The 57,301-nt window shown below is 67.3% G+C and carries 51 protein-coding genes and 1 tRNA gene (2 of these 52 running past the window's edge); 22 read left to right on the plus strand and 30 right to left on the minus strand.

Going from position 1 to position 57,301, the window contains the following annotated elements; all coding sequences use genetic code 11:
- The 6 genes from ilvD to JFC09_RS09525 form a co-directional block, all read right to left on the minus strand.
- On the minus strand, positions 1–730 hold the beginning of the coding sequence (ilvD, locus tag JFC09_RS09500; protein ID WP_198393775.1) for a dihydroxy-acid dehydratase. The gene continues 1,013 nt to the left of window position 1, outside the view; only the first 730 of its 1,743 coding nucleotides appear in the window; its start codon is at positions 728–730; the stop codon falls past the left edge of the window.
- A 210-nt stretch (positions 731–940) separates the two neighbouring features.
- On the minus strand, positions 941–1,945 hold the full coding sequence (locus tag JFC09_RS09505; RefSeq protein WP_198393776.1) for a 2-hydroxyacid dehydrogenase: 1,005 nt from the start codon (positions 1,943–1,945) through the stop codon (positions 941–943).
- 43 nt (positions 1,946–1,988) lie between these two features.
- Positions 1,989–2,525, minus strand: coding sequence for a MarR family winged helix-turn-helix transcriptional regulator (locus JFC09_RS09510; RefSeq protein WP_198393777.1), 537 nt, complete (start codon positions 2,523–2,525; stop codon positions 1,989–1,991).
- Positions 2,526–2,575: 50 nt separating this feature from the next.
- Positions 2,576–3,391: a CE1759 family FMN reductase gene (locus JFC09_RS09515; RefSeq protein ID WP_198393778.1), complete on the minus strand. Its 816-nt coding sequence runs from the start codon at positions 3,389–3,391 to the stop codon at positions 2,576–2,578.
- Between the two features lie 126 nt (positions 3,392–3,517).
- Positions 3,518–4,699, minus strand: coding sequence for an LLM class flavin-dependent oxidoreductase (locus JFC09_RS09520; RefSeq protein WP_198393779.1), 1,182 nt, complete (start codon positions 4,697–4,699; stop codon positions 3,518–3,520).
- Between the two features lie 312 nt (positions 4,700–5,011).
- A complete protein-coding gene (locus tag JFC09_RS09525) occupies positions 5,012–5,422 on the minus strand; it encodes a TOBE domain-containing protein (RefSeq protein ID WP_198393780.1) in 411 nt (136 codons plus the stop codon).
- Positions 5,423–5,536: 114 nt separating this feature from the next.
- Between JFC09_RS09525 and JFC09_RS09530 the strand changes: the two genes are divergently transcribed.
- Positions 5,537–7,558, plus strand: coding sequence for an alkyl/aryl-sulfatase (locus JFC09_RS09530; protein WP_198393781.1), 2,022 nt, complete (start codon positions 5,537–5,539; stop codon positions 7,556–7,558).
- Positions 7,559–7,672: 114 nt separating this feature from the next.
- Here JFC09_RS09530 and JFC09_RS09535 read toward each other — a convergent pair whose 3' ends face one another.
- The 6 genes from JFC09_RS09535 to JFC09_RS09560 form a co-directional block, all read right to left on the minus strand.
- On the minus strand, positions 7,673–9,265 hold the full coding sequence (locus JFC09_RS09535) for an ABC transporter substrate-binding protein (protein ID WP_198393782.1): 1,593 nt from the start codon (positions 9,263–9,265) through the stop codon (positions 7,673–7,675).
- 33 nt (positions 9,266–9,298) lie between these two features.
- Positions 9,299–10,468 carry a serine hydrolase domain-containing protein gene (locus JFC09_RS09540; protein WP_198393783.1) on the minus strand — a complete coding sequence of 390 codons (1,170 nt, stop codon included), beginning with the start codon at positions 10,466–10,468 and terminating at the stop codon, positions 9,299–9,301.
- Complete coding sequence (locus JFC09_RS09545) at positions 10,465–11,310, minus strand: ABC transporter ATP-binding protein (RefSeq protein ID WP_198393784.1); 846 nt, start codon at positions 11,308–11,310, stop codon at positions 10,465–10,467. The genes JFC09_RS09540 and JFC09_RS09545 overlap by 4 nt, the downstream gene beginning before the upstream one ends.
- Positions 11,307–13,019, minus strand: a complete 1,713-nt coding sequence (locus JFC09_RS09550; protein WP_198393785.1) for a dipeptide/oligopeptide/nickel ABC transporter permease/ATP-binding protein — start codon at positions 13,017–13,019, stop codon at positions 11,307–11,309. Before JFC09_RS09550 ends, JFC09_RS09545 begins: the two co-directional genes overlap by 4 nt.
- On the minus strand, positions 13,019–14,041 hold the full coding sequence (locus JFC09_RS09555) for an ABC transporter permease (RefSeq protein WP_198393786.1): 1,023 nt from the start codon (positions 14,039–14,041) through the stop codon (positions 13,019–13,021). Before JFC09_RS09555 ends, JFC09_RS09550 begins: the two co-directional genes overlap by 1 nt.
- A 257-nt stretch (positions 14,042–14,298) precedes the next feature.
- A complete protein-coding gene (locus tag JFC09_RS09560) occupies positions 14,299–14,916 on the minus strand; it encodes a TetR/AcrR family transcriptional regulator (protein ID WP_198393787.1) in 618 nt (205 codons plus the stop codon).
- 147 nt (positions 14,917–15,063) lie between these two features.
- Here JFC09_RS09560 and JFC09_RS09565 point away from each other — a divergent pair, with 147 nt between their 5' ends.
- Positions 15,064–16,617 (plus strand): AMP-binding protein, encoded by a 1,554-nt coding sequence (locus tag JFC09_RS09565; protein WP_198393788.1) that lies wholly within the window; start codon positions 15,064–15,066, stop codon positions 16,615–16,617.
- Positions 16,618–16,643: 26 nt separating this feature from the next.
- Positions 16,644–17,816, plus strand: a complete 1,173-nt coding sequence (locus JFC09_RS09570) for an acyl-CoA dehydrogenase family protein (RefSeq protein WP_198393789.1) — start codon at positions 16,644–16,646, stop codon at positions 17,814–17,816.
- 402 nt (positions 17,817–18,218) lie between these two features.
- On the opposite strand, the gene JFC09_RS09575 is transcribed toward JFC09_RS09570, so the two are convergent.
- From JFC09_RS09575 to JFC09_RS09590, 4 genes are all read right to left on the minus strand, one after another.
- Complete coding sequence (locus JFC09_RS09575) at positions 18,219–19,025, minus strand: ABC transporter ATP-binding protein (protein WP_198393790.1); 807 nt, start codon at positions 19,023–19,025, stop codon at positions 18,219–18,221.
- Positions 19,022–20,104, minus strand: a complete 1,083-nt coding sequence (locus JFC09_RS09580) for a FecCD family ABC transporter permease (protein ID WP_408610959.1) — start codon at positions 20,102–20,104, stop codon at positions 19,022–19,024. Before JFC09_RS09580 ends, JFC09_RS09575 begins: the two co-directional genes overlap by 4 nt.
- On the minus strand, positions 20,101–21,171 hold the full coding sequence (locus JFC09_RS09585; RefSeq protein ID WP_198393791.1) for a FecCD family ABC transporter permease: 1,071 nt from the start codon (positions 21,169–21,171) through the stop codon (positions 20,101–20,103). The genes JFC09_RS09580 and JFC09_RS09585 overlap by 4 nt, the downstream gene beginning before the upstream one ends.
- Before the next feature lie 78 nt (positions 21,172–21,249).
- Entirely contained in the window at positions 21,250–22,290 is a 1,041-nt protein-coding gene (locus tag JFC09_RS09590) for an ABC transporter substrate-binding protein (RefSeq protein WP_198393792.1), read from the minus strand.
- Between the two features lie 123 nt (positions 22,291–22,413).
- Between JFC09_RS09590 and JFC09_RS09595 the strand changes: the two genes are divergently transcribed.
- Together JFC09_RS09595 and JFC09_RS09600 are read left to right on the plus strand one after the other, a co-directional pair.
- On the plus strand, positions 22,414–22,953 hold the full coding sequence (locus tag JFC09_RS09595; protein WP_198393793.1) for a hypothetical protein: 540 nt from the start codon (positions 22,414–22,416) through the stop codon (positions 22,951–22,953).
- Between the two features lie 27 nt (positions 22,954–22,980).
- On the plus strand, positions 22,981–23,844 hold the full coding sequence (locus tag JFC09_RS09600) for a DMT family transporter (RefSeq protein WP_198393794.1): 864 nt from the start codon (positions 22,981–22,983) through the stop codon (positions 23,842–23,844).
- A gap of 77 nt (positions 23,845–23,921) precedes the next feature.
- Here JFC09_RS09600 and JFC09_RS09605 read toward each other — a convergent pair whose 3' ends face one another.
- Positions 23,922–24,887, minus strand: coding sequence for an aldo/keto reductase (locus JFC09_RS09605; protein ID WP_332839721.1), 966 nt, complete (start codon positions 24,885–24,887; stop codon positions 23,922–23,924).
- A 154-nt stretch (positions 24,888–25,041) separates the two neighbouring features.
- On the opposite strand from JFC09_RS09605, the gene JFC09_RS09610 reads away from it, so the two are divergent.
- Both JFC09_RS09610 and JFC09_RS09615 read left to right on the plus strand, forming a co-directional pair.
- Positions 25,042–25,812 carry a MerR family transcriptional regulator gene (locus JFC09_RS09610; protein WP_198393795.1) on the plus strand — a complete coding sequence of 257 codons (771 nt, stop codon included), beginning with the start codon at positions 25,042–25,044 and terminating at the stop codon, positions 25,810–25,812.
- A complete protein-coding gene (locus JFC09_RS09615) occupies positions 25,809–26,741 on the plus strand; it encodes a hypothetical protein (RefSeq protein WP_198393796.1) in 933 nt (310 codons plus the stop codon). Before JFC09_RS09610 ends, JFC09_RS09615 begins: the two co-directional genes overlap by 4 nt.
- A gap of 77 nt (positions 26,742–26,818) precedes the next feature.
- Here JFC09_RS09615 and cysE read toward each other — a convergent pair whose 3' ends face one another.
- From cysE to JFC09_RS09635, 4 genes are all read right to left on the minus strand, one after another.
- Entirely contained in the window at positions 26,819–27,481 is a 663-nt protein-coding gene (gene cysE / locus JFC09_RS09620) for a serine O-acetyltransferase (protein ID WP_198393797.1), read from the minus strand.
- The gene (gene cysK / locus JFC09_RS09625; RefSeq protein ID WP_198393798.1) at positions 27,481–28,410 is read right to left on the minus strand and encodes a cysteine synthase A; all 930 of its coding nucleotides are present in this window, start codon (positions 28,408–28,410) and stop codon (positions 27,481–27,483) included. Before cysK ends, cysE begins: the two co-directional genes overlap by 1 nt.
- 262 nt (positions 28,411–28,672) lie before the next feature.
- Complete coding sequence (locus tag JFC09_RS09630; protein WP_198393799.1) at positions 28,673–28,879, minus strand: hypothetical protein; 207 nt, start codon at positions 28,877–28,879, stop codon at positions 28,673–28,675.
- Positions 28,879–29,445 (minus strand): hypothetical protein, encoded by a 567-nt coding sequence (locus tag JFC09_RS09635; protein ID WP_198393800.1) that lies wholly within the window; start codon positions 29,443–29,445, stop codon positions 28,879–28,881. Before JFC09_RS09635 ends, JFC09_RS09630 begins: the two co-directional genes overlap by 1 nt.
- A gap of 225 nt (positions 29,446–29,670) precedes the next feature.
- On the opposite strand from JFC09_RS09635, the gene JFC09_RS09640 reads away from it, so the two are divergent.
- Positions 29,671–30,423 carry a cysteine hydrolase gene (locus tag JFC09_RS09640; RefSeq protein WP_198393801.1) on the plus strand — a complete coding sequence of 251 codons (753 nt, stop codon included), beginning with the start codon at positions 29,671–29,673 and terminating at the stop codon, positions 30,421–30,423.
- Between the two features lie 60 nt (positions 30,424–30,483).
- On the opposite strand, the gene JFC09_RS09645 is transcribed toward JFC09_RS09640, so the two are convergent.
- Positions 30,484–31,116 carry a LysE family translocator gene (locus tag JFC09_RS09645; protein ID WP_198393802.1) on the minus strand — a complete coding sequence of 211 codons (633 nt, stop codon included), beginning with the start codon at positions 31,114–31,116 and terminating at the stop codon, positions 30,484–30,486.
- An 81-nt stretch (positions 31,117–31,197) separates the two neighbouring features.
- On the opposite strand from JFC09_RS09645, the gene JFC09_RS09650 reads away from it, so the two are divergent.
- The 5 genes from JFC09_RS09650 to JFC09_RS09670 are packed head-to-tail and all read left to right on the plus strand — an operon-like array spanning position 31,198 to position 33,998.
- Entirely contained in the window at positions 31,198–31,647 is a 450-nt protein-coding gene (locus tag JFC09_RS09650) for an Lrp/AsnC family transcriptional regulator (RefSeq protein ID WP_198393803.1), read from the plus strand.
- Between the two features lie 35 nt (positions 31,648–31,682).
- On the plus strand, positions 31,683–32,168 hold the full coding sequence (locus tag JFC09_RS09655) for a PaaI family thioesterase (protein WP_332839722.1): 486 nt from the start codon (positions 31,683–31,685) through the stop codon (positions 32,166–32,168).
- A 4-nt stretch (positions 32,169–32,172) separates the two neighbouring features.
- Positions 32,173–33,144, plus strand: coding sequence for an MBL fold metallo-hydrolase (locus tag JFC09_RS09660; RefSeq protein WP_198393804.1), 972 nt, complete (start codon positions 32,173–32,175; stop codon positions 33,142–33,144).
- 27 nt (positions 33,145–33,171) lie between these two features.
- Positions 33,172–33,774: a peptide deformylase gene (def, locus tag JFC09_RS09665; protein ID WP_198393805.1), complete on the plus strand. Its 603-nt coding sequence runs from the start codon at positions 33,172–33,174 to the stop codon at positions 33,772–33,774.
- Positions 33,771–33,998, plus strand: a complete 228-nt coding sequence (locus tag JFC09_RS09670) for a hypothetical protein (protein WP_198393806.1) — start codon at positions 33,771–33,773, stop codon at positions 33,996–33,998. Before def ends, JFC09_RS09670 begins: the two co-directional genes overlap by 4 nt.
- A 36-nt stretch (positions 33,999–34,034) precedes the next feature.
- Here JFC09_RS09670 and JFC09_RS09675 read toward each other — a convergent pair whose 3' ends face one another.
- Positions 34,035–35,807: a hydantoinase B/oxoprolinase family protein gene (locus JFC09_RS09675; protein WP_198393807.1), complete on the minus strand. Its 1,773-nt coding sequence runs from the start codon at positions 35,805–35,807 to the stop codon at positions 34,035–34,037.
- Positions 35,804–38,047 carry a hydantoinase/oxoprolinase family protein gene (locus tag JFC09_RS09680; protein WP_198393808.1) on the minus strand — a complete coding sequence of 748 codons (2,244 nt, stop codon included), beginning with the start codon at positions 38,045–38,047 and terminating at the stop codon, positions 35,804–35,806. Before JFC09_RS09680 ends, JFC09_RS09675 begins: the two co-directional genes overlap by 4 nt.
- Here JFC09_RS09680 and JFC09_RS09685 point away from each other — a divergent pair.
- The 3 genes from JFC09_RS09685 (at position 38,040) to JFC09_RS09695 (ending at position 42,102) form a co-directional block, all read left to right on the plus strand.
- Positions 38,040–38,708: a GntR family transcriptional regulator gene (locus JFC09_RS09685; RefSeq protein ID WP_198393809.1), complete on the plus strand. Its 669-nt coding sequence runs from the start codon at positions 38,040–38,042 to the stop codon at positions 38,706–38,708. The genes JFC09_RS09680 and JFC09_RS09685 overlap by 8 nt on opposite strands.
- 167 nt (positions 38,709–38,875) lie before the next feature.
- Entirely contained in the window at positions 38,876–40,120 is a 1,245-nt protein-coding gene (locus JFC09_RS09690) for an MFS transporter (RefSeq protein ID WP_198393810.1), read from the plus strand.
- A 173-nt stretch (positions 40,121–40,293) separates the two neighbouring features.
- Positions 40,294–42,102: a BCCT family transporter gene (locus tag JFC09_RS09695; protein WP_198393811.1), complete on the plus strand. Its 1,809-nt coding sequence runs from the start codon at positions 40,294–40,296 to the stop codon at positions 42,100–42,102.
- A gap of 153 nt (positions 42,103–42,255) precedes the next feature.
- Here JFC09_RS09695 and JFC09_RS09700 read toward each other — a convergent pair whose 3' ends face one another.
- Positions 42,256–44,235, minus strand: coding sequence for a BCCT family transporter (locus tag JFC09_RS09700; protein ID WP_198393812.1), 1,980 nt, complete (start codon positions 44,233–44,235; stop codon positions 42,256–42,258).
- Positions 44,236–44,453: 218 nt separating this feature from the next.
- Here JFC09_RS09700 and JFC09_RS09705 point away from each other — a divergent pair, with 218 nt between their 5' ends.
- Positions 44,454–45,287, plus strand: coding sequence for an SDR family oxidoreductase (locus tag JFC09_RS09705; protein WP_198393813.1), 834 nt, complete (start codon positions 44,454–44,456; stop codon positions 45,285–45,287).
- Positions 45,288–45,362: 75 nt separating this feature from the next.
- On the opposite strand, the gene JFC09_RS09710 is transcribed toward JFC09_RS09705, so the two are convergent.
- The 3 genes from JFC09_RS09710 to JFC09_RS16900 all read right to left on the minus strand — a co-directional run bounded on the left by JFC09_RS09710 (position 45,363) and on the right by JFC09_RS16900 (position 50,667).
- Positions 45,363–46,712 carry an MFS transporter gene (locus tag JFC09_RS09710; RefSeq protein ID WP_198393814.1) on the minus strand — a complete coding sequence of 450 codons (1,350 nt, stop codon included), beginning with the start codon at positions 46,710–46,712 and terminating at the stop codon, positions 45,363–45,365.
- A gap of 248 nt (positions 46,713–46,960) precedes the next feature.
- On the minus strand, positions 46,961–49,852 hold the full coding sequence (locus JFC09_RS09715; RefSeq protein WP_408610964.1) for a phosphodiester glycosidase family protein: 2,892 nt from the start codon (positions 49,850–49,852) through the stop codon (positions 46,961–46,963).
- Entirely contained in the window at positions 49,750–50,667 is a 918-nt protein-coding gene (locus JFC09_RS16900; protein WP_332839723.1) for a hypothetical protein, read from the minus strand. Before JFC09_RS16900 ends, JFC09_RS09715 begins: the two co-directional genes overlap by 103 nt.
- Before the next feature lie 244 nt (positions 50,668–50,911).
- On the opposite strand from JFC09_RS16900, the gene JFC09_RS09720 reads away from it, so the two are divergent.
- Positions 50,912–51,679, plus strand: a complete 768-nt coding sequence (locus tag JFC09_RS09720) for an isocitrate lyase/PEP mutase family protein (protein WP_198393816.1) — start codon at positions 50,912–50,914, stop codon at positions 51,677–51,679.
- A gap of 59 nt (positions 51,680–51,738) precedes the next feature.
- A complete protein-coding gene (locus JFC09_RS09725; protein WP_198393817.1) occupies positions 51,739–52,287 on the plus strand; it encodes a DUF488 domain-containing protein in 549 nt (182 codons plus the stop codon).
- Between the two features lie 274 nt (positions 52,288–52,561).
- Here the strand turns inward: JFC09_RS09725 and JFC09_RS09730 are convergent.
- A tRNA-Gly gene (locus tag JFC09_RS09730) sits at positions 52,562–52,637 on the minus strand.
- Between the two features lie 275 nt (positions 52,638–52,912).
- Between JFC09_RS09730 and JFC09_RS09735 the strand changes: the two genes are divergently transcribed.
- Both JFC09_RS09735 and JFC09_RS09740 read left to right on the plus strand, forming a co-directional pair.
- The gene (locus JFC09_RS09735) at positions 52,913–53,737 is read left to right on the plus strand and encodes a DedA family protein (RefSeq protein ID WP_198393818.1); all 825 of its coding nucleotides are present in this window, start codon (positions 52,913–52,915) and stop codon (positions 53,735–53,737) included.
- Between the two features lie 378 nt (positions 53,738–54,115).
- Positions 54,116–54,745 carry a GNAT family N-acetyltransferase gene (locus tag JFC09_RS09740; RefSeq protein WP_232483388.1) on the plus strand — a complete coding sequence of 210 codons (630 nt, stop codon included), beginning with the start codon at positions 54,116–54,118 and terminating at the stop codon, positions 54,743–54,745.
- Positions 54,746–54,843: 98 nt separating this feature from the next.
- On the opposite strand, the gene JFC09_RS09745 is transcribed toward JFC09_RS09740, so the two are convergent.
- Positions 54,844–56,364: an alanine/glycine:cation symporter family protein gene (locus JFC09_RS09745; protein ID WP_198393819.1), complete on the minus strand. Its 1,521-nt coding sequence runs from the start codon at positions 56,362–56,364 to the stop codon at positions 54,844–54,846.
- 547 nt (positions 56,365–56,911) lie between these two features.
- On the opposite strand from JFC09_RS09745, the gene JFC09_RS09750 reads away from it, so the two are divergent.
- Positions 56,912–57,301, plus strand: the 5' end (the start) of a protein-coding gene (locus JFC09_RS09750; protein WP_198393820.1) for a BCCT family transporter. Its footprint extends 1,788 nt past the window's final position; the window shows 390 of its 2,178 coding nt (coding positions 1–390); its start codon is at positions 56,912–56,914; its stop codon lies beyond the right edge, outside the window.

The following is a 57,301-nucleotide window of genomic DNA, read 5'->3' on the forward strand; positions in this document are numbered from 1 at the left end:
CGGCGGAGCCGGGCAGGGACATGCCCATCGCCTCGGCCGCCGACGCCATGGTGTTCGCGGTGTACATGCCGCCGCAGGCGCCTTCGCCCGGGCAGACGGCGCGTTCGATCGCGTCGACGTCCGATTCGGTCATCGTGCCGGCACGGCAGGCACCCACGGCTTCGAAGGCGTCGATGAGGGTGACTTCCTTCTCCGTGCCGTCGGACAGCTTCGCGGTGCCGGGCATGATGGAGCCGTTGTAGAGGAAGACGCTGGACAGCTCCAGGCGGGCGGCCGCCATGAGCATGCCGGGGATCGACTTGTCGCAGCCGGCCAGCAGCACGGACCCGTCGAGGCGCTCAGCGCCGAACACGGTCTCCACGGAGTCGGCGATGACTTCGCGGGACACGAGTGAGTAGTGCATGCCCTCGTGGCCCATCGAGATGCCGTCGGACACGGAGACCGTCCCGAACTCCAGCGGGTAGCCGCCGGCGGAGTGGACACCTTCCTTGGCGAATCCGGCGAGCCGCTGCAGCGACAGGTTGCAGGGGGTGATCTCGTTCCAGGACGAGGCGACGCCGACCTGCGGCTTCTGCCAGTCGTCGTCACCCATCCCGACGGCCCGAAGCATGCCGCGGGCCGCTGCCCGCTCTATGCCGTCGGTGACGTCGCGGGAACGCGGCTTGATGTCGACGCCCGCGTCGGGCTGGGCGGTGGTCGAGGAGGTGGGCTGCGGATCCGTGTTACTCATGCCCGCATCTTAGGACCGCCGTCACACCCCGCTGTCACCGGCCCACATGGCGGACGGACCCACCGCCGCCGAGGTGCCGGTCACCGCAGAGGGCGACCGGCACCTCGGCGGCGGGGTGACACTGCGGCGGGCTCGTCACCAGCAGGGATGCCTCGCCCAGAGCACTGGCGGCGCGGGAGGAGGGCCACGCGATGCGGCTCTCCCTCTCGGTCAGTCCTCTGACACGTCCACGAGGTTGAGCAGCTCCTTGCCGATCTGGAGCCGGTACACCTGCTCGACCAGCAGATTCTCTATCCGGGGATGGAACGCGGAGGCGTTCCCTCCCACGTGCGGGGTGAGCAGCGTGTTCGGCGTCGACCACAGCGGGTGCTCCTTGGGCAGCGGCTCCGGGTCGGTGACGTCCAGCGCCGCCTGGAGACGGCCCGACTCCAGCTCTGCGACGAGGGCATCCGTGTCCACCACTCCCCCGCGCGCGACGTTCACGATGAGCGCCTTGTCCGGAAGCGCCGCGAGGAACTCCTTGTTCACGAGCTTCTCCGTGCGGTCGGTGAGCGGGGTGATGAGGACGACGACCTCGGCGGTCGGCAGGAGCTGAGGCAGCTCGTCGATGCCGTGGATGTGGCCACGGTCGTCATCGCGGGCGGTCGTCGCGACGCGTGTCTGCTCGACCTCGAACGGTGCGAAGCGGTCGAAGATGGCGTTGCCGATCCCTCCGGCACCGACGATGAGGACCTTCCGGTCCGCAAGCGACGGGCGCTGGCGGTGGTTCCAGTTGTGCTCCGTCATGTCGCGCGCCGCATCGTCGACACCGCGCAGACGCGCGAGCGTGAGCGCCACGGCGAGTTCCGCAGTCGCAGCCGCGTGGACACCCGAAGCGGTCGCCACCTGCACCTCCGGCCCGACCTTCCCGATGACCGCGTCGTAGCCGGTCGTCTGCAGCTGGACGAACTTGAGATTGGGCAGCTCGTGGAGCCGGTCGATCGTGGGGCCGTGGTCCGGGTACGGGAGGACGACGGCCTCGATCGCGGACTTGTTGAGGCCTCTCGACTGCTCCTCCGCGGACCACACGACGAAGTCCAGGCGGGACTGCTGGTGGTCGACGATGCGGGCGTCGACCTTCGAGCGCAGTTCCTGCGTCGGGAAGGCGACGGTCTTCACGAGTCCGGACGGGGGTGTCTGGGCACCCGCGGTGCCCGTGCGTGCTTCTTCGCTCATGCCCCCAGTCTGGCATGAGGGGCGGATTCTCCGGCAGGTGCTCTCACTGCTCGACCGCGGCGTGCATCTTCCCCATGATGCGGGCGAGCGCGTCGATGTCGTCCGCATCCAGCACCGCGTCGAAGAGCCGGTGGATCTGCTGCCGGTGGTCACGGCCGGCCGCGACGAGTGCGCCCGCCCCGTCATCCGTGAGGACGATGTTGTGGGCGCGCCTGTCGTCGGGGCACGGCTCCTTGAGCACCCAGCCGCGCTCGACGAGCACGCCGATCCTGTAGCTGAGCCGGGGCACGGAGAACACGATCCGTTCCGCGAGGACACTCATGGTGAGGGTGCGATCGGGTGCCTCCGCGAGGACCATGAGGAGGTTGTAGTCCGCGAGGTCCATGCCCGCGTCCCCCTTGAGCGCCGTCCCCAACTGGGCCATGACGCGCTGGGAGGTCTCGAAGTAGAGCCTCCACGCCTCCATCGTGCGGGCTTCCGCCAGCAGGTTGCGGGGCGGACCGCTCACACTGAGGCCGCTCACGCTCAGGCCGTCCATGCTCGGGCCGTTCACACCCTCCATCGTCCTCACCTCCCCCATGATTCTGTCAGCCTCCTTCGCACCCGGTGTTCCGCATCGGCCAGGTCGCTTCAGCCGCCCAGCAGGACCGAGAACGGGGTGACTGAATCCGGGTCGAACTCATCCCGCGTCCGCTCTTCTCGCGCCCGCTCCCCCAGGCCGTTCGGGGTGATCGCCGACCTCCCGGACTCGCGCGCCGGCCCCGCGTACGGGACGCCCGGGGCGGCGGGGGCGTCGGAGTCCGCGGCCGGCTCCGGGGACACTGCAGCGGAACCGGCTGCGGCCTCGGGCGCGGGGTCTTCTGCACCGCCCGGGGCGGCGTCGCTCGAGGAGCCGGCGGCGTTCGGGTTGAGGGCGAGCGCCAGCTCCGCGAGCTCGTCCGCGGCCTGCGTGATGCGGCGGTCCAGGCCGGCCTGCTCACCGCTGCCCCAGTCGTCAGTCGCTGCGAAGACGGAGGTGGGGAGCGCATACCCCTTGAGGTAGGCGATCATCGGCCGCAGCGTCGACTCCGCCGCCAGCGAGTGACGGGGCGTCCCGCCCGTCGTGCCCAGCAGCACCGGTGTGCCCGCGAGCGAGGCGTCGTCGACCAGCTGCCAGAACAGCGTGTGGATCCCCGCCGGCGCAGCCTTGTAGACCGGTGCCACCGTGATGACGGCCGACGCCCGCTTCACGGCGGCGAAGGCCTCGTCCAGTTCCGGCGCGGGGAACCCGGACACCGTGAGGTCGACGAGGGCCTTCGCCAGGTGCCGCACGTTGATGTGTGTCGTCGTGGCTTCCTCGCCGCGCCTGGCGAGCGCATCCTCCGCGGACCGCAGCATGCGATCCGCAAGGCGGCTGGTCGCGGAATCCTCGCTCAGTCCTGTCGACACTGCGACGATCTCGATCATGAGACTTCCTCTCCTCTCTTCCCGGGGTCAGCGGGTGTCGGTCATCCTCGGGTCGGTTCGTGCCGGCCGTCACCGGGGTCGGTTCGCTGCTCGCCCCGAATCAGTTCGTGCTGGTCGGTCTTGGCGTCAGTTCGTGCTGGATGCCTGCTTCTGGCGAGCCTCTTCCTCTGCCGCGAGCCGATCCTCGTGAGCGCGGGTGCCGGGTGCGCCTCCGGGGACCGGAGCCTCACCCGCGCGCTGGCGGGCGACGAGCCATTCGTGCGTGGGAGCCTCCGGGATGTCAGCCGGACGGTTCGCCGCGAACTCCTTGCGGAGCTCCGGCACGACCTGCTCACCCAGGATGTCGATCTGCTCCAGCACGGTCTTGAGCGGCAGGCCGGCGTGGTCCATGAGGAAGAGCTGGCGCTGGTAGTCGCCCGCCCACTCGCGGAACCCGGCGTAGCGCTCGATGACCTGCTGCGGCGAGCCGACCGTCAGCGGCGTCTGCGCGGTGAAGTCCTCGAGGCTGGGGCCGTGGCCGTACACGGGCGCGTTGTCGAAGTAGGGGCGGAACTCGCGGACCGCCTGCTGCGAGTCCCTGTGCATGTACACCTGGCCGCCCAGACCCACGAACGCCTGGTCCGCGCGCCCGTGACCGTAGTACTCGTACCGCTGACGGTAGAGGTTCACCATGCGGGCCGTGTGGCTGGTGGGCCAGAAGATGTTGTTGTGGAAGAAGCCGTCACCGTAGTAGGCGGCCTGCTCCGCGATCTCCGGGCTGCGGATCGACCCGTGCCACACGAACGGTGCAACACCGTCCAGCGGCCACGGCGTCACAGTGAAGGAGTTGAGCGGGGTGCGGAAGTTGCCCTCCCAGTCCAGGTTCTTCTCCCGCCACAGCCGGTACAGCAGGTTGTAGTTCTCGACCGCCAGCGGGATGCCGGAGCGGATGTCCTTGCCGAACCACGGGTAGACGGGGCCGGTGTTGCCGCGGCCCATCGTGAGGTCGACGCGCCCGTCGGCCAGGTGCTGCAGGTAGGAGTAATCCTCGGCGATGCGGACCGGGTCTGTCGTCGTGATGAGGGTCGTCGCGGTCGACAGCTGGATGCGCTCCGTCTGCGCCGCGATGTTCGCGAGCAGGACCGGAGGGTTCGCAGGCGCCACGAACGGAGGGTTGTGGTGCTGGCCGGTCGCGAACACGTCCAGCCCTGCTGCTTCCGCGTGCTTGGCGATCGTCACCGTCGCCTTGATGCGCTCCCCCTCCGTGGGGGTCGTGCCGTTCGTCGGGTCAGTCGTCACGTCACCGATCGAGAAGATGCCGAATTCCATCGCTGCCTCCTGGTCGCCCGCCGGCTTCACCCGCCGGCAGATCGTCAAGCTCTCAACTACTTACTGAAAAGTTTAACTAACGGGGCGGCGGTTTTGTTCCCGCGGCCCTGTGGGCTCGGTCACCGGGGGCAGAAATGGTGGCGCGGCGGGCGGGAACGGGTGTCGCTGAGGCGAGAGACCGCACCCCTTCGCTGACTGCGCACTTTCCTCGCTCACTGCACAGTGCACTGACCAGTACGGTGCAGATAACGATGCACTCAAAAACGAAAGTGCGCAGTGAGCGCCTGCGCAGCCACCGCGACGTGTGGCCCGCTATGCCCCGGCGCCCTCGATCGTCACGTTGGTCGCCTTGACGACGGCGGTCGCCAGGGAGCCGGGCGCAAGCCCCAGCTCCTCGACCGCTTCCGTGGAGACAAGGGACACGACGCGGAATGGCCCGCACTGCATCTCCACCTGACTCATCACACGGTCGGAGATCACGTTCGTGACGAGACCCGTGAGGTGGTTCCGCGCCGACCGGCGCCCGGACCCGCCGTCCAGCTCGTCCAGCTTCTGCTTCGCCGCGCTCTCCTGCGCCAGCGCCGCCAGCGAGGCCCCGTCGACCATGAGGCGACCCGCGTCATCGGTGGAGGCCTCGAGTCGCCCGCGCTCGACCCATCGGCGGATCGTGTCGTCGGAGACGCCCACCAGGGACGCGGCGACACTCACCCTCATCTGCGACATGCCCAGAGGCTAGCACCGGGGAACCCCCACGCCCGCAGCTCCGCCAGCCCGCACTTCAGTCAGATAACATGAAATCAGACAGAGTGTATAGATCAGCCGCACGGAGGAGATCCGATGACACAGTTCCCGCCCCTTCCCGAGGACACAGCCCGGATCGACGAGGACGCCGCTCGCGGGTTCCTCGGAACGCGAGCGGACCCGATCATCCGCACCGCGTCCGGCACTGTCGTCCACGACCTCGACGCCTACGCGTTCCTCGACTCCCCCGCACCGGACACCAGTCCTGCGACACTCTGGGAGCATTCCCGTCGCGTCGCCCGCCACGGCCTCTTCGAGGTGTGCGAGGGCATCTATCAAGTCCGCGGGTTCGACCTCGCCAACCTCACACTCATCGAAGGCGCGTCCGGCGTCATCGTCCTCGACACCCTCACGTGCACGGAGACCGCTGACGCAGCACTGCAGCTGTACTTCGCCCATCGCGGCGTGCGTCCCGTCACCGGGGTCGTGCTCACTCACCCGCACGTCGACCACTTCGGCGGGACGGCGGCCGTGCTCGCACACGCCGCAGACGGCGAGGCGCCCGTCATCGCACCCGAGGGCTTCCAGCACCACGCCACGAGCGAGAACATCGTCGCCGGGCCCGCCATGCGCCGTCGGTCCGGATACATGTACGGCGCGATGCTCCCCGTCGGCCCCGACGGCCACGTGGGCTGCGGCCTGGGCCAGCGGGTGGTCCCGGGGACGACCACGCTGGTGGAGCCGACCGACGAGGTGAGGGACTCCGGCGAGACGCGGGAGATCGATGGCGTGACCCTGGAGTTCCAGCTGACGCCCGGCACCGAGGCCCCGGTGGAGATGAACGTCTTCCTCCCCCAGCGGGGGGCACTGTGCCTGGCGGAGAACGCGGTGCACACCCTCCACAACATCATCACGCTGCGCGGTGCGCAGGTGCGCGACGCGAAGAACTGGTCCGCATACCTGGACGAGACCCGCCGGATGTACGTCCCCCGCACGGATGTCGCCTTCGCGACCCATCACTGGCCCACGTGGGGTCGCGACCGGGTGGATGCGTTCCTCTCCGTGCAGCGCGACGTCTACGGGTACATGCACGATCAGACGGTGCGCCTCATGAATGACGGTCTCACGGCGGACGAGATCGCGGAGGAGCTGACCCTGCCCCCGCAGCTGGCCGCCACCGCCGTGGTCCGCGGCTTCTACGGCTCTCTCAGCCACAACGTCAAGGGCATCTACCAGTTCTACCTGGGCTGGTACGACGGCAACCCGTCGCACCTGTGGCAGCTGCCGCACCGCGATTCGTCGCGACGCTGGATCGACCTGCTGGGTGGGACGGACAAGGCGGTCGAACACGCGCAGGGGCTGCTCGACACGTACCGTGCGAGTGCCGATCCCGAGGCGGGCACCGCGGATTCCGCGACGGGCAGCGACCGTACGGCGGGTTCCGTCGACGACCTCCGCTTCGCGGCGGAGCTGCTGGACGTCTGCGTCTTCGCGGAGCCCACTCGGGAGGAGATCCGAGAGCTCCTCGCGCAGGTGCTCGAGCTCCTGGCGCACAGCTGCGAGAACGCGGTGTGGCGCAATGAGTACCTCACGGGCGCACTCGAGCTGCGCGCGCAGCACCAGCAGTCGGCCCCCGACGCGGGTCAGGCTTCGCGCGGGAAGGGCCGAGGCGGCAGTCAGCTGGGGCAGGGTCTCGCTCCGGACGAGGTCCTCGACTCCCTCGCCGTCCGCATCGACGGGCCGGCAGCTGCGGGTGCGCGGCTCAGCTTCGACCTCGTCGAGCTCGACGACTCCGGCGCCGAGGTCCGGGTCCACCACGCGCACCTTCTCAACGGAGTGCTTCGGCACCACGCGGAACCCGTCGGCGCTCCCGCATCGGACTCGCCGGCCCCGTCGCATTCCTCAGCCGCATCGGATCTGTCAACTGCATCGGGCGCGTCGACCGTGACGGATCCCGATCCCCGGCTCACCGTCCGGCTGCGGCCGGGCCAGGCCGCGCAGCTCGTGGCCGCAGGGGTCGAGGGCTTCGACCACACGGGCGACCCTGCAGTGTGGGACCGTTTCCGTGCACTGCTGGAGACCCCGCGACGTCGCTTCCCCATCATCGAACCGCGCTGAGCCGGCTCAGCGCGGTGACCCGCACACCGGGACGCAGCGTCACCTGCCGGAACGCCACGGGGCCTGGTCGGAGAATTCTCCGACCAGGCCCCGTGGCTCTTCACCCGTGTCGGGTCAGCCCGTGACCCGCATGGTCTTCGCGACCGGCAGACCGTTGATGACGCGCTGGCTGAAGCCTTCCGCTGTCGTGGCCTGTGCCGGGAGATCGCTCAGGGGCACGATGTGCGCCTCCTGGAAGACCGTCTCCTGCAGATCCTGATACAGGCCGCAGCGCGTGTCCTCATCCGATTCCGCCATGGCCTTGCCCAGCTGCTCCAGCAGTGCCGGGTGCGGATCACCCGTGCTGTTGCGGCCGCCGTCCTCCGTCGTCGGCCCCACGACGCGCGAGAGCCCACCGTAGACGTTGCCGGACAGGTTGATGAGGTTGATGACCGCCATATCCCATGATTCCGGCTTGGTCGCCAGTTCCGTGGCGAGGCCCGCATTGTCGACGGTGCGCAGCTCCGTGTCCGCACCGGCTTCGTTCAGCACCTGGTTGATGTAGGTGTTGCCGGCGCCCTTGCCCACGGCCTGCGTGCCGAGCTGGACCGCAGAGAGTCCGTCGAGCGCGGAAGCCGCTGCGTCCGCGTCCGGTGCGAGCAGCGCGTCCTCGTCCTCGTTCACACACGACACCGTGTCGCCGACGAAGCTCTTCGCGGGGGTCCCGAGGCCGCTCGTCGCCGCCTGCACGAACGCCTCACGGTCGATCGCCTGTGCCACACCGCGGCGGGCATCGGTGTCAGCGAAGGGACGCCCGTCTCGCTCGTTGAAGAGGAGGAAGAGGTTGCCGGTGGAGAACCTCTCCACCCCGAACCCGTCGTCGTCCCCGAACCTGGTCATCGGTTCGCCCGTGATGGTCGCCATGTCGAGGTCGCCCGCGATGAGGCTGTTCGCGATGCTGTTGTAATCGGCGCTGATCGTGAACTCGATGTGATCCGCCGGCTCTCCTTCAAGCGGGGTGGCGTAGTCGGGGAAGGAGAAACCGTCGTCGCGCAGCTCGAACGCGACGCTGGCACCGGGGGTGAAGTCGCCCAGTGTGTAGGCGCCGGAGAACGCGTCCGGGACGGTCCCCTCGGCGGTCCCCTCCGGGTCTTCGATGCCCGCCGGGCACACGATGCCGGTGTCCGACATCGTGAGGCCCTGCGCCATGTCCGCCCACGGGGTCTCCAGCTCGATCGTCACGGTGCCCGCCTCGTCATCCGCGCTGATGTCAGGGGTCGACGGGCCGAACACCTGGTCCTTCTGCGACGACGTCTCGACGAACGCGTCGAGGGAGTCCTTCACGACTGTCGGGGTGATCGCAGTGCCGTCCGCGCAGGTCGCCCCGTCGCGCAGGGTGAACACGCCCTTCTCCGGTGACGTCTCCCAGTCCGCTGCGAGCTCACCGGCCAGCGTGCTGTCCTCGTCCTGCGCCAGCAGCGTGGTGTAGAGCAGTCCGGTCGCCGTGGTGCCGGGCACACCGGACGACGTCATCGGGTTGAAGCTGCTGGGATCGGCGATGAGGGTGGAGCGCAGCGTCGATGCGGCAGCTCCGTCCGCGCCGCCCGCACTGCCGGCCGAACCCGTCGTGCAGGCGGACAGGACCAGTGCGAGCGCCGCGGTGCTCGCAGCTGCCGGCAGCAAGCGCCGCACGAATCCGGAGGACCGGGGACTGGTGGTTGCGGTCATGATGACTCCTCGTGGTTGTGAAGGGTGTGGAGGTCACAGGGACTGGAGGGACTGCGCGATGCGCGCGAGCGCCGGTTCGAACACCGGCAGCGGCAGGTCGTCCGCGACGGGATGCGCCCCGTAGAGCGCGATGACGGTGTCGCGACGTGGAGAGACGTACAGGCGCTGCCCTGAACGGCCGCGGGCCACGACCGCACCCTCCCCGTCGAGTGGCAGCCACCACGACTGGTTGAAGGCGAGGACCGGTGCACCACCGGTGCGTTCGTCACCGGTGCCGAGCACGTCGCCCGCAGGACCGTCCGGCACGTCGAACAGACCGGCGACGAGTGATTCGGCGAGGACCTGGCGATCACCGACCGCGCCTCCGCACCGGATCACTTCGCCGATGCGCGCCAGGTCGCCCAGGGTGCAGGCGAAGCGTCCGGACACGAGTTCACGCCCTGTGGTGTCGAGGGCGAAGTGGGCATCCTCGACTGCTCCCAGTTGGCGGTACAGCAGCGCAGAGAGCAGTTCCGCGACGGGGCGACCGGTCACACGGCGCACCACCTCTCCGAGCGCCTCGGTGTTGCCGTTCTCGTACCGGAACACCCTCCCGCTGGGATGCTCCGACTCCGCCGTCGCCAGCCGGTCCAGCAGTGTCGTGGGTCCGCTGTAGCCGGGTGGTCGCTCGACCATGCCGACTGCCGCGAAGAACGCGCGTGCTTCCATCTCCTTGTGGAACGGACGACCGCCGTAGCGGATCTCCGTGAGCATGTGCAGGCAGTGGTCGACGAGAGCATCCCCGAAACCGGTGCCCGCGAGCTCCGGGACGTAACGACTGACGGGTGCCTGCAGGTCGATCTCGCCCTGACGGACCAGATCCATGACCAGCAGCGCGAACACGGACTTCGAGATCGACGCGGTGACGTGGAGATCGTCGGGCCGGAAGCCGTGCCGGTACCCGCTGTGGACCGGGCGGCCGCGGTGGAGGACGAGGAGACCCGTCGCGTCGGCACTGTCGAGGAACGTGCTCAGCGGCACTTCCTTGCCGCCCACACCGGGGACCATCAGATCGCTGAGAGAACGAAGGGGCTCGCTCTCGCCCAGGGCGAGGTCACTGGGCGCTCCCCGGCGTACGCGGCGGGTGCGCATCCGCTCCTGGTCCTCGATCATGTGCGCGCGGATGACCGCGGGGTCGCGGAATCGCTGAGAGGCGGCAGTCATGTCAGGCTGAATCCTTTCGCTCCTGGAACCGAGTCGAGCAGAGTGCGCGTGTACTGGTCAGCGGGATCCGCGAACACCGCATCCACCGGGCCGGTCTCGACGATGCGGCCGTGACGCATGACGATGATGTCGTCGCAGACGACCTGCGCGACCGCCAGATTGTGCGTGATGAAGAGCATCGAGTGGTCCGCGCCCTTCAGCCTCAGGTCGGCGAGGAGTCGGATGACCTCCGCCTGCACGGACACGTCGAGCGCCGATGTGATCTCGTCCGCGACGATGAGTTCCGGGCCCACCGCGAGGGCGCGCGCGATGGCGATGCGCTGACGCTGTCCCCCGGAGAATTCGTGGGGATAGCGGGATGCGAGCGACGGGTCCAGCTGGACGCGCGTCAGCACCTCCGCGATGAGATCGGTGCGTCCGCGCGCCGTGCGCCGGTTGGGCTCGAAAGCCTCGGCGAGTGTCTGACCGATCGTGCGGCGCGGGTTGAGCGACGAGTACGGGTCCTGGGGGACGTACTGGACTCGCCGGTAGAGCCTGTGTCTCTGCGCCCGACTGGGACGGCTCACATCCTCGCCGACCACCTCGAGCTCCCCCTCGTCGATCCGGTTCATGCCGACGATCGCCTTCGCGAGTGTCGACTTGCCGGAGCCGGATTCACCGACGAGACCCACGACGCGACCCCGCCGCACGTCCACGCTCACGTCTTTGAGGACGTGATGAGCTCCGAAGCTCAGGTCGAGGGACCGAGCACGGACCACCAGGTCGCGGCCGGAGTGCTCCCCCGCCGCGCCGGAGTGCTCCCCCGCTGCGGCGACGTCCATTCCATCGTGCTGCTGTGTCATGGTCGTCGGCCCTCCTGTGCTGCGCGGCCTGCGGAAGCCGTGCGCTTCCCCCGTGTCGTGTCCAGCTGCGGGACCGCGTCGAGGAGCGAACGGGTGTACGGGTGCGAGACGTCGTCTGCCGCCAGCTGTGCCGCGGTGAGCTGCTCGACGATCTCGCCGGACCGCATGACCACGACGCGGTCGCAGAGTTCACGGACCACGCCGAGGTCGTGGGAGATGAAGAGGATCGCGGTCCCCAGTCGGTCGCGCAGGGCGCGGAAGGCCTTGAGGACGCCCACCTGGACGGTGACGTCGAGCGCCGTGGTCGGTTCGTCCGCGATGAGCAGCGACGGTCGGGTGACGACGGCCGCGGCGATCATGGCCCGCTGCCGCATCCCGCCGGACAGCTGATGCGGATACTGCTTCATCCTCAGTTCCGGCTCCGTGACGCCTACGGCCGCGAGCGCGTCCACGACCGTCGCCCGTGCGTCACGCTTCGACATCCCCATGTGGGTGCGCAGGACCTCCGTGAGCTGGGGGCCCATCGTGCGCGAAGGGTTGAAGGTCGTTCCGGGGTCCTGGTAGATGAGCGCGATCTGCCGTGCCAGGTCTGCCGGTGCCGGCGCGCCCCTCATGTTGAGAGTGCCGACCCGGAGCTCATCCGCACTCTGCCCCAGTTCCTCGGCGAGGAGACCGGCGACGGACAGTGCGGTGAGGGACTTGCCGGATCCCGATTCGCCGACGATCCCCACGATCTCCGCGCGATCGACATGCAGGTCGACGCCGTGGACGAGTTCCGTCTCCCCGCCGCTGGTGCTCACGGCCAGGTTCCGCACCCGCACGAGTGCCTCATCGCCTTCGGCAGGCACGGCGACTGCACCGCCGATGCGCGGGCGCGGAGCCCAGCGGCGCGACGATCGCGGATTCGCGTGGGCGGCCAGACCGTCGCCGATGAACATGGCGGCGACGGAGGCGATGATGATCATGACAGCAGGCCCCAGTGCCTCGATGGGCTGCGTGTAGAGCGATTCGAGGCTGTCGTTCAGCAGGGAGCCCAGGTCGTACTGCGGTGGCTGGACTCCCAGGCCGACGAAGGACAGCGCGGAGATCTCGACCAGCACCGTGGCGAAGATCGTCGTGGACAGCACCAGCAGCGGCTCCGCCATCGACGGGATCATGTGGCGGGTGGCGAGGTTCCACGATCCGACGCCCAGGAAGCGGGCGGTGAGGAAGTACTCCGCGCGCGCCGTGCGGCCCGCGAGGTTCGCGGTGACGCGGGCGAAACCGGGTATGCCGGCGATCCCCAGAGCGAGCACCGCGGTGGTCGCCCCGGGCAGCAGGATCGCCGCGATGATGAGTGCGGAGATGAGGGTGGGGAAGGCGACGGCGGTCTCGAGCAGCCGCAGCGACCATTCCCGCACCACACGGGGCGACAGCCAGATCGCGACCCCCAGCGCCAATCCGCCCAGGACAGAGATGAAGGTTGCGAGCACCGTCATGATGAGCGTGAGGCGTGTCGCGACGAGCACGCGGGCGAAATTGTCCTGCCCGAAGTCGTTCGTCCCCAGGAGGTGCTCAGAGCTGGGAGGGAGCGCTACGGCGTCCGTGAAGCGGTAGGCGGATGCGGAGACGAGCGGCGGCGCGATGATCGCGACGAGGACCACAGCGGTCATGGCGACCACCCCGACCGTGAAGCCCGGAGTCCAGAGCGTGCGGGAGCGAGCGGACATCAGTGAGCCTCTCCGTCGAGGGTGCGTGGGTCGACGATCGCGAGCACGACGTCGACCACGAGGATGAGCACAGTGGCGAGGACGCCCAGCAGCAGGATGATGCCGCGGATCACCGGGTAGTCGCGCTGGACGATCGCCTGGACGATCCCCGTGCCCAGACCGGGCCATCCGAAGACCGTCTCGACGACGACTGCGCCTCCGAGCATGCCCGCGAGGATGAGGCCGGAGAGCGTGAGTGTCGTGGTGAGCAGGTTGGGGAGCACATACCGCGAGGTGATGTGCCATGTGCTCAGGCGCCACCCCCGGGCCGTCCGCACGTAGTCCTCCTCGAAGATCGTGGCGGCCTCCCGCCTCACGATCCTCGCCAGCGCGCAGGCCGGGCCGATCATCACCGCGGCGGTGGGCAGGATGAGAGAGGGGAGAGTCGCGGCTCCGGACGCCGGCAGCCAGCCCAGCCGGATCGCGAAGATGTAGACGAGGAGCGTGGCGAGCACGTAGTTGGGGACCGCGAAGACGAAGCTCGTCAGCGCGTTGAACACGTGGTCGACCGCAGGCCTGCGTCCCCCGCGGGTGAGCAGTGCCGCCGCAGTGCCGAGCGGCACGCCGATCAGCAGAGTGATGCAGATCGCGATGAGCGCGATCTCCGCCGTGAACGGCAGACGCGAGAAGACGACGGTGCTCACCGGCACGCCGGTCGCGAAGGAGACGCCCAGGTCGAGGGTGAGGACTCCGCGGAGATACTCCGCGAACTGCACGAGCAGCGGCGCGTCGAGGCCCAGAGCCGTCCGGGTGTGCTCGATCTGCTCCAGCGTCGCGCCCTCGCCGGCGGCGACGACCGCGGGGTCGCCCGGCAGCAGCGGGACGATGAGGAACGTGATGAGCACGAGGAGAGTGAACGACAGCAGCAGACCACCCGCACGACGCAGAGCGAAGCGCACCCACGGGTGGTGGGCCAGCCGTGATCGCCTGGGCTTCGGCCGCGGACGGGCCACTGAAGCACCTGATGCGAGGGCCAGGGCCATGGTCAACACCTCCATGTGTCTGATCGGCACCGGACTCCTCGCGAGGAGGACTGCTGGTTCACAGAGGTGCCGCAAAACATACTGTTGCCTTCTGGACAGTATGTCAAGATTCAGGTCACAGGGGGCCAGGAGTCCGCGCGCGCACCTCCCGCACCGAGGCCGGAGCCTCCACGGACACGCGCGCGGAGGACGAGACCGAGGCGACCAGCCCGAGGACTATGACCCGGTGGACGTGCCCGAGGCGATCGGCCCGAGGGCTATGCCTCCGGCGGCGAGTCCGCCGGGAACTCGTCGAAGCCGCTCGCCCACATGCGTCCGTGGATCGACAGGTCCGCGAGGATCTGCGCCACCGCCTCTGCGCTCATCGGCCGCTCGTCGGGCTCCAGCCACCACTGGAGCACCGTCACCTGCTCACCCACCCAGGCCCGGGTGAGGACCTCCGGGTCCAGCCGGAAGCGTGCGCCCGTGACCTCGGCGCGCTTCTCGAAGATGCCCTTCGACGCGGCTGTCCGCCCGTCGACGAACTCGCGCAGCGCGATCCCGTTGCCCTCACCTCGGAGGATCACGCGGTAGGCGTCCCTCTCCTCCGCCGCGTGCTCGAACAGGATCCGCACCGCCTGACCGGAGAAGTACGACGCCTCCCGCAGCCGCAGATCCGCGAGCCGCTCCGCAAGCTCGTCCTGGAGGTCGCGCACGATCTGCGTGAGCAGCGCCTGCTTGTCGCGGTAGTACGCGTAGAACGTGGCGCGCGAGATCTCCGCCGCCTCCGTGATGTCCTCGATCGTCACTGCGTCGTAGCCCCGCTCGAGCACGAGCGAGACGATCGCGTGCTTGAGTGCGCGCTTCGTCCTGCGGGTCCTGCGATTCTCCGCCATGCCTTCTCCGTTCACCCCGAATACCCCGTTCTGCATTGACGACTCTCGCAGAGCCAGCTTCCTGAATGCATCTTCCCCTCTGGATCTCCCTGACCAAAGTTGTACACTGTGTCTACTTTTAGTCGGACTGTCTGAAGGAGATCGCTGATGCTCAACCTCGGCTACTACGTGTCCCGCGCCGCTGACTACTGGGCCCAGAGGGAGGCCGTCGTGGCAGGCGACCTCCGGGTGTCCTTCGCACAGCTCGACAGTCGCAGCACGGCGCTTGCCGGAGCACTCGCTCAGACCGGTGCGGGCCGAGGCACTCCCGTCGCCACGTATGCGGCCAACACGGGGCAGCTCGTGGAGATCGAGGTGGCGCTGTACAAGCTGTCCGCCCTGCGGGTGCCCGTCAACGTGCGCCTGGGGGTCGCGGAAACAGCACACATCCTGCGCGACGCCGGCGTCCTCGTCCTCTTCACGGATGTGGCCCATGCGGACGCCGCACGTGAGGCCGCCGCACGAGCCGAGACATCGGTGCGCGTCGTCGTGATCAGCGACGACGGACCGGACGGGTACGACGCGTTCGTGGCCTCCGGAGAGGGCACGGAGCCCGGCACGATCATGATCGACACGGACGAATCCGATCCGTGCGTCCTCAACTTCACATCCGGGTCGACGGGGAAGCTCAAGGCCGCGATCCAGACCGTCGGCAATCGGCTCGCGAACATGCGCAAGCGGCTCATGGACCCCTCCGGATCCGCACCCGAGGCCCGGTACATGGTCGCGGGCCCCATCACCCACGCCTCGGGCATGGGGATCCTCGCGGCGCTGTCCCGCGGCACCACGATCGTCGTCCTCCCCCGCTGGGATCCGGCGGAATTCCTGCGCATCATCCGCGATGAGCGGATCACCTCGACCTTCGTCGTGCCCACCATGCTCCACTCCGTCCTGGACCACGGGGTGCGGCAGGAGGACGTGCAGACCCTCACGACCCTCAAGGTGGGCGGCGCGCCGGTGAGCCCGCAGCGTCTGCGCGAGGCGGTCGCCGCCTTCGGCCCCATCGTCGAACAGGGCTACGGCCAGGCGGAGACGACCAGCGGCGTCACCGCGCTCACGAAGGAGGACGTGGTCCGCGGCATCGAAGAGGATCCGGAGATCCTCCTGTCCTGTGGCCGCGCCGTCTTCGACTCCGAGGTCGCAGTGCTCGACGACGACGGGAATCGAGTCCCAGCGGGAGAGCTGGGCGAGCTCGCGGTCCGCGGCCCGGACTGCGTGACCGAGTACTGGGGCGCGCCCGAACTGACGGAGGAGACCTTCCGCGACGGGTGGGTGCTCACCGGCGACATCGCCCGCATCCGCGATGACGGCTACGTGTTCATCGTCGACCGCAAGAAGGACATGATCATCTCCGGCGGCTTCAACATCTACTCCACGGAGGTCGAGGCGGCGATCTACGAGCACCCGGACGTGCACGAGGTGTGTGTCGTCGGCTCCCCGGACCCGAAGTGGGGTGAGCGCGTCACCGCGGTCGTGGTCCCGCGTGCGGACAGCTCACCCTCCGCCGATTCCATCGCGGACTTCTGCGAGCAGCGGTTGGATCGCTTCAAACGGCCGCGGCGGGTCGACTTCGTCACCGAGCTGCCGGTCAACCGCAACGGCAAGATCGACCGCAAGCAGGTGCGCGCAGGCTACTGGGCCGGCGCAGAGCGCGCCGTCTGACCCTCTCCTCACCGAACGGAGCAACCATGACCTTCTCACTCTCCCCCGACTACACCGACCACCCGCTCGCCGACACGATCGAGCGCCTGCGTGACTACCTCGACGGCGAACTGGCCGATTACGAGGCGTCTCTGGGCCTCGAGCCGGAGTCCCCCTACGACCGTGGCGTCCTCGAGCCCGTGTGGAAGCGGTCGTACGAACTGGGCTTCTACGGGGTGCACCTGCCCGAGGAGTACGGGGGCAAGGGACTCAGCCACACGGATCTTGCGATCCTCAAGGAGGAGACCGCGGCGTCCGGCCGGATCCTCTCGCAGAGCGTGCTGGGCGACATGGGTGGACCGCTGCGCGCCGGCGCGATCTTCGCCCATGCCACACAGGAGCAGATCGACCGCTATCTGCTCCCGGTCGTCCGCGGCGAGCGCGCGTGCTGCTTCTCCCTCACGGAGACCGACGCGGGCTCGAACGTGCGGGCCATGAGCACGACCGCGGTGCCGGACGGCGACGGGTGGAGGATCACGGGCCACAAGGTGTTCTCCTCCGCCGGACCGTTCGCGGACTTCTCCGTGCTCATCGCGCGGATGGACGGTGACGAGGAGCAGTACTCTGCGTTCCTCGTCGACTTCGACGCACCCGGGGTGAGCGTGCTCCCCGGGGAGACGCCGATGTCCGGACAGCACATCGAGGCCGACATCGTGCTGGACGACGTGCGGGTGGGACCCGTCCAGCTCCTGGGTGAGGTGGGCCAGGGACTGCGGATCGGCCTGGGGCGTGTGACGACCAACCGGCTCCTGCACTGCCCATCCGTGCTCGGCCAGGTGCGCCGTGTGCTCAACCTCACCGTCGACTTCGTCAAGAACCGCCAGGTCGCGGCGGGGAACATGGCGGGACTGCAGTCCGTGCAGCACACGATCGCGGACATGACGACCGACTACTACGCGGCCCGCTCCATGACGTACGACGCCCTCGCCGCCCTGGACCGCGGTGAGGACATCCTGCCGGAGGCGTTCATGTGCAAGCTGTTCGTCGCGCAGAAGGCCTTCGCCATCGCGGACACGGCTCTGCAGCTGCACGGCAAGGCCGGGATGGTCCACGGAGCGGAGATCGAATGGATCTGGCGCAAGCTGCGCATGTTCCGGATGCTCACCGGTTCTGATGAGATCCAGAAGAACGGGATCGCGAAGGTGGTGCTCCAGAGCTGACCGTGTTCCCGTCGATCGCCGTCCACCCCAGGAATTCGCGGAGGCCCCGATGGTCGGCTCCTCCGGGTGAGACGGGCGGTCGCGCCGTCAGCTGTCGCGACAGGTGCAGCGGTCCGCGGCAGGGACCCCGGCGAGCGCTTCTTCGACATGCTCTCCGCACCCGGCCCAGGTGGGCTTGCCGCAGCTGTCACACGTGATTCTCTTGCACATAGCGTCCTTCTCCTCTTCTCGTCACTCACCAGTGTCCCTTTCGACCCTGCGTGCTTCCACTGCCATCGCGGATTCTCGAGACGCGACGCTCGCCGGAGGAGTTCGAGAAGCTCCTGCTCTGCCTCGCAGGACGGATGCGTGCCAGTCGAGCTGACGGGCCCACGCACCAGCACTGGCCGTCAGGGCCGGTCCTCACTCCCGTCCGGAGTGATGCCTTCCCACCGGCAGGACGAGTGGTTTGCCGGAGACCGGGTCGTCGATGACGCGGGAGGTCAGCCCGAAGACGGCGTCGACCATCTCCTCCGTCAGCACGTCCTTCGACGCTCCCTGCGAGTGGATCCCTCCGGCGTGCACGGCGACGAGGTGGTCCGCGTAGCGGGCTGCGAGGTTGAGGTCGTGCAGCACCATCGCGATGGTGGTGCCGGTGCGCAGATTGAGGTCTGTCAGCAGGTCGAGCACTTCGACCTGGTGCGCGACGTCGAGGAAGGTCGTGGGCTCGTCCAGCAGCAGCAGGCCGGACTGCTGGGCGAGCACCATCGCGACCCACACCCGCTGCCGCTGACCACCGGACAGCTCGTCGACGGCACGGTCTGCAAGGTCCACGGTGCTCGTCACGTGGAGCGCGTCCGCGACGGCGCGGTCGTCCTCCGCGGTCCAGCGTGCGAACGCTCCCTGATGCGGGTGCCGCCCGCGCCCCACGAGGTCGGACACGATGATCCCCTCCGGCGCGATGGGCGACTGCGGCAGCAGCCCCAGGATGCGCGCGACCTCCTTCGTGGGCATCCGATGGATGTCCTTGCCGTCCAGGACGACGGAACCCGCCTGCGGGCCGAGCAGCCGTGCCATGGACTTCAGCAGTGTGGATTTGCCGCTGCCGTTCGCCCCGACGATCACCGTGATCTTCCCCGGCGTGAGCTCGAGGTCCAGGTCGCGGATGACGGTGCGGTCCCCGTAGCCCAGGGTGAGACCGCGGGCGGCGAGCGAATGATCGGTGGTCACAGGGTGCCTTTCGAGCGGGTCGAACGGACGAGCAGGTAGATGAGGTAGGGCGCGCCCAGTACGCCGGTGATGACGCCCACCGGGTAGCGGGTGCCGAACGCGAACTGTCCCACGAAGTCAGCGACGAGCACCAGCAGTGCTCCCACCAGCGCGGCGGGCACCAGCGGCGATCCGGTGCCCTTCGCCTTCGTGACGATGCGCGTGGAGATCGGTCCGGACAGGAAGGCGACGAAGGCGATGGGCCCGGCTGCGGCCGTGGCGAACGCCAGCAGTGTGACGGCCAGGAGGATGAGCAGGATGCGGGTGCGCTCGACACCCACGCCCAGCGCGGCGGAGGCTTCCTCCCCCAGCTGCAGCGTCCCCAGGTTCCGGGACAGCCCCACGAGCGCGGCGACGCAGACGACGACGGCGACGCCCAGGGGCAGGACCTGGTCCCACTGCGCGTTGTTGAGGTTGCCGTTGAGCCACCGCATGGCCGTCTGCAGGTCCCACTGCGCGGCGCGTGAGATCACGTAGGACACGACGGAGTTGAGCATCGCGGCGATGCCGATGCCGATGAGGATGAGGCGGGTCCCGGACAGGCCGCCCTTGAAGGACAGGAGGTAGATGACCGCGGCGGTCGCCAGGGCGGCCACCGTCGCGACCAAGGACACCAGCGTCTCCGACAGCGACAGCATGACGATGCAGAAGACCGCCGCGGCGGACGCGCCGGAGCTGATCCCGATGATGTCAGGGCTGGCCAGCGGGTTGCGCAGCATGGTCTGGAAGGTGATGCCGGCGATCCCGAACGCCAGTCCGGCCAGCAGGCCCACGACCGCCCGGGGCAGTCGGAGGACCCCCACCGTGAAGGTCGCTCCCTGCACGTCCTCGCCCAGGAGGACGCGCAGCACCTCGCCGGGGCCGTAGAAGACCTTCCCGAACATGAGCGACGCGGCGAACACGACGACCACCAGTGCTGCGAGGACGCCGCACACCAGCAGGTACCTGCGTGCGCGCCCCTTGCGACTGGCCGTCACCCGCTGGACGACCGCATCCGCCGCCGAGGCCCCGGTCCGCTCCTCCTGCAGTGCCCGCCTCACAGCGCCCGCACTTTCATGCGGCGGACGATGAGGATGAAGAACGGTGCGCCCACGAGTGCGGTGACGATGCCGACCTCCAGCTCCTCGGGGCGGGCGATGACGCGGCCGATCACGTCGGATGCGGTGAGCAGCACGGCACCGGTGAAGGCGGACAACGGGAGCAGCCAGCGGTGGTCGGGGCCGAACACCATGCGGCAGACGTGCGGGACGACGAGGCCCACGAAGCCGATCGGGCCGGCGACGGCTGTCGCGCCGCCGCACAGCAGGACGGCGGCGAGCGCCGCGATGATGCGCGTGCGGCCCACGCGCACACCCAGCCCGCGTGCCAGTTCGTCGCCCAGCGCCAGGGTGTTGAGGCCTCGGGCGCTCACGAAGGCGAGCAGCACGCCTGCCAGCAGGAAGGGTGCGACACGTGCGATGGTGTCGAACGCGGCCCCGCCCACGCCGCCGATCTGCCAGAACCGGAACGAGTCGAGCACCTGCGCGCGCGGCAGGATGACGGCGGAGACGAGCGAGGTGAGCGCGATCGACGTGGCCGCCCCCGCGAGCGCGAGCTTGAGCGGGGTCGCCCCTCCCCCGCCCAGGGATCCGACCGCGTAGACGAACAGCGCCGTCGCCCCCGCGCCGGCCAGCGCGGTCCAGATGTACGCGTACGGGCTGGACATCCCGAAGAAGGTCATTCCGATGACCACGAAGAGTGCCGCGCCGTTGTTGATGCCGAAGATGCCGGGGTCTGCGAGCGGGTTGCGGGTGATGCCCTGCAGGAGGGCCCCGGACATGCCCAGCGCGGCACCGACGACCACGGCGAGCAGGGTGCGGGGGATGCGCTTGGCGACGGCGGCCTCGGCGAGGGTGTCCTGTGATCCGCTCACCCCGGCGACGATGTCCGCCCAGGTGACGCCTCGGGCGCCGAAGGCGACGGACGCGGCCGCCGCCAGCACGAGCGCGACCGTGATGAGCAGGAGGCTCAGTCCGCGCACGGACAGCGATCGCTTCCGCGCGGCAAGCGCGGGCGGTGCCTTCGGGAGTGCGGGCAGTGCCACGGTGGGGGCGGGGAGCGTCGTCATGCGGAATCCGTCACGTGAGGGTGCGTGGGAGAGGCGGGGCCGCGCGGCTGGCTGTGTGTGCCGCGCGGCCCCGCGGGTTCAGTCCTGGGCCTTGCCGGCGGCTTCGTCGAGGAGGGCGAGGTAGCCGTCCATGTACTCGCTGGTCACGTTGAGCGGCGACGGGTTGGACACGGCCGCTTCCGGAGCGTCCGCGGGCAGCCACACCATGGAGTCGCGTTCGATCGCGGGGATCTTCGACATGAGCGGGTCCTCCTGCATGAGCTTCTGCTGGTCGAAGTCGGTGGAGACGACCATGACGTCCGCGTCCGCGAACGTGTCCGCGGCCGTCTCCGTGCTCTCCGAGCCGAAGAACTGGTCGTTGCCCTCCGACGCGTCCGTGACGGCCTGCGGGATCTCCATCCCGATCTCCGGGAAGAACTGGACGCGCGGATCGTTCACGGTGAAGTAGGAGAACGAGCTGGTGTCCGTCGGTTCGACGTAGGCCCACATCGCCGAGGTCCCGGCGAGGTTGTCGTACTCGCCCACCTTCTCCGCCAGTGCGTTTTCGGTCTCGTCGATGACGGCCCGGCCCTCCTCCTCGAGGCCCAGTCCCTTCGCGTCCTGCAGGAGGGTGTCCTGCCAGGTGGAGCCCCACGGGGTCTCCGGGTACGCGACGACGGGGGCGATCTGGGAGAGGGTGTCGTACTCCTCCTGCGTGAGGCCGGAGTAGCCGGCGAGGATCACATCCGGCTCCGAGGCGGCGATCGCCTCGAAGTCGACGCCGTCGGTCGGGTCCCAGGTCTCAGGCATCTCCGCGCCCATCTCCTCGACCTTGTCCTCCACCCACGGCAGGACGCCGTTGTCGTCGTCATCGCCCCAGGTCGCCTTCTCCATGATGACGGGGACGACACCCAGCGCGAGCGCGGCCTCGTGGTTGCCCCACGCGATCGTCGCGACGCGCTCCGGCTTCTCCTCGATGACGGTCTCTCCGAAGGCGTGCTCGACTGTGACGGGGAAGGCACCGTCGCCGGTTCCTTCCGCAGCATCGCCGCCGGCTTCGGCGTCTCCTCCTCCACAGGCGGTCAGGACGAGGGCAGTGGCGGCCGTGACGGCGGCGAGCGCAGAGCGCGAAGTGCGCATGGAGGATTCTCCTCTGGGTGTGATGTGCGGACTCGGGGAAGCATACCGCAATGAGATAGGAAGACCTTACCTAATTCAGGGTGGCCTGCCCGCGGCGCGGTTCTTATCTGAGAACATGTCTCCATGACAGACCATCAGCTGGGACCCAGCGTCGCACGTGTCGGCCCGCTGCTCTCAGGAGGTGCGGGTGTTCTCAACATCGTGGGGCACTCGATCGGCCTGCTCGCGGGTCTCGGGCTCAGCCTTCCGGGAGTCCTGGCACTGGGCGCTTATGCGTTCGGACCCGACCCGACGTCCGCGTTCCTGATCCTCGGTCTGCTCTTCCTCATCGCCGGAGTCGTCGTCATCGCCTTCGTCGTCGTGAGCTTCATCCAGTACGTGAAGCTGAACGTGACGGTCCACGAACAGGGTCTCGTCATCGGCCAGCCCTGGTTCCGGACCCTCACCGTCCGATGGGAGGACGTCGATTCCCTCATCCCACCCCACGGCACCGGGATGTTCCATCCCTTCACACTCGTGCACCGGTCCGGGGCTCGCGTGCTGGTGAATCGCCTGTGCCTGTCACCCCGCACGTCACTCGAGTACGGGACCGTCCACCACCCCGACGTGCAGACGGTCATCGACCACCACGCGCGGTGGAAGCACGCACACAGCGCGGCCTGAGCCCGAGGGACAGGGCACACTCGCACCATGAGCACGGAGATCATCGGTCTGGTCATCCTCGCGGCCGTGTTCCACGCTGTGTGGAATGCACTCGCGAAGCGAGCGGAGGGGTTCGGCGCACTCTTCGTCTGGGGGTACCAGGTCGTGGGGGCAGTCGCCCTGGCAGTGCCGAGCCTCCTGCTGCTCGCCCGGGGCCCGTCCTCACTGGGCCCCCACCTGCTGGTGGCCGCGGTCGTCACGGGGTTCCTCCACGTGGGCTACGCGACCAGCCTGCAGACCGGGTACGCGAAAGGTGACCTGTCCACCGTCTACCCCGTCGCACGAGGCACGGGGCCCCTCCTCACGGTGATCGTCGCCGTTCTGGTGCTGGGAGACCACCCCGGCGCACTCGCGCTGTCCGGCGCGCTCATCATCGTCGCCGGCATCGTCGTCGTGACGCTGCGGACCAGCCATTCCTCCCCCGAGCGGAGACGGTCCGGGTTCCTGTGGGGTCTGCTCACCGGGGTCTTCATCGCCTCGTACACCCTGTGGGACGACCACGCGGTGAATGAGCTGTCCGTCAACCCGGTCGTCTACTTCTGGCTGTCCTGCGTCATGCAGGTCATCCTCCTGGCCCCTGTGGCGATCCGCCGGCGGGACGAACTCCCGGACCTGGGCACCCGCCACTGGGGCACGACGCTCGCGGTGGGCCTGCTCTCCCCCGCCGCGTACGTGCTCGTCCTCTTCGCGATGCAGCACGCGCCGGTGGCGCTCGTCGCACCCATGCGGGAGTCGAGCATCGTCATCGGCCTCCTCCTGGCCCGCGTCCTGTTCGGGGAGAAGAACATCGGGCTGCGGATGGCGGGGTCGGTGATCGTGATCGCGGGCATCGCGCTCATCGCCCTGGCATGACGGGGATGACGCGGGCCCCACGACAAGGACGGCGCTGACCGCGTGAAGCTGTCAGCGCCGCCCCCGTGCGGCGTCTGTCAGCGGAAGCCTGCGGAGACCTCGTCCAGCGACGCCACTTCATCCGCGGTGAGCTCCAGCGCCGTCGCCGCGAAGAGCTGGTCGAGCTGCGCCGTGCTGGTCGCAGCGGCCAGCGGTGCCGTGATCTTGCCGTCCGCGGATGCCCAGGCCAGCGCCACGGACGCGACATCAGTGCCGTGAGCGGCGGCGACCTCGTCCAGGACGGAGACGACTCGCAGACCCTCGGGGTTGAGGTAGCGTTCGACCGCTCCTGCGCGGGCACGACCCTCGAGGTCCGCTTCCGTCCGGTACTTGCCGGAGAGGAACCCGCCCGCCAGCACCTGGTAGGGGAACACGGACATCCCGTGCTTCTTCGCCGAGGCAGCCGGCGCGCCCTCGTACTCCCTCGACACGAGCGAATAGCGCGGCTGCAGAGCGACCGGCAGTGCGAAGCCGTTCTCCTTCGACACGGCGAACCACTCGTCGATCGCGTCGGGTGAGAGGTTCGACAGGGCGATGGCACGCACCTTGCCCGCCTTCACCAGGGCATCGAACGCGCGAGCACTGTCGATGATCGGCGTCTCGTCGTCCTGGTAGTGGGCGTAGTAGAGGTCGATGTAGTCGGTCTGGAGGCGCTGCAGCGATTCGTCGGCGGCGCGCGCGATATTGTCCGGCGACAGGCCTTCGCGTCCGGGCTTCGCGGCGACCTTCGTGGCCACCACGATGTCCTCACGCTTCCCGCGGGCCGCGAGCCACTGGCCGATCACCGTCTCCGATTCGCCGCCGGAGTTCCCGTCGACCCAGAAGGAGTACATGTCCGCGGTGTCGAGGAAGTTGCCGCCCCGCTCGACGAAGCCGTCGAGCACCGTGTGGAACTGCTCCGGCGAGCTCGGGTCGTTGAACGTGTTGGTGCCCAGACCCAGCGGGTAGACCGTGAGGTCGGAGCTCCCGATGGTGACGGCTTCATGAATGTTCTTCGATGTCACGGTGCATCCCTTCGACGTGTTGCGGTCAGTCCTCTCGCCACAGTACGTCGTCTGGCACTCACGGCCTTCGTGTGCCCCTTGAGGTCGCTGCCGCTCAACGGCCCCTTCGAGCACCCCTTGACATTGACGCAGCGTCAAGGTGTTTGATGCAGACATGAGAATCGGTGAAGTCGCGGAGCATCTGGGCGTCACGACACGGACCCTGCGCCATTATCATCGCGCGGGTATCGTCCCAGAGCCGGCACGGCGGGACAACGGCTACCGCGACTACGCACTGCGTGATGTCGTCCTCCTCATGCGTGCGGTCCGACTCGCGGGGCTGGGCCTCTCGCTCAGCGAAGTCGCAGATGCAATGCGCGATGACGACGTGCGCGACCTCTCAGCCATCCTCAGGGACCTGGACGACGAGCTCTGCAGACAGGAAAGCGAGATCCGGGCCCGGCGTGACACCGTCCGGAGCCTGCTCAACCGCGTCGAATCGTCGACCGACGACAGCAGTTCGCATGATGCGCTCCTCCCCGACGAGGCCCAGTCACTCTTCAGCTCGCTGCAGGCACATGGCGCGGGGACGCAGAGTCTCGAGATCGACCGACAGATCATGAGCACCCTGCCGGACCAGGCCGTTCATGCGTGGGCGACCGCGATGACCGACGGCGGAGCCGACCCCGCCACAGCCGAGCGGATGGCAGACATCTATCGGAGGTTCGACGACCTCGGGCACGGGGACGCGTCCACGCGGACCGACGACCCCGCCCTCCGACAGCTCGCCCACGACCTTCTCGCAGCGCTGCCCGAACCACTCCGCGCCCAGTTCCATGAAGCGCCCGAATCACGGCCGCCCCTCATCGACACCATCATGGACGACCTCTCCCCCGCGCAGGCCATGGCGATCCACCATCTCCTGGCGCTCAGGAGCTCATCATGAGAACCACCCCCTCCCGCACACGCACGGCTGCGGGTTCACCACTCCGCACCGGGCGCAACCGGACGGCATACATCCACAGTGCGCTGCTCGTGCTGGCGCCGGCCGAAGCCGCCATGGCGCTTCTCCTCCTCGCCGGAATCCCCGTCGCCCCGTGGATCCCGATCACCGTCGGAGCGCTCCTGCTCGTGACAGTGATCGCCGAGATCGTGCTCGCCGTCTGCGTATACGGTCAGGCCCGTCAGGAGGGGGACTCGAGGAGAAGCGCTGTTCGCGCGATTGCCCGCGAGGCGGTTCCAGCCCCCATCGTGCGATCAGCACGCTTCGAGGTCCTCCTGTGGGAGAGCATCTGGAGGTGGGTGTCGCGCAGGCCCCTCGTTCCTGAGTGCGGGCAGGGGTTTTCGTACCACCGCTATGAGCTGCCGGTTCTCCTCGCCTTCGCGGTGCTCGGCATCGTGGAGATCGCACTGGTCCACTGGCTGCTGCCGTGGCCCACCGTCCGAGTCGTCGCGCTGGTCCTGGGAGTCATGGGCGTCATCTGGGTGCTCGGGTTCCTGGCATCGCTGTCGACGCGACCTCATCACGTGACCGACACGACCCTGACCGTGCGCGTGGACGCTCACCACGAGATCCGCATCGAACGGTCGACGATCACGACGGCGAGGACGGGGCTGAAGCACTACCCGACAGACGGAGTGCACCTGGAGCGGCCTTCCGAAGGTGGAGGAGCCGGAGTTTCCGTCGCCCGTCACGGCCAGACGAACGTGTGCCTCTCCCTGACCGACGGTACGACAGTCGACGTGACAGGCCACGGCTTCTTGGCCGTTAACCGTGTCGCGTTCTGGGTGGACGAACCGGATCGGCTGCGCGGTCACCTTCACGAGGAGCAGTCACCTTCACGAGGACCCACAGGACCGCAACCAGCATCCTGACGCCTGCCTCGCCTGAGACGTGTGTGGCGCCCGTGGAGAACCACGGGCGCCACACACGTACGGAATCCCTTGTCCGCTCAGATCCAGAGTGCCGGATCCGTCAGCACACCGTCCGGTGTGGGGTGGCCCTCGTCATCGACGGGACGCGAAGCGGGGAACTTCACCTTGGCGGGCACACCCACGGCGGTCCCGCCTGCGGCCACGTCCTTGACGACGACCGCGTTCGCTCCGACGGCCGCGTTCTCACCGATCTCCACGGGCCCGATGATCTTCGCCCCGGTACCGATCACGACGTTGTCCCCCACGGTGGGATGCCGCTTCTCCTGCTTCATGGAGCGGCCTCCCAGCGTCACCTGGTGGTAGAGCATGACGTCGTCGCCGATCTCCGACGTCTCCCCGATCACCACACCGTTGGCGTGGTCGATGAAGAAGCGCCTGCCGATCTTCGCGCCCGGGTGGATCTCCACCCCGGTGAGCGTGCGCACCGCCTGCGACAGCAGACGTGCCGGCGCCTTGCCCGCGTCGTACTGGTTCAGCTTGTACAGCGCCCGATGCGCCCAGATGGCGTGCAGTCCGGGGTACGACAGCGCGATGACGACGTCGTTCCGTGCCGCAGGGTCACGCAGCCTGGCCGTATCCAGGTCCTCGCGCAGAGTCTCCCGCACCACCGGGCGCGACAGTCCGTAGGCCGCCGCGCCCGCCGCCGCGAGCGAACCGATGAGTCCGAGGCGTCGTCGCATCAGGAATCCATGTACTCCGAGAAGAGGGGCGTCGTGAGGTAGCGCTCGCCGAAGTCGGGGAGGATGACGACCACACGCTTGCCCTGGTTCTCCGGGCGGGCGCCCACGACCTCGGCGGCGGCGACGGCGGCACCGGACGAGATGCCGACCAGCAGGCCCTCGTCCTTCGCGATCTGGCGGGCCACGTCGAAGGCGACGTCGTTCTCCACGGTCTGGACCTCGTCGTAGATGTCGCGGTCCAGCACCTCCGGGACGAAGTTTGCGCCCAGGCCCTGGATCATGTGCGGGCCGGCGTCTCCGGAGGACAGCAGCGGGGAGGCGGCGGGTTCGACGGCGACGATGCGCGCGTCCACTCCCGCCTTCTTGAAGGCCCGGCCCACTCCGGTGATGGTGCCGCCGGTGCCGATGCCCGACACGAACACGTCGACGTTCCCGTCCGTGTCCTGGACGATCTCCGGACCCGTCGTCGCCTCGTGGACGGCGGCGTTGGCCTCGTTCGCGAACTGGCGGACCAGGACGGCGCCCTTGTCAGCCAGCGATTCGGCCTTCTCCACCGCGCCGCGCATGCCGTCCGCCTTCGCGGTGAGCTCGAGCTCCGCACCGAACGCGCGCAGCAGTGCGCGGCGCTCCTTCGACATGGATTCCGGCATCGTGAGGACGACCTTGTAGCCGCGCGCCGCACCCACCATCGCGAGCGCGATGCCGGTGTTGCCGGACGTCGCCTCCACGATCGTGCCGCCAGGCTGCAGCTGCCCGGATTTCTCTGCCTCGTCGATCATCGCCACACCGATCCGGTCCTTGACCGAGTTCGCCGGGTTCGCGCCTTCGAGCTTCGCGATGATCTCCGCACCGCTGCGCTCGCTTGCCTTGTTCAGTCGGACCAGCGGCGTCCCGCCGACGATCTTCGTGACATCGGAGTGAATGGTCATGTGTAGCCTTCCGTTCCCGTCCGGGGCCCTCACCAGGGATCGCACCGGACTGTGTCCATAGGTTCGAATCGCGAGGAACGGTCAGCTGCAGGCGTCGAGTTCCTCGACCACACACCAGCCAATGGCTTCAGCTGCTGATTCATTTCGGTATCAACGATCTTAACCGCTGGTAACGCCCGAACTATTCCCGTCGTCCGGAAGACGGACACGTCACAGGACGAACACCGTCGCCGAGGCGGTGGTAGGCATGGGGTACACCGACTCAGCGCTGAGGAAGGCGCGGGCGACGCCCGTACACATCCTTCAACTTCTTGTTGAGCTTGTCCGACAGCTGAAGAAACGCGAGATCGTCGGCATTGGAGACGTACACCACCGTCCCATCAGCGGTCTTGTACTTGAGACCGTTCTGACCGGTGCTGGCACTCGCATCCGGCCGGCGTGGAAGGCTCGTGCTCTCAGAGATGGCCATCAGCTCGCCTCCTCCTCATGTCGTCTTCCCAGTCTACCGGCCATGCGCAGGAAGAACCCGCAGATCCCCCGGCCTGCATGACGGGCAGCCACTCCACGCCTCGGGTCAACCGCCGGATCTTCTGTATCGGGGGCAGCCGGAACCGCTGCGGAGCGTCGCATCGCCTCGTCGCGAAGCTCGTCATTCAGGCTTTGCAACAAGTCCCGATCCCGTTGGAAGATTCCCTGCTCGCCAGCCTGCGCGAGCAGAACCCTCATGCCGATTGCGCGTTTGTGCGCGTCATCCTCCACCGCCAGCTCGACGCCATACTGAGTACGTCGCCACCACTCTGCGCGCGTGTCGTTAAATCGTCGATGACGGTAGCTTCTCCACGCGACGATCCCGGCGACCGCGGCGACAAGCGCGGTGCTGAACGGGGCAAGGGGCTCAGCCTGCGTCAGCCACTCGCGCGCCCATCGCGGAACGTCGAGCGCCCAACCGTCCGCGAAGCCCCACACCACAATCGCAAGAATCGCCGAACCGGCTACCACCCATCCGGGCTTCGACCAGCGCTTCGCGGTACCCATATATACGAGAATAGGGGTATTGGCACGTGAAATTCTCCTCTGCCTGAATGTCCTGGCGTCGCATTCCGTCACGGAACGTCACCATGAGTCGCCCTACGCACAGGGCCGCCTGTGCCTCCCTAGCATCGGGGGCACCGTTGCAGCTGGGGTCCGCACCTCACCTCTGCAGCGGAGCACCTGACGTCTGGCGTCCGCCGAGTCGCCCACCCTCGAGAAGGAGAGCCTGTGACCGCCACTGCCACCGCTGTGAGGACGACGCCGTTGGAGCCCGTCGAGCTCCCGGACTCTTTCATCGCGACACTGCCGCCCACGAACAAGGACTCACTGCCGGAGCTGGCCGATCACTGGAAGCAGCTGGACCTGCGTGAGATCTTCGCCCGGCCGGCCGCATTCATCTCGATCGGGCAGTCGAACTCCGTGTACAGGCCCGGCGGTGTGCAGTACGGCGAAGGACACGCCTTCCGTGGCAACCTCGAGGCGACGGTCCGATCCGTCACCGCAGCGCGCGCCGCCGGCAACTTCGACATCACATGGGTCGGCTACTCGCTGTTCCGGTCGCAGTACCCCCAGTCGGACTTCGACCGCGTGCAGTACTCGTCGTGGACCGATGAGATCGGTGCGACCCCGGAGCAGATCGCATGGGACAACACCCTCGTCGATGAACTGCAGGAGCTGAAGCAGCCGGGTGACAAGGAGCTGTTCGAGAGTGCCCTGCAGAGCGCGTTCGTCGGCACCGACCTGCCGGGAACCCTGGCGCGGAAGAAGATCGAGGTGCTGGTGTTCGCCGGTGTCCACGTGGACTGGTGCATCGAGGGCAACGTGCGGGCCGCTCGCGACAACGGGCTGCTGCCGATCGTCATCGGCGACGCGTCCGGCGCACAGCAGCCCGAACAGGAGGCCGCCACGTTCGATCGGATCAACCGCTTCTTCGCACCGGTCATCAGCGCAGACACGTTCGTCGACCTCGTGACGCGGTGATGCGGTGCCACCGTGACGCGGTGACGCGGTTGCGCGGTTGCGCGGTTGCGCGCTGACGAATCACGGCCCGACGATCGCTTCGGCGACCACCCCCGCTCCCAGGGCGGCCATCACGACCCCGGATGCGCCGGTGACCACGGCTGCGGCCAGTGGGCGCGTCGAGAGGACCGCTCCTGCCCCGCACGCCACCGCGACGTACACGACGGCGCAGGTTGCGACGTGCACGAGTCCCAGCACGAGCATCTGCCCACCGATCGGCAGCGATGCCGACGGGCTCGCGAACTGCGGAAGCAGCGCCAGGAACAAGAGGAACACCTTCGGGTTGAGGAGGCTCACCCCCGCTCCTTTCAGGAAAGCCGCACGCCGTGTCGGCACCGGGGTCGCATGTGTGTCCCACGCCGTGCTGTCGTGGCGCCGCCGCAACGACAGGAGCGCGCGAACTCCCAACCACAGCAGGTAGAGACCGCCGGCGCACGATATCGCTGTGAGCATCCACCCGGATGACGCGATGATCGCCGCCAACCCTGCGGTGACGGCCACTGCCGCCGTCAGATGCCCCGCGAGCATCCCCAGTACCGCCGGCGCTGCCCTGCGCTGCAGACCCGCAGAGATCGCGTAGGCCCAGTCCACGCCGGGCGTGCAGGCGAGAAGAGCGGACAGGCCCCAGAACGAGAGCAGCAGTGCGAGATCCATGGTGGAAGACTATGGAGCAGAACGCCGAATGTGCTTCGCGAACTGCTGCAAAACAGCTGGGTGTGCGCAAGACTCTGCGCCATGGATGCGATCGACCGAGAGATTCTTTCGATCCTTCACGACGACGGGCGCGCAACGATGACGCAGGTCGCCACGAAGGTGGGGCTGAGCCTGTCCGCATGCCATCGCCGCTTCCGCGACCTCGAGGCCGGAGGTGTCATCCGCGGCTTCCGGGCGGACCTCGACTTCGACAAGCTCGGCACGCCTTTCGAAGCACTCGTCTTCGTCACCATGGCAACCGGAGACCACTCCGCCGTGCAGGCATTCGAAGAGGCAGTCGCGCAGGTGCCGCAGATCGTGCAGGCACAGCGGCTCTTCGGCGACCCCGACTATCAGCTCTATGTCGCGACGGAGACGAAGCAGACGTATCAGGAGCTCTACGATTCGACCCTCTCACGGCTGCCGGGCGTCCTCCGCCTCACCTCGACCCTCATCATGAAGACCGTCGTCGCACACCGAGCACCTCTCTGAACCCCCTGCAGATCCCTCGACCGAAAGGCCTCTCCGTGACTGAGAACTCTCCGCAGACTTCTGCCGGCTCGCACACCGCTGACACCGCTCCCCCACACGCAGCTCCAGAGGTGCAGGCACGCATCGAAGCCAGCTTCGGCAAGCAGGGCCTCATGACGACGATGGGGGCCGAACTGGGCGACGTGCGTGAGGGCGAAGTACGCATCCACCTGCCCATGAGTCCTCGCGTCACCCAGCAGCACGGCTTCTTCCATGGCGGCGCGACGTCGACGATCGCCGACAGTGCGGGCGACTACGCGGCACTCACGATGTTCGACGCATCGTCCGAGGTCCTCACCGTCGAGTACAAGATCAACCTCGTCGCACCGGCGATCGGTGAATCCTTGGAGGCGGTGGGGACCGTCATCAAACCGGGACGGACGCTCACGGTGTGCGAGCTCAAGGTGTACGCGCACAAGGACGGCGCGCGAAAACTCGTCGCGACGGGACAGCAGACACTCATCCGCGTGGACGCGGAGTGACGCCATGAGTGATCTGGGACGGCTTCCTGCCGGTGTCCGCTTCGAGGAGCGGCTCTTCCCCCACGCGAATCTGCTGGTGCTGCCCGGAGAACAGGCTGCGGTCGTGGATTCGGGCTTCGCCTCCCAGGTCGACGTGACCCAGAGTCTCGTCGATCAGCACACGCGGCGTGTCGACTGGGTCTTCAACACCCACTGGCACTCCGACCACGTGGGCGGAAATCAGCGCTTCCAATCAGCCGGTGCCGGCATCATCGGGTCCGCAACGGACTCCCACGATCTGGCACAGGCCTCCCCCGGATGCTGCGCCGCCGAATACCTCGATCAGCCCGTCCCCGCCTACGCGATCGACCGGACGGCTTCCGACGGCGACGTCCTCCACCTGGGGGACCACGCGTGGCACGTCCTCGAGGTGCCCGGCCACACCCCCGGCCACCTGGCCCTGTGGGACCCGGAGTCCCGCTCACTCGTCGTGGGCGACACGCTGAGCGCCTACGACGTGGGCTGGGTGGACGTCATGCGGGAGGGGACAGAGGGGCTCGATGCGGCGATCGCTTCCGTTTCCCGTCTTGGGGGCCTCGACGCCGGTACCATCGTGCCCGGTCACGGGCCGCTCATCGCAGACACGGCCCCCGCCATCGACAAGGCGCTGGACCGTCTGCGCCGCCAGCGTGCAGACCTTCCGTTTGCAGTCGATTACGGGGCGAAGCGGATCCTCGCCTTCCAGCTCATGATCCGGGGCGGGATGGCCGCGGACGGGATCGAAGATTACGTCGCCGGCCGGCGGTGGGCCCAGGCCGCCGCCGAGGTCGTCGGCACCGACCCGCACACCTTCGCCACCGCTCTGGTCCGGTCGATGGTCGACGGCGGGGGCGCGCAGGTGCAGCACGGACGAGTGCGGGCGGCGACCCCAGCGGAGGAAGCGGATCCATCCGTGTTCGACCTGCCCTGGCCCAGGGAGTGGCACGCCTCCAGGTGAGGTCAGGCCCCCGCTAGGATTCTGCGCATGACCATTCATCCCATCGTCGTCTACGGAGAGCCCGTCCTGCACCGCGTCGCGGACAAGGTGACGGAGTTCGACGACGAGCTGCGCACGCTCGTCGCGGACATGTTCGAAACCCTCAAGGTGTCCAACGGTGTGGGGCTCGCGGCCCCGCAGATCGGTGTCGGCAAGCAGATCTTCGTCTACGACGCGGACGACGACTTCGCGCAGGTGCGCAGGCGCGGCGTCTTCATCAACCCGGTGCTCGTCGGATCGAAGGTGCCGGACCACAGGCCGCATCCGGACGAGGATTCCGAAGGGTGCCTCTCCGTCCCGGGTCTGGATTTCCCGCTCAACCGCAGCGCGAAGGTCACGATCAACGGGGTCGACGAGAACGGGCAGACCGTCTCCCTGAACGTCGAGGGCTGGTTCGCCCGCATCATGCAGCACGAGTACGACCACCTGCAGGGAACACTGTACGTCGACCGGCTGCAGGACAAGTGGAAGAAGCGCTGGAAGCGGGAGCAGAAGGCTGAAGGCTTCAACGTGCCCGGGAACTCATGGCTACCCGGCACGGACCCGGATCCGTTCGGTCACGGCGACGAGGACGACGAGGGCGAGGAATGACGGCGGAGGCTGGGCGCGCATTCACAGTCGACGGTGAGACGTTCCTCGTGCGGGAGAAGGGTCGCGGCGAGTACCAGTTCGACTGGACGTCCGGCCCCAACCCCGACTACGGGTTCATGACCAGCATCTACCCCCACGGGCACATGACGGACGAGCAGATCGTCGCGAGCATCCACGATTTCCTCGCGGAGATCGATCCGAAGACCGGGTACCTTGCCGACTGATCCGGATTGTGGCGTGCGCGTCGTTCCGACGTGACATCAGCGCGTGCCGCGGAGCCTATCGGTCTCGTCCTCATCCACGCGATACATGCGTTCTGTCCGGACAAGAGCGTCCGCCGGACCGCTGTATTCAACGGCTACGCCGTAATCGTCTCGTGCGCTCTCGAGAGTGATATAGCCGTCTATCACGTCGTCGAGTACACGGTCGACTGGCCGCTCCCAGGGGTTGCCATACCCTCCGCCGCCGGGGAAGCGCAAGATGACCTCGTCGTCGTCTCCCAAGAACACCTGCGATTTCCTCGGGAGCGGTTCTCCTGTCGAAGCTCGCTCGAACGAGCCACGACGACCGGGAGCACCGCCGGCTGCACCAGGAGCGGGGAACTTCACACGGTCCACATTGGCGTTCACGGACCACGTGCCCTTTCCTCGCCTCCGTACCCGCAGCACCTGACTCACTCCCCCGCGGTGAGTCCCTGGTCCCGCCGAATCAGGCAGCAGTTCCCGCGCCGTCTGAACGATCGGAGTGTGAGCTTCGAGCACTTCCGTGGGCGCTGCCCTCACTCCCGTCGGGAACCCGGTGGTCGTGAGCCCATCCTTGCGAGGCCGCCCACCACTACCGCCCGCACCGAACGAGGTAAGGGTGAAGTACGACCGTTCCCGGTCCTCGTCGACCACGCCTCGCCATACGGTCATCCACAGAGCATCCGCACTCGCGGCCGGGAGGCCACCGGGCACAGCGGGCCGGAGAGCCTGAAAAATGAGGCTCGGCAGAAAATGCCCCACGAGGTGTCGCGACGCAACGGGAGCAGGCTCCTGGCAATTCAGGATCGAACCTTCGGGGGCCCGTGTTCTCACGGGGCGGAAAGCGCCCTCATTGTGAGGGACGTCCGGCGAGAGTGCGGCCTTGATCGCGAACGACGTGTACGCGCGGGTGTAGTTGATGACGACGTTGATCCCATGCTTCGACTGTGGCGACGACCCTGCGTAGTCGACGACGATCTCGTCGTTCTCGACCGTCACCGTCACCGCGAGAAGCAGAGAATCCTCGCCGAACCCGTCGACCTCCATCGATGCGGAGTACCGCCCGTCGACGAGCTCCGTGATCCGACTCCGAAGCGCCGCCTCCGACCTGTCCATGATCGCTGACGCGATCGAATCGATCTCGTCGAGGCCGTGTTCATCCATGAGGGCGAAGAGACTGCGCGCGCCCACGCGATTCGACGCGACCTGAGCATAGATGTCCCCCATCGTCTCGTCCGGCGTCCGGACGTTCGCCCTGATCACCTCTTCGAGCGTCGTGTCAGGCCCCGCTGCTGTGCGCAGCTTCATGATGGGCAGGCGGAGGCCTTCTTCGTAGACTTCACGCGCCTCCGCGGAGAGAATCTTGCCGCCGATGTCAGGCGAATGGCAGCAGCTTGCGAACCAGGCGACGAGCCTGCCCTCCCGGAAGAACGGGGTGGCGACCGTGATGTCGTTGATCTGACCGGCCGTCATCCACGGATCGTTCGTGATGAGGACGTCACCGTCGGCCAGTTGTCCGTGCGGAAACCTCGCGACGATGTGCTCCATGCCGGTCGCCATCGCGTTGATGTGGCCCGGCGTTCCCGACGCCGACTGCCCGATCATTCGTCCTCGTGAGTCGAAGACGGCACATGCCAAGTCGTAGGACTCACGAACGACCGGGCTGAAAGCCGTGTTGATCAGCGCGGTCTGCTGCTCGTCAAGAATGGAATGAAGCCGATTGGTCACGAGACCGACGATGACGGGGTCGATGTTCGCAGCAGCGAGTCCAGGTGCAGGGGTTGCGATCATTTCCATCCACCTTCGTGAGACGTGAGCGCGACGCGAATCGCCTGATTGGGCAACACTGTTGCGTGCCCCTCCGGTGGCACCACCAACGTGGACTCAGGCTCTTCCACGATTGCAGGACCGGGAATCTCCTGCCCCGAGTGCAGGTGGTGTCGGTCGTAGACGTCCACGTCCTGGAATCCGTGCTCAGGGCCGAAATACGCGCGGCGTGTGCCTTTCACCGCGGTCCGTTCAGCGTGATGCGAGGCGAAATGCAGTGCTTGCGACGGCTCTGGCCCCGAGGCCTTCACACGCCACGTCAGCACTTCGACCGGCACACGCTCTGGAGCGACGGGACCAAACCGCTGCCGGTACGCCTCGTGGAACCGGTCATTGAGCGCTTGATCCCACCGTATGTCTGCGTGAGGAGTCGGTGCCATGACTTCGACCTCCGTCCCCTGCCCTTCGAACCGCATCTCGACAGTGCGGACGTACGTGATGTTCGCGTGCGATACACCGGAGGCAGACAGCAGCGTCGCCGCTTCCTCTTCCAGTGATTCGTAGATCCCCGCAGCAACGGACGCGAGGCCCTCGTCAACACTGGAGAAGTGCGATCGGACCACATCAATCGCTGGGGGTGCAGACAGGAACCCCAGTGTGCTGAGAACACCCGCGGCCGGGGGCACTGTGAGCGAGGGGCTGCCCAAGGCCTGCGCCACTCCCGGGCCATGGAGGGGACCGTTCCCACCGGAGACGAAGAGTGGCAGACGGTCGACATCGCATCCGCGCTCGATTGCATGCACCCTGGCGGCATCAGCCATGTTCGCGTTAACCGTTGCGTGGATGCCCCACGCCGCATCTGTGACACTGATGCCAAGAGGCTCAGCGATCTGCGTCCGAATCGCGTCGTGAGCGGCGTCGAGGTCCAGCTCCATCCGTCCGCCCAAGAAGCTGCCGGCGTCCAGCAGACCGAGGACGAGGTCTGCATCCGTCACTGTGACAGGTACGCCGCCCTTCCCGTAGCAGACCGGCCCCGGTTCGGACCCGGACGACTCCGGGCCCACTGCGATGAGGCCCAACGAGTTGATTCGCGCGTTCGACCCTCCTCCGGCACCGATCTCGATCATGTCGATGACAGGGGCGCGCACGGGCAGCCCTGAGCCCGCTCTGAGCTTGTACACCCGGCTCACCTCGAATGTGTGAGTGAGGAGTGGTTCTGCCCCTTCGATCATGCAGAGCTTGGCCGTCGTACCGCCCATATCGAATGCGAGAAGGTCAGGTTCCCCGATCGAGCGCCCCACGGCCACTGCTCCCAGTGCCCCCCCGGCAGGCCCCGACTCGAGCATGCGGATGGGGAAGCGCTGCGCCACTTCGATCGCGGTCACACCGCCATTCGACAACATGATCATGGGGGCATCTCGCACCCCCAATGCGTGGAGCCCGCTCCGCAGCTCGGCGAGATACTCTTCGACAATGCGTTGAACGTAGACATTCGCGATGGTCGTGCTGAACCGTTCGTACTCACGCACCTCTGGATTGACGTCGCTGGAGAGAGCGACGCGGAGACCGGGCGCGACCTGCCTCATCACGTCGCGAGCTCGCTGTTCATGCTCAGGATTCACGTGGCTGTGGAGGAAGCACACAGCAACTGCTTCGACGCCCTCCGCTGCGAGCTCAGCGGCGACGGTCGCTACTCTCTCCTCATCGAGCGGCTCTGCCACCTCACCCGTCGCGAGGATCCGTTCCGGCACTCCGATCCTCAACCGGCGGGGAACGAGCGGTACAGGCATTTCTATGTCGAGGTCGTAGAGGTCGTACCGATGTTCACGGCCCATCTCCACAACGTCGCGGAAGCCCTCTGTCGTCATCAACGCCGTCCTCGCGCCTCGACGTTCAATGAGTGCGTTCGTCACGAGAGTCGTCCCGTGGACCAGCGTGCCGATATGTGCGGCGTCGATGTCGTGGGACTGCAGCAGTTCCATCAGCGCTTCGAGCACACCCTGTGCAGGTGACCCATGTGTCGTGAGCGCCTTACCGACCGCGACGATTCCGTCATCGTCCAGCACCGAGAGATCGGTGAATGTGCCGCCGATGTCGATCCCGACGCGCATGGTCTTCACCACTGATGTCATAACCCCTCGATTCGTCAGGTGTGGAAACCCGCGTGCGTATCTTCGACCATCCTGCAAGATCGTCCGACGATCCGCAAGCGCCCTGTGTGCAACAGCACAGTCGTCGTGCGATAGCCTGAGGCCCGTGACCACCCGAACGCTCACCGATCCGCTACCGGCCGTGGCCAGCGCCGCCGCACGCGTCGCGGACGAGGTCCGCACCCTCATCGTCGACGGCGAGCTGCAACCAGGAGCAAAGCTCGCAGAGGAAAGGATGCGGTCTCAGCTGGACGTCTCGCGGAGCACCCTGCGAGAGGGCTTCCAGCTCCTCGTCCGCGAACGACTCGTCGTCCACGTCCTCAGCACCGGATTCTTCGTCCGTCGCCTGGGCCGCGACGACATCGCCGATCTTATGACGACGCGCGAGATCATCGAATGCGGCGCCCTCACCAGCGTGAACACTGTCCCAGCGCAAGGACTGGCTCGCATCCGCGCAGCAGTGGCCGAAGGAAAGGCAGCCGCAGAGCGCGATCACTGGCAGACGGTCGCGGCAGCAAGCATCGAGTTCCACCGCGGTCTCGTCGCCCTCGCCGGCTCGCAGCGCCTCTCCATGCTGATCGAGCAAACGCTGGCAGAGTTCCGTCTCGCCTATTGCTACATGGAAGACCCTCTCGCCTTCCATGTCACGTATCTGCACAAGCACGACACGGTCGTGAGCCTCCTGCAGGAAGGTGCGGCGCCTGCCGCAGCCGAGTACCTGCGCACGTATCTGGCCAACTCTCGCAGCGACCTCCTCCTCCGCGTCCCGGAATAGCAGCAGGGGCCCCCGCAACCCCTTGCTTTCGTCCGACGATATGCCTAGTGTGCTGTGGAGCCGATCACATTCACGGTCGACGATTGCGAGGTTGCAGCTGTGCACACCGACTCTCATGCAGATCAGGTCCACCCCCCCCCACACCCGCGCTTGTCCGGCGAGCGACAGTGGGAGCATCCATCGGAAGCGTCGTCGAGTGGTTCGATGTCGCCCTGTACGGCTACCTCGCAGTGATCATCGGAGAGGTGTTCTTCCATTCGGAGGACCCAACCTCGGCACTCCTCAGTTCCTTCGCCGTCTTTGCCTCGGCGTTCCTCGTACGTCCACTCGGCGGGATCTTCTTCGGTGCAGTGGGAGACAAGATAGGCCGCAAGAACACGCTTGCGGCCGTCATCCTCACCGCTTCGATCGCCACGTTCGGAATCGGCCTGCTGCCCGGCTTCGACACCATCGGCGTCGCAGCACCGATCCTGCTCGTCCTCTTTCGACTGGTCCAGGGGTTCTCCGCCGGAGGTGAGATGGGTGGTGCATCCGCTTTCGTCGCCGAATATGCGCCGAAGGAACGGCGCGGTTTCTACGTGAGCTTCGTCGAGATGGGATGCATCTTGGGCTTCCTTCTCGGCGCAAGCACGGTGCTGGTGATGAACCTCATCCTCAGCGAGGCTCAAATGCATGACTGGGGGTGGCGCATACCGTTCCTCGTCGCCGCTCCGCTGGGGATCGTCGGCCTGTACATCCGGTCACGGCTTGAGGAGACGCCTGAGTTTGTCGCACTCCAGCGAGCTGGGCAGGTGAAGAAGAACCCACTCAAGGAGACGATCATCCACCACTGGCGGGCCGTTCTGGTCGTGGGCGGATTCGCTCTTTTCCAGAACGTCGCGATCTATGTCGTACTCACCTATGTGCCCACCCACCTCTCGGTGAACGCAGGATTCAGCGCCCTCACCGGCTCCCTGTCCGCCGTAATCATGATGCTCGTCCTCTGTGCCATGATTCCGCTGACCGGTTGGCTGTCAGATCACATCGGTCGCCGCAAAGTCCTACTGGCATCGTGCGTCTCATCCGTGGTCCTCGCTGTGCCTTTGTTCCTTGCTATGGAGGTCGGCAACGTTGCCATCGCGATCGCCAGCCACATCATCCTGGGGGTCTCGCTGAGCTTCTTCTTGGGGCCCGTCCTCGCAGCCGCAAACGAACTGTTCACGACGGACGTTCGCTATGGAGGTTTCTCGCTCGGCTACAACTTGTCGGTGTCCCTGTTCGGTGGAACCGCGCCCTTTGTCGTCACGCTCATGATCGTTCAGACAGGCTTCACTGCCTCACCTGGGATCTATATCGCGATCGCGGCGATTATCACCGGAACCGTAGTGTACCGGGTGAAGGAGAGCGCCCCTCAGGTCGTCGAACGCCCGTGACTCACAGCCGACAAAGCAAAGCTCGATGGGCTCTTCCAAACACATCCAGGCGAACAGAAGGCCTGCCACCAGCACCTTTCGCTGTTAGGCTCATGAGTTCCGAGCCACTCGCTGACGACTGGGAGTGCAGTTCAGGCTCCCGGTTTCGGCCCTGACCGCGGAAGGTGCGGCACATGTTGAACCGCCTCCATGACGGACTGCGTCTGAGGACCACACCAGCGGTGTTCTTCGGCGCTGCAGGGATCATCATCCTGTTCGTCCTTGCCACGATCGTCTTCACCGAACCCCTGTCCAAAGCAACAGGCGTTGCCTCGCACTGGCTCATGGTGAACCTGGGATGGTTCTACATCCTGGGTGTCACCAGCTTCCTCATCTTCCTCATCTACATTGCCGCGAGCCGGTTCGGCCGCGTCAAGCTGGGTCCGGACGATGAGGGGCCCGAGCATTCGAATGCCGCCTGGTTCGCCATGCTCTTCGCCGCCGGCATCGGTTCCATCCTCATGTTCTGGGGTGTCGCTGAGCCTGTCAGCCATTTCGGTGCGCCACCCCGTGAAGGCGCGCTGGGGATCGCACCGGAATCCACCGCCGCCGCCGTGGACGCCCTCAACTTCTCCCTCTACCACTTCACCTTCCACACGTGGGCGATCTTCACGCTTCCGTCGCTGGGCTTCGCGTACTTCATCCACAAGCGGAACCTGCCGCCACGCGTGTCCTCGATCTTCCAGCCCATCCTGGGCAAGCGGATCCACGGGCCCATCGGCAAGTTCATCGACGTGGTCGCCATCATCGGCACCGTGTTCGGCGTGGCCGTCTCCATCGGCCTGGGAACGCTGCAGATCAACGGTGGCCTCGAGCAGCTGTTCGGGGTGCCGCAGAACGCCGGCTGGCAGCTCATCATCATCGGCATCGTCACGGGCATCGCGATGATCTCCGTGGGGCTCGGTCTGGAGAAGGGCATCAAGGTCCTCTCCAACATCAACATCGTCGGAGCGGTCGCGCTGCTGCTGTTCGTGCTGGTCGCCGGCGGGTCCACCCTCTTCATGCTCAAGGGGACGTTCGAGTCGTTCGGATCCTACGTGTGGAACCTCGCGGACCTCGCCCTGTGGAACGACACGCTCGCGGACACCGGCTGGCAGAACACGTGGACCGTCTTCTACTGGGCGTGGACCATCACCTGGTCGCCGTTCGTGGGCATCTTCATCGCCCGCATCTCCCGCGGACGCACGATCCGCCAGTTCGTGATCGGCGTCCTCGCAGTGCCGGCACTGTTCTCCGTCGTGTGGTTCGGCATCTTCGGCTACGCGTCGCTGAACATCGAGATGAACGGCGAGGGCGGGCTCGTCGAGCGGGTCGTGGTGGACGAGGACATCCCCGGTGCCCTCTTCGAGCTGCTCTCCCACTACCCGGCGGCCTGGATCGTGTCCGTCTTCGCGATCGCGATCGTCATCATCTTCTTCATCACGTCGTTGGATTCGGCGGCTCTCGTCATCGACACGATGTCCAACGGGCATGAGGACTTCAACCCCCTGGGTCAGCGCCTCTTCTGGGCGCTGGCTGTCGGTCTCATCACCGCGACACTCCTGGTGTTCTCCGGGGAAGGTGGGCTGGAGGCCCTGCAGTCGATCAGTATCCTCATCGGGCTGCCGTTCTTCATCATCGCGTTCTTCCAGATGTATGCACTGCACCGAGCCCTGCGGGAGGACGCCGGCGAGATGCCGGCTGTCCGCACCCGCGAATGGCGCAAGGTGCTGCCGCCGGAGGAGACCATCCGCCGTATGCGAGCAGAAGACGACAAGTACGAGTACGAGGACCCGGTGAACACGGTCACCCGTCCGCAGCCCGCGACCGAGGTCCCCGTCATGCGCGGCCTCTACGAGGAGCCGCCCAGGGACGTGCGCCGACGCCCCAAGCGCAACGTCACTCTGGCGGGACGCACGGGAAGCCGCCGGATTCCCCATCCGTCGGAAGACGGGGACTCGTAAGGAACACCCACAGGGCCGAGCTTCCTTCCGAAGCCACCCGCAGAAGCGCCGAGGCGCCGACTGGATTCCAGCCGGCGCCTCGGCGCTTCTCTGCCCACCGTACTCCGCTTCGCACGCCTCAGCCGGTGCGCGAAACGCGCTGCGGAGCCAGGACTATGCCTGCGGGTCGACGTCCTTCTCGTCGATTGTGGCCGGCCCGTGCGCTGCAGGCCTCTCCCCCATGTCGACGTACTGCTGAGATGCCTGGAACTCCTCAGTGTCGAAGACCTCTCCGTCCAGTGGATCCGCGCCCTGCTGCGTGCCGATGGGGCGACCGGACGCGGAATCGAACTCGAGGTTCCCGGTGTTGAGCGGCCTGTAGGACACGATTGCCGGATCGCCGGCGTCTCCCGTCGCTGGTGTGTCGGGCTCGAACCCGCCCAGCGATGCGGAGACTCCACGCAGACCGCGGACTTCGCGACGAAGACGTGCCGACAGACGCTCCCCGGTGCGGACTCCTTCTGCAGCGGCTTCTGTGCCGGGTGTGAGTACCATGCTCGGCGGGTCCGTGGAGATGAGCTGGATGTACTCGGGCATCCTCGCGACGTCGTGCCGGAACGCTCTGTAGAGCGAGATACATGCCAGAACGAGGATGACAGAGAACGGTGCCGCAGTGGACACAGCGACCGTCTGCAGGGCGGTGAGCGCGACGTCACCTCCGACCACCAGCAGAACAGCTGCCGCCACCCCTTCGAGGACCGCCCAGAACACGCGCGTGGATTTCGGAGTCTCCACCTTCCCTCCGCAGGCGAGCATGTCGATGACGAGTGAGCCGGAATCAGACGAGGTCACGAAGAAGAACACGACGACGATGATGCCGACGACGCTGAGGACCCCGCCGATCGGGAATGTGCCGAAGAATTCGAAGAGCGATGTCGTGTTGTCGACGCCGTCGCTCACGTCCATGCGTCCGTCATGGGCGAACAGCATCGCGGACTCGCCGAAGATCGTGAACCAGACGAGGCTGGCTGCGGTCGGTGCAAGCAGGACGCCCAGCACGAACTCGCGGATCGTGCGACCGCGGGAGATGCGTGCGATGAACATCCCGACGAACGGGGCCCAGCTGGTCCACCAGCCCCAGTAACCGATCGTCCACACGGCTTCCCAACCATCGGACGACCACGCGCCGGTGTGCAGAGTCGTCACCGGCAGCTGGCTGAGGTAGGAGCCCAGGTTCTGCGGGATCGCCTGGAGAAGGAAGATCGTAGGACCGATGAGGAACACGACGAGCGCCAGCAGGGCCGCGATCGACATGTTGATGTTCGACAGCCACTTCAGGCCCTTGTGGACGCCGGAGAGGACGGACCAGAGCGCTACTGCGGTCACGACGGTGATGATGCCGATGACGAGGAGCGGAGAGCTCTCCGCCCAGCCCAGGTATTCCAGGCCCGCCACGATCTGGCTGACACCGAAGCCGAAGGAGGTGGCGATGCCGAACAGGGTGCCGATGATGGCGATCGTATCGATCGTGTGGCCCATCCAGCCTTCGACACGTTTGCGACCGATGAGAGGCTCCAACAGCCATCGCACCGCCAGGGGGCGGCCTCGCCGGAACGTCATATAAGCGATGCCCAGACCCACGACCGCGTAGATGCCCCAGGGGTGCAGGCCCCACTGCAGCATCATGAGACCCACGGAGTCCTGGGCCGCTCCGATCGACAGAGGATCGTTCCCGTGCGCTTCTGGAGGGAGCACGTAGTTGCTGAGCGGTTCAGCGACGCCGAAGAAGACCAGGCCGATACCCATTCCCGCACTGAACAGCATCATGAACCAGGACGCGACGCTGAATTCCGGTCGCTCGTCGTCCCTGCCCAGTCGGATACGACCGATCCTCGTGAAGGCGCAGAAGAGCACGAAGATGAGGAAGAAGTTGACGGCGATGACGTACCACCAGCCCACCCCGTCCGTGATCGCGGTGTTGAGTACTTCCGTGAGATCCTCCGCCTGCTTGCGGAAGATCAGGACGAGGCCGATGAGGCCTACGATCACCGCCGCGGCCGGAATGAAGACGGGTTTGAGGATCACCGATCCCGAGGACGGTTCGCCCGATGCGGCGACCGCCGGAGGATCCGGTTTCTGCGCGTCGACAGACATATCACTCTGCTTTCGACTTAAGGGTCTGGACAGGGTTCATACTGTTGAACGCCGCACCTCGAAGACCGAGGCACGGACCCCTCACAGTGTTCCACATCACACGAGTTTCAGCGGGTTTCACCTGCGCTTCTTTCCCGCCGACTGCCTTCAGGACCGTGGTTCGCTACCGTGGTCACCATCACATCCACGACGACGTACCACGGGGAAGAGGGACGGACATGAGCGACAAGGATTTCGCAGGACGCACGGTGTTCATGACGGGAGGCAGCCGCGGGATCGGATTGGCGATCGCCACGCGACTGGCACGCGAAGGGGCGAACATCGCGTTCGTCGCCAAGACGGACACCCCGGATCCACGACTGCCGGGAACCGTCCACACTGCTGCGGCGGAGATCGAAGAGGCCGGCGGCACCGCGCTGCCGATCGTGGGCGACGTGCGTGACGACGAATCCGTGGCCGGCGCGGTCCGGTCGACCGTGGAGCGGTTCGGCGGGATCGACATCGTCGTGAACAACGCGTCCGCGATCGCCCTTTCCGGGTTCGGTGAGCTGTCCCCCAAGCGCTACGACCTCATGCAGGACATCAATGTGCGCGGCACCTTCAGCGTGCTCTCCGCGACGCAGCCGCACCTCCTGGAGTCGTCTGCGCCTCGCGTGCTGACGCTGTCGCCGCCGCTCGACATGGACCCGAAGTGGTTCGCGCAGCACGCTCCCTACACGCTCAGCAAGTACGGCATGACGATGCTGACGGTGGGCTTCGCCGGGCAGCACCGCGACGAGGGCATCGCCGCGAACTGCCTGTGGCCTCGGACGCTCATCGCCACGGCCGCCGTGCAGAACGTGGTGGGCGGGGACGACGCGATGCGGGCATCCCGCAGGCCGGAGATCGTGGCCGATGCAGCACGGGAAGTGCTGCGCCGTCCCGCATCGGAAGCCACAGGCAAGTGCTTCGTCGACGAGGACGTGCTGCGCAGCGTCGGCGTGACGGACTTCTCGCCCTACCTGTTCGAAGGTTCCAGCGAGGAGTCGCTGCAGACCGACTTGTTCCTCTGAAGCGCGTGCATGACGTGTAGCACGTGACGTGTGGGAGGGGTGTTGGCCCCGGAGCGCCGCAGTGGCGAACCGCGGTCAGTCCCCCAGCGTCTCAGTCGACGAGCGGCGCACCTGCTTCGCGGTGATGAGCAGGCCGATCGCGGAGAGCACTCCGCCGATCGCGATGTAGAGGGAGATGCCCGCGCTGCCGTGGAAGTAGCCCAGCAGCGCCGTCGCGATCGACGGGGACAGTCCGCCGCCCAGGACTGCGCCCAGGTTGTAGGACAGTGCCACGCCGGAGTAGCGGTATTCGGGCTTGAAGAGGCTCACGTAGTAGGCGGCCATGGGGCCGAACACGAAGCTCAGGCCGATGTAGGCCACGATGACCGCGAGGTAGATGAGGCCCACGTCGCGGCTGTCGAACAGCCAGAAGTAGGGGAACGCCCACACGATCTGGAAGATGGCACCGGCCATCATCACCTTGAGCAGGCCGATCCGGTCCGCCAGCCAGCCGGCGACGAACACGGAGATCAGCATGCCGAAGGATCCGGCCATGCCGCTCAGGAGGATGTCGTTCCGGTCCATCCCCAGCTGTTCCGTGCCGTAGGACATGCTGAACGAGTTGACGATGAAGATGAAGAGGTTGAACCCCAGGTTCACCAGCACCCCGCCGATGATGAGCGGCAGCGCGGTCGCGACGACACCGGCCAGCGGCAGTCGCGACACCTTGTCACCTGCGGCCATGGTGCGGAAGACGGGGCTCTCCGAGATGCCCAGTCGCACGTAGATGCCCACGGCGATGAGGACCGCGGAGGCGAGGAACGGAATCCTCCATCCCCACTCCGTGAAGGCCGGACCGGTCGCGACGGCGACGATGTTGAAGACGCCGATGCCCAGGATGCTGCCGATCGGCGAACCGGCGGTGACGAACGCGCCGAAGAACGCCTTGCGTCCACGGGGTGCGTGTTCGGTGACCATGAGGAACGCGCCGGACTGCTCACCGCCCATGAAGAAGCCCTGGAGGACGCGCAGCGCGACGAGGAGGATCGGGGCCAGCACCCCGACCGTCGCGTAGGTGGGCAGCAGGCCCATCGCCACGGTGCACGCACCGGTGGCGACCAGGGAGATGACGAGCATCGTCTTGCGGGAGAACCGGTCGCCGAAGTGGCCGAACACGATGCCGCCCAGCGGCCGGGACACGAAGCCCGCCCCGAACGTCATGAACGACAGGAGGGTGCCGATGAGCGGGTCGGACTCCGGGAAGAACAGCTGGGGGAACACGAGTCCTGCGGCCAGCCCGAAGATGAGGAAGTCGTAGAGCTCGATGCCCGTGCCGATCGCGCTGGCACCGGCGACCCTGCGCATCTCCCGGGGGCCGGTCGTACCGGGCCGCGCCGAACCGGGTGTGGACGCGGGTTCGGGCGAACCGACGGTCGTCGTGGTCATGGGTCTCCTCGTGTCAGAGCCGCGGCAACGTTCGGCACCGGATGATCGGGTCGGCACTGCGAAGGGCCGACGCCCAGGGATTCTCCCAGGGACTGCACAGATTCGGTACGAGTGTTCCCCTGGTGAGACAGGCCACGTCTGCGAGATCCCGGCAAGGGGCATGGAGGTAGCCGACGGCGCGGCGACGAGGACGGGCGCCGGCTCCTTCCCGAGGCCGGCGCCCGTCCGCGTGGTCGTGCTTCCGCGCGTCAGCTCTGCTGTCTGCGCACCATGTGAGTGAGCACGAACCCTGCCACGATCAGGGCACCGCCGAGCACCAGCGCCAGACCCACCTGGGCACCGGTCCGGGGAAGTGTCCCCGTATCGTCTTCACCCGAACCGTGGTCGCTCTTCGAGTCATCGCGGTCCGGTGAGTCGGGATCGTCCGTCGAATCCGGAGAACCCGGAGAACCCGGAGAACCCGGACCCGTCGGCTCCGCAGTCGGCTCGTCGGTCGGACCTCCCGTGGGCTCACCCGTCGGCTCTCCAGTCGGGCCGTCCGTCGGCTCCCCTGTGGGATCCGTTGTCGGTTCGGGTCCCGGCTCGTCACCTGCGACCACGACCGTCGCCTCCGCGGTCCGCCCGTTCACCGTGACGGACACGGTCGCGGTTCCGGGCTGCACCGCGGTGATCTCACCGGTGCGCGGGTTCACCCGCACGACGTCGGAGCTCACCTCCACCGCGTCGTCGCCGCCGTCCACGACGACACCGTCGCCACCCCACTGCGAGGTGACCGGCCACCCGACGGGCACGGTCCGACCGTCCTGTGTGAACTCGGCCGAGACCTCGGCGGTCTGGCCCGGGACCATCGCCCCCGGCGCGTCGACGGTGATCTCGTCGACCCAGGGGCGGGTCTCCGCCGCCAGCCACGCGACTCGGTCCGCGGTCGTGGGGTTGTCCCCCACGTCGCCGAGGCCCGGGTCCACCCCCAGCATCGTCCACCCCGTGAACCCACCGGCCGCGGCCGTCCCGGAGGGGCTCTTCCCGGAGTTCCCGTTGATGAGGTAGCTGACCCCGTCGACGGCGGACCCGTGGAAGACGCCCACGTGCCCGTTGACGACAGCGGCGGACTTGCCGGTGTCCTCCCGGAAGGCGCCCAGGAGTGCTTCGAGCTCCGCCGCCTCCCGCCGGTCCGACAGCTGGCTGGACTTCGACGACAGCGGGTCCTGCGGCGGGTGGTGGAAGAACACCGTCACACCGGTGAGGTGGTCGCTCTCGCCCACCTCGTCGAGCGCGTCCTCGAGCATCCGCAGCTGGTCCGTGTCCCCGTCCCGCAGCGAACCGGACGCGGTGTTGAGCGTGATCGCCTTCGTCCGCCCCAGGGTGCGCTCCGTGGCGGTGGGCCCGAACGCGCCTTCGAAGTTCGCGATCTCCCCGCCCATCACCTCATGGTTGCCGGGCACGTAGACGTACGGGATGCCCTCCGTCCACTCCTCGTCGAGGATCTGCTGGGCGAGCGCGAAGTCGTCGTCAGACGCCTCGTCGACGAAGTCGCCGTTGATGACGAGCAGGTCCGGCTGCGCCTCCCGGATCTCCTGAAGCGTCCGCCTGGCTCCCGCGACCGCGTCGCTGTCCGGGTTCGCCGCGACGAACTGCGCGTCGCTCATGACCGCGATGTTCTGCGGGCGGTCCGCGACAGTGCCGGTAGCCAGCAGGGCCGGGTCGTGGACGGGGGTGTCCTCGGTGGGTGCGGCCTCGGGCGTGGAGATCGCCTGCAGACCGGCCATGGCGATGTCGCCTTCGTACTGGGCGGTGGGTCGCGTCTCCATGATGCGGATCCGTTCGAAGGTGAGCGGCTGGGCGAGCCCGGCCGGCACCTCGAAGCGGACCTTCTGCCAGCCGTCGAACGCGAGGTGGTCGCCGTCCAGGTTGGTGACGACGCCGTCCGCGCCGCGCACCTGCAGGCGGGGCCACGCACCGGAACCGTCGCCGCGGATCATCAGCTCGAACGCGAGCGTGTTGCCGTCGATCGTGGGCTCGTCGCTGCTGATGAGGTAGTAGCCGCGAGTGGCGGACGACTGCGTGAAGTCGTACTCCATCGCGACCGACGGGACGCCGTCAGGAGTCGGCTCGCCCGCGATGAACGAGCCCGTCGCCCGCGCCGTCTCCTCCGTGAACGCGCCCGGGTCACCGAAGTCGACGACGTCCGTCACCCGCGTGCCCACCGTGATCGGGACCGAGGCCGTCGCCTCCCCCGCACGGAACGTCACCGCCCCGCCGGCGGTCTCCTGAGTCGCGGTGATGACGATGTTGCCCAGATCGTCCGTCGTCACGTCGATGCCGTCGCTCGCCTCGATGTCCAGGTCGCGGGTCTCGACGCGAGCGGTCCGGCCGTCGGAGTCGAAACCGGTGATCGTGAGTTCCGCGGAGTCCCCGACCTCTGCGAGGTTGAGGGCGCGGGAGCTGGGGCGCAGGCCGATCGCCTCCCCCAGCACGCGCAGATCTTTGCGGGCGGTGTGGTTGTCCGCGGCGAAGGACACGCGGGCGGTGCCGGTCGTCTCGCCGCGGACGGAGGCGGTGGCGCCGTCGGCCTCGGCGAGGGTGAGCCCGCTGTCTGTCGCGAAGGTGCCGGACACTGCGAGCGGGTCGAGGTTCTCCCCCAGCCCCGTCCCGCGGTAGGTGCGGTGCATGCCGCGCAGGACGGTGTCCTCGCCGTCCAGGGCCGTGTCGAGCTGGACGTCGTTCAGCTGCTGCGCGGGTGCGTCTGAGTAGAAGACGAGCGCGTTGGGCACCTCCCGCTCCCCACCGTCGGACGGCGAGTTCTGGACGAACGGTGCGTCCGCACCGGCGGGGCGGGCGACCATCGTCGTGGACCCGCCGCCGTCCAGGTTGAGCGCGTTGTGCGCACCCAGGTCCTTGAAGAACGCACCCAGCTCCGGGAGTGTCATCCCGCGGGAGGCGCCGCTGCGGCCGTCGATCGTCATGACGAACAGCTCCGTGCCGTCCTTGCTCATGCCCACTGCGGTGCGGGGGTGGACGGCGGTCGCGAGGTCCGCGCTCATGTCCGGGACCTCGCCGTCGGTGAGGATCTGGTGGCTGCCGGCGATCGCGGCGTCGACGTCGTGGTTGGGTGCGATCTCGATGTCGACGGAATCGCCCACTTCGAGCGCGGCGATCGTCTGGGCTCCCGCGTCGCGGCCCAGGAGCACCTGCCCGCCGTCGGGGATCTCCGGGTCACCGGCGGAGTCGACCAGCCCGGAGACGTCGATGACCTCCCGTCGACGACAGTCGCGCGGGCGACGTCGTCCGCCCCCGAGTCCGGCCCACCCACGGGCCGGTCGAGGGTGTAGTCACCCCACGCCGCGGTGTAGACGCCGATCATGCCCTCCGTCAGCTGCGGGTTGTTGAGGCCGCCCAGATCGTGCTCCTCACCGTCCGCGGTGAGTGTGCCGGAGGCGGACAGCATCTGGACCGCCGCCTGCCGGCCGGTGAGCGTGAGGCTGGGCATCGGGGTGTTCGCGCCCACGCGCATCCCCTCGCGGGACACGGACGTGTAGATGGGGGCGTCGGAGTGGTTGATGTCGAAGAACGTGCCGTTGACAGCGGCGACGGCCTGGCCGCCGTGATCCCCGGAGGCCATGACCTCCGAGGTGGGTGCACGATCGGTCACGATGCCGGTGTCCGTCACGTCGACGGAGAGGCTGTCGACGGTGAGGTCCGCCGTGAGGACGTTGCCGTTGTTCCAGCTGCTGTCCTCCATGCGGGAGAAGTGCGTGAGGTCGAGGCCGGGTGCCACGCGGGTGGTCTCCGAGGAGCGGAGGACGGAGCCGTCCGCTCCCAGCTGGTCGTCCGTGGGGGCAGCGTGTACCGGCGCCGAGGTCCCGGGCAGTCCCGGGACGAGCACGGCTCCCGGCGCCACGAGTGCGGTGGCGAGCGCCAGCGACGTGAGCAGTGAACGAGTGGGTGTGAGTGACATGGTCTCTTTCCAGACAGGCGGGTCGATCCGCGAAGACTCTGTCAGTGCTGGTGAGACGGTGTGCGAACCCTGGGTGAACCCTGAGGGACGGAGTGGTGGCGTTCGTGGCGGGTGGCTTCCGAGTGCTTCCGGAATGGTCTGCTGCGGCCCGCTGTTGCTCCGAACAGGTGGCTGTCGATCACTGTCGATGGCGAGGCCGCCTCCGCACAGTGACCTCTGTGCGACCGAACGGTGGAGGAGAGTCATGGCAGACATACAGAAGACGGCATCGGCATTCGCACAGGCACATGCGTCCGGAGACCTGCTGGTCCTCCCCACGGTGTGGGACGTGTGGTCCGCGCGCCTGGCAGAATCCGCGGGCTTCACGGGCCTCACCGTGGGCAGCCATCCCGTGGGTGACGCTCTGGGGCCCGGTGACGGCGAGGCGATGGACTTCGCGGACTACATGCAGGCCACGCGCCGCATCGTCGACGCCGTGGACCTCCCCGTGAGCGTGGATGTGGAATCCGGGTACGGGCTGACCCCGCGTGAGTTGGTCGCACAGGTTCTGGAGGCGGGCGCGGTGGGCATCAACGTCGAGGACACGGTGCGCCGGGAGAACGGGCGCATGCGCGAGCGCGACGAGCACGCCGAATACATCGCGGAAGCACGCGCGGCCGCCGACGAGGCCGGGGTGGAGCTCGTCATCAACGGGCGCACCGACGCGCTGGTGCACGGCACCGCACTCTTCGAGGATCCGCTGGCGGAGGCGGTCGAACGCGTCCGACTCCTGGTGAAGGCGGGTGCACGCAGTGTCTATCCTGTGGGGCTGCCCGATGGTGAATCCGCTGCTGCGATCGTCGCTGCCGTGAGTGTCCCGGTGAACGTCACCGCCCACCCGGTCAACGGCGCGAAGTCCGGTTCCCTCGAGCAGCTTCGTGGGATCGGCGTGCGACGCGTGACGTTCGGTCCGCTCTGGCAGGCCGCGCTGGCGGAAGTGAGCGCCCAGCAGCTCGCGGCGTGGAGGCAGTAAGACGGACAGGTGAGTCGGACAGGTGAGTCGGACAGGTGAGTCGGACAGGAGGCTGACCGGTGGGTGAGAGCGCTGGCGGACCATTCTTCACGGTGGGGCATTCGAGCCGGACGCTGGAGGAGTTCCTGCGCCTGCTCGAGGAGAACGCGATCGGCTTGGTGGTGGATGTGCGCAAGCTGCCCGGGTCCTCGAAGTATCCGCATTTCGATGAGGACGCACTCCAGTCTTCGTTGAGCGACGTGGGGATCGACATGATTCGGGCGGAAGAGCTCACCGGACGGCGGCCCGTCAGCAAGACGGTGCCCTTCGAGGAGAACGCATGGTGGCAGAACCGCAGCTTCCACAACTACGCGGACCACGCGCTGTCGGAGGGGTTCCGCGACGCGCTGGACGCGCTGCGGTCGTGGGGACGCAAGCAGCGTCTTACGGTGATGTGCTCCGAGGCGGTGTGGTGGCGCTGCCACCGCCGCATCATCGCCGACCACCTGCTGGCGCACCACGAGGCGGTCCAGCACATCATGGGTCCCGGGAAGACCGTCGAGGCCGTGATGAGTGAGGGTGCGGTGGTCGATGATGCTGTCGTGACGTACCCGAAAACTGTCGAGTGACGAAGCGGCATGTGAAGCAACAGAGCCGTCTGTCGTTCACTGCGCGTTTCCGCCACTGACTGCATCGTTTTCAGCAGTAGAACACTGCTGAAAACGATGCAGTCAACGCGTAAAAGTGCCACTCAACCGGGCCACTAGGTTCGCGGGACTCGTGAGCCCATTTCACAGCACGAGCGACCCCGTCCACGAGACTGAAGAAGCACCTCGCAGAACCGGCCCCCACACACGAAAAAAGTGCTGGGACGCCGTGTGTACGACGTCCCAGCACTTCCGGTGGAGCGGATGACGGGGATCGAACCCGCGACCTTCTGCTTGGGAAGCAGATGCTCTGCCAGCTGAGCTACATCCGCGAACGTGGAACACTATACCCCGTCCCCGCGGGGACGGAAGACACCCCACCCCACGACGTGTCACACGTGCACATGGTCGTCGCGTTCGCACGTCAGTGGTCGTGCCACACATGCAGCGCCGCAACCACCGTGACGCCAGTGACACAGATCCTGCACGCCGGGACGCAGGGGCAGCACGCCGGATCACAAGGGCAGTACGCCGGCGTCCGGTACCCTGGTCGTCGCTACGGTCCTCCACCGGATCGAGTCCCACTCACCCCCGCAGGAGCCGCACGATGAGCGACGACCGTCCCCGCGACGAAACGACGTCCGAGGAGATCGACGGGTCGTCTGTCGACGCCACCCCTGCAACCGAGAGCCCTGCGGCACGCGACAGCGCTGCGGAGCCGGATGGTGCTCCGGGCGGAACGTCGACCGAAGCGTCCCCTGAGGATCCCTGGGACGCGGTGAAGCCCTGGAAGGGGAAGGCCACGAGGCTGGACAAGATCCTCCTCGTCCTCATCATCGGCGTGCCGCTCGTCTATATGGCGCTTCTGCCGTTCCGGCCGTGGCTCCTCGTGAACGCACCGGTCCTGCAGGAATTCATCAACGGGGCGAAGACCGCGATCGTCGCGGCAGCCGCGTACGCCCGGGTGGGCGACCTCCCCCTGTGGCTGGTCGTGTTCGCAGGGTTCGTGGGCATGGCGAAGCTCGACTGGGTCTTCTGGTTGGCAGGCCGCCGATGGGGCGACGGCATCCTCAGGCTGTTCGCGCAGAACGAGCGGCAGCGCAAACGAGCGGAGAAGCTCAAGAACATCCCGGACTGGGCGCTGTTCCTCATGACGGTCATCGCGAGGTGCCCCGGCATCCCCGGCACAATCGTCTACTTAGTGGCCGGGTGGACGCGGATGCGCCTGTCCCTGTTCCTCACAGCAGACCTGCTGGGCTGCTTGATCTTCACGCTCATCTGGACCGTTCTGGGATACCAGCTGGGCGAGGCCGCAGTCGACATCCTCAAGGTGATCGACAAGTACGCGCTGTGGCTCACCCTCGCGATCATCGTCGGTATCTTCGTCCTGTCCTTCTACAAGGAATGGCAGAAGCAGAAGCAGGCCGACTGACAGTCGGGGACGCGATCGGCGGACCGACATGATCCGCACACTCCCGCTCTGAGTCAAGGCGGTGCCGTCATCGACGTAAGAACAATGACCAGTCAGGTCACGGCCGGACATATAAGTCGCCGTGGCATCCCGTGTCCCTCCCGCCGTGCAAATATTTCAGTTATTCGACGCCACGAGGCGCCCGAAAGCCCAGGAACCAGACAGGGTGCTCCCCGCGACGCCGTGCTTCCGCCCCAACTCTCAACTACGCGGCGAGGAACGGGGAAGAGAGCCAGTTCCTGAAGCGCTGGGAACACGGGGACGTAGCGGTTGGCGAACCGCTCATGGACCCGCCCTGTCTGCCCCACGCCCCACCGGTCCCGCCCCGAGGAGGTCGCCATGAGTGCCGAACCCCTGCACGCCCCTGAAGCCCTGCACGCCACCGAAGTCCTGCCCCTCACCGGCCCCGTGCCCGTCGCCGAGGCACTGCCCACCGCGGACACCCGACCGACCACCGAAACCCTGCCCACGGAGACGCGCACTGTGCTGCGCACCCTCAGAGTGGCGGCGGACGATCCACTGGCCGCGCCGCTCCTGGCCGATCTGGAGCGGGAGTACGACTCCCGGTACGGGCTGGAGTTCAAGGGGGAACCCGCGAGCGTGGAGATCAACCGCTACCCTCCGGATGCCTTCGCCCCGCCTCACGGGGCGTTCATCGTCCTGCTGGACGGTGAGGATCCGATCTCTGGTGGTGCCTTCATGCGGTACGACGACCACACTGCCGAATTCAAACGGGTCTGGACGCACCCCGACCACCGCGGTCGGGGGCTCGCCGGACAGGTGCTGGTCGCGCTGGAGCACGAAGCAGTGGAGGCCGGATACGACCGCGTCTACCTCACGACCGGGCCCAAGCAGCCGGAGGCCGTCGCGCTCTACCTCAAGAACGGATACACCCCGCTGTTCGACCCGCAGGGGCCCCAGCCGCCACGCGGGAAGCGGCCGTTCGTGAAGATCCTCAGTCGGGCATGACATTCGGGGATCACAGATGCACCCCGGGGGCACAGGGCCCACGGGGTGCATCGTGTCTGCCGGAGATCCCGAGTCCTCACGGCTCTTGGCGGAGTCAGTCAGTCGGGCTGGTTCCCCGCTTCGCCGGGTCGTCCGGACACAGCAGTCCCGCGGTGAGAGGAGCCGATGATGTCTCCGGCCTTCCATTCGTCCCAGCCAGGCTGATCCTTCATGAACGCCTCGATCTGGTCCTTGTCCGCGAGCAGCTGCGGATCGTGCTTGAGGTAATGGCGTGTCTCCCGGGCGATCAGTCCGGAGAGGACGAGGATTCCCACCAGGTTCGGCAGCGCCATGAGACCGTTCATCACGTCCGAGAAGCTCCAGACGACTTCGAGCTCCGAGGTGCAGCCGACGTAGACCACCAGGGAGAACACGACCCGGAACGGCAGCACCGCCCGACGGCCGAACAGCCTCTCCACGTTCCTGTCGCCGTAGTACGACCATCCGAGCAGGGTGGAGAACGCGAAGAGCACGATCCCCAGAGTGACGACCCAGTGTCCCCATTCACCCGGCAGGCCGTGCGAGAACGCCTCGCCCGTCATGAGTGCGGCGGAGATCTGTTCACCCGTCTCCGGATCGACCTGGTTCCACGTGCCCGTCGTGATGATCGTCAGACCGGTGAAGCTCACCACGATGATCGTGTCGATGAACGTCTGTGTCATGGACACGAGTCCCTGACGCACGGGATGGTTCGTCTGCGCGGCCGCCGCGGCGATCGGGGCGGATCCGAGCCCCGATTCGTTGGAGAACAGACCGCGGGCGACTCCCATCTGGATGACGATGATGATCGCCGACCCTGCGAAGCCGCCCACCGCCGAGGTGCCGGTGAACGCTTCGGAGAAGATCTGGCCGAACGCTGCTGGCACCGCCTGGATGTTCGCCAGCAGGATGTAGAGGCCGCCTGCGACGTAGAACACGATCATGATGGGCACCAGGCCCGCAGTGACGCGGCCGATCGACTTGATGCCGCCGACCAGCACCACCAGGGTGAGAACGCTGAGCACCAGACCGGTGACCCAGGCAGGTACGCTCCAGCTGGCCTCGACGTTGGACGCGATCGAGTTGCCCTGCGTCATATTGCCGATGCCGAAGCAGGCGAGCACAGCGAAGATGGCGAACATGAGCGCCAGTGCTTTGCCGAACCCGTTCTTGATGCCGTGCTCAAGGTAGTACTGGGGTCCGCCGGACTTCTCCCCCGCCGCGTCGGTGCGGCGGTAGCGGACAGCGAGGAAGCCCTCCGCGTACTTCGTCACCATGCCCAGGAGTCCGGTCATCCACATCCAGAAGAGCGCACCCGGACCGCCGATCCCGATGGCCGTGGCGACTCCGACGATGTTTCCGGTGCCCACCGTGGCGGCGAGTGCGGTGGTGAGCGCCTGGAACTGGCTGATATCCCCTTCCGAGCCCTGGTCCTTGCGCTTGAGGATGCCCAGGCGCAGAGCGGGGATGAGCTTGAAGAACTGCAGCCCGCCCAGGCGGAACGTCAGATACAGTCCGGTGCCCAACAGCAGCGGGATGAGGACGAACGGCCCCCACACCACTCTGCTGATCGCGTCGAATACGGCCGTGAGAGAGTCCAATTCCGCACCTCAGATTCCACGATTCCGCCCACCACAGAGTCGTGATCGGCTTCACAAGCAATGACCAGGGAACCCTACCGCAGTCGTCGGCGCAGAGGAGTCCCCAACCACCAACGGAGGTTGGGCTCGAGCCATCAGCGTCAACGGGGCTTCGCACGGCCACTACCCGCAAGTAGGCTGAATGGTCCATTTGCTACCTGGGAATTCGTCGGTAGCATCCCCGGTATGCCTCACACGGAGATCTCAGCCGGACGCCTGTGTCGAACACAGGTCCAGTCCCTGGGGGATCGTGCGTCCGAACTGGACCGCCACTCCGCGCGCATCGCGCCCCGCCCCGCCAGCGGTTTCGCGAATGATTCCTGGACCCCTGCTGCGATCGGCTGGTGGGGCGGAGAGCCATAGGGCTGTTGCCCGCCGCACGGCCTGCTTCCCCGGGCCTCGGCATCACGGACCTACCGCCGACACCAGCCCTGCCGCCTCAGCGCGCCGGGTAGCGAAGTACTGTTCGGCGGTCCACCCGCGACCTCCGACAGGAGCAGTATCAGCGATGACTGACGATCAGCAGTCTTCCCACACACCCGACCCCGCGTCGACGAACCCAGGCGCCGCGAACCACGACGCCACGGACGCGCCGACCACCGACACGACCGCATCCGCTGCGTCTGCAGGCCACGGCGCCCCGCAGCGTCTCAAGCAGGACGCGAAGCGCGCCGGCCGCGCCGCCGGTGAGCAGCTGGGCCGCGCCGGCGAGCAGCTGGGTCGTTTCGACTACCGGCGCCCCCGGTACCCGCACAACGACTACCCGCACGACATCCACCCCGCGCTGGTGCCGGGTATCGCGATCGACGAGCAGCGTCGCCGCTACACCCTGGGCAAGACGGTCTTCGGTGTGGCCGGCGTCCTCACGGTCGCGTTCGTCATCTGGGGGATCGTCGGC

Origin of the sequence: Brevibacterium yomogidense, assembly GCF_016107685.1 — a bacterium.
Lineage (GTDB): Bacteria > Actinomycetota > Actinomycetes > Actinomycetales > Brevibacteriaceae > Brevibacterium > Brevibacterium yomogidense.

Excerpts from the sequence above, each read along its gene's own strand:
- JFC09_RS09505 (WP_198393776.1), bottom strand. The coding sequence starts at position 1,945 with ATGAGCGAAGAAGCACGCACGGGCACCGCGGGTGCCCAGACACCCCCG.
- JFC09_RS09510 (WP_198393777.1), bottom strand. The coding sequence starts at position 2,525 with ATGGGGGAGGTGAGGACGATGGAGGGTGTGAACGGCCCGAGCATGGAC.
- JFC09_RS09515 (WP_198393778.1), bottom strand. The coding sequence starts at position 3,391 with ATGATCGAGATCGTCGCAGTGTCGACAGGACTGAGCGAGGATTCCGCG.
- JFC09_RS09520 (WP_198393779.1), bottom strand. The coding sequence starts at position 4,699 with ATGGAATTCGGCATCTTCTCGATCGGTGACGTGACGACTGACCCGACG.
- JFC09_RS09525 (WP_198393780.1), bottom strand. The coding sequence starts at position 5,422 with ATGTCGCAGATGAGGGTGAGTGTCGCCGCGTCCCTGGTGGGCGTCTCC.
- JFC09_RS09530 (WP_198393781.1), top strand. The coding sequence starts at position 5,537 with ATGACACAGTTCCCGCCCCTTCCCGAGGACACAGCCCGGATCGACGAG.
- JFC09_RS09535 (WP_198393782.1), bottom strand. The coding sequence starts at position 9,265 with ATGACCGCAACCACCAGTCCCCGGTCCTCCGGATTCGTGCGGCGCTTG.
- JFC09_RS09540 (WP_198393783.1), bottom strand. The coding sequence starts at position 10,468 with ATGACTGCCGCCTCTCAGCGATTCCGCGACCCCGCGGTCATCCGCGCG.
- JFC09_RS09545 (WP_198393784.1), bottom strand. The coding sequence starts at position 11,310 with ATGACACAGCAGCACGATGGAATGGACGTCGCCGCAGCGGGGGAGCAC.
- JFC09_RS09550 (WP_198393785.1), bottom strand. The coding sequence starts at position 13,019 with ATGTCCGCTCGCTCCCGCACGCTCTGGACTCCGGGCTTCACGGTCGGG.
- JFC09_RS09555 (WP_198393786.1), bottom strand. The coding sequence starts at position 14,041 with ATGGCCCTGGCCCTCGCATCAGGTGCTTCAGTGGCCCGTCCGCGGCCG.
- JFC09_RS09560 (WP_198393787.1), bottom strand. The coding sequence starts at position 14,916 with ATGGCGGAGAATCGCAGGACCCGCAGGACGAAGCGCGCACTCAAGCAC.
- JFC09_RS09565 (WP_198393788.1), top strand. The coding sequence starts at position 15,064 with ATGCTCAACCTCGGCTACTACGTGTCCCGCGCCGCTGACTACTGGGCC.
- JFC09_RS09570 (WP_198393789.1), top strand. The coding sequence starts at position 16,644 with ATGACCTTCTCACTCTCCCCCGACTACACCGACCACCCGCTCGCCGAC.
- JFC09_RS09585 (WP_198393791.1), bottom strand. The coding sequence starts at position 21,171 with ATGACGACGCTCCCCGCCCCCACCGTGGCACTGCCCGCACTCCCGAAG.
- JFC09_RS09590 (WP_198393792.1), bottom strand. The coding sequence starts at position 22,290 with ATGCGCACTTCGCGCTCTGCGCTCGCCGCCGTCACGGCCGCCACTGCC.
- JFC09_RS09595 (WP_198393793.1), top strand. The coding sequence starts at position 22,414 with ATGACAGACCATCAGCTGGGACCCAGCGTCGCACGTGTCGGCCCGCTG.
- JFC09_RS09600 (WP_198393794.1), top strand. The coding sequence starts at position 22,981 with ATGAGCACGGAGATCATCGGTCTGGTCATCCTCGCGGCCGTGTTCCAC.
- JFC09_RS09610 (WP_198393795.1), top strand. The coding sequence starts at position 25,042 with ATGAGAATCGGTGAAGTCGCGGAGCATCTGGGCGTCACGACACGGACC.
- JFC09_RS09615 (WP_198393796.1), top strand. The coding sequence starts at position 25,809 with ATGAGAACCACCCCCTCCCGCACACGCACGGCTGCGGGTTCACCACTC.
- cysE (WP_198393797.1), bottom strand. The coding sequence starts at position 27,481 with ATGCGACGACGCCTCGGACTCATCGGTTCGCTCGCGGCGGCGGGCGCG.
- cysK (WP_198393798.1), bottom strand. The coding sequence starts at position 28,410 with ATGACCATTCACTCCGATGTCACGAAGATCGTCGGCGGGACGCCGCTG.
- JFC09_RS09630 (WP_198393799.1), bottom strand. The coding sequence starts at position 28,879 with ATGGCCATCTCTGAGAGCACGAGCCTTCCACGCCGGCCGGATGCGAGT.
- JFC09_RS09635 (WP_198393800.1), bottom strand. The coding sequence starts at position 29,445 with ATGGGTACCGCGAAGCGCTGGTCGAAGCCCGGATGGGTGGTAGCCGGT.
- JFC09_RS09645 (WP_198393802.1), bottom strand. The coding sequence starts at position 31,116 with ATGGATCTCGCACTGCTGCTCTCGTTCTGGGGCCTGTCCGCTCTTCTC.
- JFC09_RS09650 (WP_198393803.1), top strand. The coding sequence starts at position 31,198 with ATGGATGCGATCGACCGAGAGATTCTTTCGATCCTTCACGACGACGGG.
- JFC09_RS09660 (WP_198393804.1), top strand. The coding sequence starts at position 32,173 with ATGAGTGATCTGGGACGGCTTCCTGCCGGTGTCCGCTTCGAGGAGCGG.
- def (WP_198393805.1), top strand. The coding sequence starts at position 33,172 with ATGACCATTCATCCCATCGTCGTCTACGGAGAGCCCGTCCTGCACCGC.
- JFC09_RS09670 (WP_198393806.1), top strand. The coding sequence starts at position 33,771 with ATGACGGCGGAGGCTGGGCGCGCATTCACAGTCGACGGTGAGACGTTC.
- JFC09_RS09675 (WP_198393807.1), bottom strand. The coding sequence starts at position 35,807 with ATGATCGCAACCCCTGCACCTGGACTCGCTGCTGCGAACATCGACCCC.
- JFC09_RS09695 (WP_198393811.1), top strand. The coding sequence starts at position 40,294 with ATGTTGAACCGCCTCCATGACGGACTGCGTCTGAGGACCACACCAGCG.
- JFC09_RS09700 (WP_198393812.1), bottom strand. The coding sequence starts at position 44,235 with ATGTCTGTCGACGCGCAGAAACCGGATCCTCCGGCGGTCGCCGCATCG.
- JFC09_RS09705 (WP_198393813.1), top strand. The coding sequence starts at position 44,454 with ATGAGCGACAAGGATTTCGCAGGACGCACGGTGTTCATGACGGGAGGC.
- JFC09_RS09710 (WP_198393814.1), bottom strand. The coding sequence starts at position 46,712 with ATGACCACGACGACCGTCGGTTCGCCCGAACCCGCGTCCACACCCGGT.
- JFC09_RS16900 (WP_332839723.1), bottom strand. The coding sequence starts at position 50,667 with ATGTCACTCACACCCACTCGTTCACTGCTCACGTCGCTGGCGCTCGCC.
- JFC09_RS09720 (WP_198393816.1), top strand. The coding sequence starts at position 50,912 with ATGGCAGACATACAGAAGACGGCATCGGCATTCGCACAGGCACATGCG.
- JFC09_RS09735 (WP_198393818.1), top strand. The coding sequence starts at position 52,913 with ATGAGCGACGACCGTCCCCGCGACGAAACGACGTCCGAGGAGATCGAC.
- JFC09_RS09740 (WP_232483388.1), top strand. The coding sequence starts at position 54,116 with ATGAGTGCCGAACCCCTGCACGCCCCTGAAGCCCTGCACGCCACCGAA.